The 41281-nt window shown below is 44.9% G+C and carries 37 protein-coding genes; 20 read left to right on the plus strand and 17 right to left on the minus strand.

Annotated features, from left to right (window positions below):
- Positions 1 to 45: 45 nt before the first annotated feature.
- The 4 genes from ACFI6L_RS18090 to ACFI6L_RS18105 all read right to left on the minus strand — a co-directional run bounded on the left by ACFI6L_RS18090 (position 46) and on the right by ACFI6L_RS18105 (position 6317).
- The gene (locus ACFI6L_RS18090) at positions 46 to 2886 is read right to left on the minus strand and encodes a TonB-dependent receptor domain-containing protein (protein WP_283619978.1); all 2841 of its coding nucleotides are present in this window, start codon (positions 2884 to 2886) and stop codon (positions 46 to 48) included.
- 727 nt (positions 2887 to 3613) lie between these two features.
- Positions 3614 to 4654, minus strand: coding sequence for a methionine synthase (locus ACFI6L_RS18095; protein WP_039216499.1), 1041 nt, complete (start codon positions 4652 to 4654; stop codon positions 3614 to 3616).
- A gap of 125 nt (positions 4655 to 4779) precedes the next feature.
- Positions 4780 to 5754, minus strand: coding sequence for a DUF1852 domain-containing protein (locus tag ACFI6L_RS18100; protein ID WP_014949789.1), 975 nt, complete (start codon positions 5752 to 5754; stop codon positions 4780 to 4782).
- Positions 5755 to 6053: 299 nt separating this feature from the next.
- The gene (locus ACFI6L_RS18105; RefSeq protein WP_014949788.1) at positions 6054 to 6317 is read right to left on the minus strand and encodes a DUF7218 family protein; all 264 of its coding nucleotides are present in this window, start codon (positions 6315 to 6317) and stop codon (positions 6054 to 6056) included.
- A gap of 370 nt (positions 6318 to 6687) precedes the next feature.
- Here ACFI6L_RS18105 and ACFI6L_RS18110 point away from each other — a divergent pair, with 370 nt between their 5' ends.
- Complete coding sequence (locus ACFI6L_RS18110) at positions 6688 to 7869, plus strand: pyridoxal phosphate-dependent aminotransferase (protein WP_061486020.1); 1182 nt, start codon at positions 6688 to 6690, stop codon at positions 7867 to 7869.
- Positions 7870 to 7943: 74 nt separating this feature from the next.
- Here ACFI6L_RS18110 and ACFI6L_RS18115 read toward each other — a convergent pair whose 3' ends face one another.
- The 4 genes from ACFI6L_RS18115 to trhP form a co-directional block, all read right to left on the minus strand.
- Positions 7944 to 9119 carry a saccharopine dehydrogenase family protein gene (locus tag ACFI6L_RS18115; RefSeq protein ID WP_462574562.1) on the minus strand — a complete coding sequence of 392 codons (1176 nt, stop codon included), beginning with the start codon at positions 9117 to 9119 and terminating at the stop codon, positions 7944 to 7946.
- Positions 9120 to 9257: 138 nt separating this feature from the next.
- A complete protein-coding gene (locus ACFI6L_RS18120; RefSeq protein WP_462574563.1) occupies positions 9258 to 10487 on the minus strand; it encodes an aminotransferase class I/II-fold pyridoxal phosphate-dependent enzyme in 1230 nt (409 codons plus the stop codon).
- A 117-nt stretch (positions 10488 to 10604) separates the two neighbouring features.
- Positions 10605 to 10850 (minus strand): YfhL family 4Fe-4S dicluster ferredoxin, encoded by a 246-nt coding sequence (locus ACFI6L_RS18125; RefSeq protein WP_462574564.1) that lies wholly within the window; start codon positions 10848 to 10850, stop codon positions 10605 to 10607.
- A gap of 3 nt (positions 10851 to 10853) precedes the next feature.
- The gene (gene trhP, locus ACFI6L_RS18130) at positions 10854 to 12350 is read right to left on the minus strand and encodes a prephenate-dependent tRNA uridine(34) hydroxylase TrhP (RefSeq protein ID WP_462574565.1); all 1497 of its coding nucleotides are present in this window, start codon (positions 12348 to 12350) and stop codon (positions 10854 to 10856) included.
- Between the two features lie 333 nt (positions 12351 to 12683).
- Between trhP and ACFI6L_RS18135 the strand changes: the two genes are divergently transcribed.
- Complete coding sequence (locus ACFI6L_RS18135) at positions 12684 to 15131, plus strand: zinc-dependent metalloprotease (protein WP_462574566.1); 2448 nt, start codon at positions 12684 to 12686, stop codon at positions 15129 to 15131.
- A 27-nt stretch (positions 15132 to 15158) separates the two neighbouring features.
- A complete protein-coding gene (locus ACFI6L_RS18140) occupies positions 15159 to 15794 on the plus strand; it encodes a hypothetical protein (RefSeq protein WP_462574567.1) in 636 nt (211 codons plus the stop codon).
- Here the strand turns inward: ACFI6L_RS18140 and ACFI6L_RS18145 are convergent.
- Positions 15791 to 16219, minus strand: a complete 429-nt coding sequence (locus tag ACFI6L_RS18145; protein ID WP_014976775.1) for an Lrp/AsnC family transcriptional regulator — start codon at positions 16217 to 16219, stop codon at positions 15791 to 15793. The two genes, ACFI6L_RS18140 and ACFI6L_RS18145, sit on opposite strands and share 4 nt — an antisense overlap.
- A gap of 138 nt (positions 16220 to 16357) precedes the next feature.
- Between ACFI6L_RS18145 and ACFI6L_RS18150 the strand changes: the two genes are divergently transcribed.
- Entirely contained in the window at positions 16358 to 17473 is a 1116-nt protein-coding gene (locus ACFI6L_RS18150) for an aminotransferase class I/II-fold pyridoxal phosphate-dependent enzyme (RefSeq protein ID WP_061095260.1), read from the plus strand.
- Between the two features lie 2 nt (positions 17474 to 17475).
- Positions 17476 to 18411 carry a Rossmann-fold NAD(P)-binding domain-containing protein gene (locus tag ACFI6L_RS18155; RefSeq protein ID WP_075177409.1) on the plus strand — a complete coding sequence of 312 codons (936 nt, stop codon included), beginning with the start codon at positions 17476 to 17478 and terminating at the stop codon, positions 18409 to 18411.
- A 202-nt stretch (positions 18412 to 18613) separates the two neighbouring features.
- Here the strand turns inward: ACFI6L_RS18155 and ACFI6L_RS18160 are convergent, their stop codons facing one another.
- Positions 18614 to 19732, minus strand: a complete 1119-nt coding sequence (locus ACFI6L_RS18160; RefSeq protein WP_462574568.1) for a peptidase M14 — start codon at positions 19730 to 19732, stop codon at positions 18614 to 18616.
- Positions 19733 to 19822: 90 nt separating this feature from the next.
- A complete protein-coding gene (locus ACFI6L_RS18165; protein WP_377948467.1) occupies positions 19823 to 20593 on the minus strand; it encodes a HesA/MoeB/ThiF family protein in 771 nt (256 codons plus the stop codon).
- 124 nt (positions 20594 to 20717) lie between these two features.
- Between ACFI6L_RS18165 and moaB the strand changes: the two genes are divergently transcribed.
- The 7 genes from moaB (at position 20718) to ACFI6L_RS18200 (ending at position 25721) form a co-directional block, all read left to right on the plus strand.
- Positions 20718 to 21224 (plus strand): molybdenum cofactor biosynthesis protein B, encoded by a 507-nt coding sequence (gene moaB / locus ACFI6L_RS18170; RefSeq protein ID WP_014949775.1) that lies wholly within the window; start codon positions 20718 to 20720, stop codon positions 21222 to 21224.
- Entirely contained in the window at positions 21221 to 21700 is a 480-nt protein-coding gene (moaC, locus tag ACFI6L_RS18175; RefSeq protein ID WP_462574569.1) for a cyclic pyranopterin monophosphate synthase MoaC, read from the plus strand. Before moaB ends, moaC begins: the two co-directional genes overlap by 4 nt.
- A 153-nt stretch (positions 21701 to 21853) precedes the next feature.
- A complete protein-coding gene (locus tag ACFI6L_RS18180) occupies positions 21854 to 22102 on the plus strand; it encodes a MoaD/ThiS family protein (RefSeq protein ID WP_061095255.1) in 249 nt (82 codons plus the stop codon).
- Between the two features lie 2 nt (positions 22103 to 22104).
- Complete coding sequence (locus ACFI6L_RS18185) at positions 22105 to 22578, plus strand: molybdenum cofactor biosynthesis protein MoaE (RefSeq protein WP_014949772.1); 474 nt, start codon at positions 22105 to 22107, stop codon at positions 22576 to 22578.
- Positions 22560 to 23780 (plus strand): molybdate ABC transporter substrate-binding protein, encoded by a 1221-nt coding sequence (modA, locus tag ACFI6L_RS18190; RefSeq protein ID WP_462574570.1) that lies wholly within the window; start codon positions 22560 to 22562, stop codon positions 23778 to 23780. Before ACFI6L_RS18185 ends, modA begins: the two co-directional genes overlap by 19 nt.
- Positions 23781 to 23782: 2 nt before the next feature.
- Entirely contained in the window at positions 23783 to 24478 is a 696-nt protein-coding gene (gene modB / locus ACFI6L_RS18195) for a molybdate ABC transporter permease subunit (RefSeq protein ID WP_462574571.1), read from the plus strand.
- A gap of 1 nt (position 24479) precedes the next feature.
- Complete coding sequence (locus tag ACFI6L_RS18200) at positions 24480 to 25721, plus strand: ATP-binding cassette domain-containing protein (RefSeq protein ID WP_462574572.1); 1242 nt, start codon at positions 24480 to 24482, stop codon at positions 25719 to 25721.
- A 2-nt stretch (positions 25722 to 25723) separates the two neighbouring features.
- On the opposite strand, the gene hemN is transcribed toward ACFI6L_RS18200, so the two are convergent.
- Positions 25724 to 27097, minus strand: coding sequence for an oxygen-independent coproporphyrinogen III oxidase (hemN, locus tag ACFI6L_RS18205; protein WP_462574573.1), 1374 nt, complete (start codon positions 27095 to 27097; stop codon positions 25724 to 25726).
- 83 nt (positions 27098 to 27180) lie between these two features.
- Here hemN and ACFI6L_RS18210 point away from each other — a divergent pair, with 83 nt between their 5' ends.
- From ACFI6L_RS18210 to ACFI6L_RS18220, 3 genes are all read left to right on the plus strand, one after another.
- Entirely contained in the window at positions 27181 to 27996 is an 816-nt protein-coding gene (locus tag ACFI6L_RS18210) for an SGNH/GDSL hydrolase family protein (protein WP_462574574.1), read from the plus strand.
- Positions 27997 to 28078: 82 nt separating this feature from the next.
- The gene (locus tag ACFI6L_RS18215) at positions 28079 to 28756 is read left to right on the plus strand and encodes a DsbA family oxidoreductase (protein WP_061486007.1); all 678 of its coding nucleotides are present in this window, start codon (positions 28079 to 28081) and stop codon (positions 28754 to 28756) included.
- A gap of 27 nt (positions 28757 to 28783) precedes the next feature.
- Entirely contained in the window at positions 28784 to 29776 is a 993-nt protein-coding gene (locus ACFI6L_RS18220) for an XdhC family protein (protein ID WP_039225462.1), read from the plus strand.
- On the opposite strand, the gene ACFI6L_RS18225 is transcribed toward ACFI6L_RS18220, so the two are convergent.
- Entirely contained in the window at positions 29773 to 32403 is a 2631-nt protein-coding gene (locus ACFI6L_RS18225; protein WP_462574576.1) for a TonB-dependent receptor, read from the minus strand. The genes ACFI6L_RS18220 and ACFI6L_RS18225 overlap by 4 nt on opposite strands.
- 338 nt (positions 32404 to 32741) lie before the next feature.
- On the opposite strand from ACFI6L_RS18225, the gene ACFI6L_RS18230 reads away from it, so the two are divergent.
- The 4 genes from ACFI6L_RS18230 to ACFI6L_RS18245 all read left to right on the plus strand — a co-directional run bounded on the left by ACFI6L_RS18230 (position 32742) and on the right by ACFI6L_RS18245 (position 36832).
- The gene (locus tag ACFI6L_RS18230; protein WP_014949763.1) at positions 32742 to 33428 is read left to right on the plus strand and encodes a histidine phosphatase family protein; all 687 of its coding nucleotides are present in this window, start codon (positions 32742 to 32744) and stop codon (positions 33426 to 33428) included.
- An 11-nt stretch (positions 33429 to 33439) separates the two neighbouring features.
- Positions 33440 to 34675, plus strand: coding sequence for an acyl-CoA dehydrogenase family protein (locus ACFI6L_RS18235; protein WP_014976758.1), 1236 nt, complete (start codon positions 33440 to 33442; stop codon positions 34673 to 34675).
- A gap of 49 nt (positions 34676 to 34724) precedes the next feature.
- Positions 34725 to 35783, plus strand: a complete 1059-nt coding sequence (locus ACFI6L_RS18240) for a phosphotransferase family protein (RefSeq protein WP_014949761.1) — start codon at positions 34725 to 34727, stop codon at positions 35781 to 35783.
- A gap of 74 nt (positions 35784 to 35857) precedes the next feature.
- Entirely contained in the window at positions 35858 to 36832 is a 975-nt protein-coding gene (locus ACFI6L_RS18245; protein ID WP_462574577.1) for an NADPH:quinone oxidoreductase family protein, read from the plus strand.
- A gap of 79 nt (positions 36833 to 36911) precedes the next feature.
- On the opposite strand, the gene ACFI6L_RS18250 is transcribed toward ACFI6L_RS18245, so the two are convergent.
- From ACFI6L_RS18250 to ACFI6L_RS18260, 3 genes are all read right to left on the minus strand, one after another.
- Positions 36912 to 38327 (minus strand): alpha-amylase family protein, encoded by a 1416-nt coding sequence (locus ACFI6L_RS18250; protein WP_080589184.1) that lies wholly within the window; start codon positions 38325 to 38327, stop codon positions 36912 to 36914.
- A gap of 175 nt (positions 38328 to 38502) precedes the next feature.
- Complete coding sequence (locus ACFI6L_RS18255) at positions 38503 to 39132, minus strand: YchJ family protein (RefSeq protein ID WP_462557575.1); 630 nt, start codon at positions 39130 to 39132, stop codon at positions 38503 to 38505.
- Between the two features lie 223 nt (positions 39133 to 39355).
- Entirely contained in the window at positions 39356 to 39766 is a 411-nt protein-coding gene (locus ACFI6L_RS18260) for a hypothetical protein (protein ID WP_014949757.1), read from the minus strand.
- Between the two features lie 328 nt (positions 39767 to 40094).
- On the opposite strand from ACFI6L_RS18260, the gene ACFI6L_RS18265 reads away from it, so the two are divergent.
- Positions 40095 to 40493 carry a YqaA family protein gene (locus tag ACFI6L_RS18265; RefSeq protein ID WP_039225474.1) on the plus strand — a complete coding sequence of 133 codons (399 nt, stop codon included), beginning with the start codon at positions 40095 to 40097 and terminating at the stop codon, positions 40491 to 40493.
- Between the two features lie 22 nt (positions 40494 to 40515).
- Here ACFI6L_RS18265 and ACFI6L_RS18270 read toward each other — a convergent pair whose 3' ends face one another.
- On the minus strand, positions 40516 to 41175 hold the full coding sequence (locus ACFI6L_RS18270; RefSeq protein WP_462557572.1) for a protein-methionine-sulfoxide reductase heme-binding subunit MsrQ: 660 nt from the start codon (positions 41173 to 41175) through the stop codon (positions 40516 to 40518).
- Positions 41176 to 41281 lie beyond the last annotated feature (106 nt).

Raw genomic sequence — 41281 nt, forward strand, 5'->3', positions numbered from 1 at the left:
GGCGCTAATAAGCGCCGTTTTTATCATTGCTCAATATTACGTAAATTACATTTTGTACGCTACGGTAACGTAACCGAAGCGGCCAATGTTGTCGTACGCGCCGTCTATTGAACCCGTGCCTGTCGTGCCTGTCGGTAGCGCACGGTTAAACAGGTTATCAATACCCACAGTTAGGCTAACACCGTTAGCAAAGTTGTAACCCGCGGTCACGTCAGTCACAGCGTATGAAGGCAGTTCCATACGGTTGCTCGGATTTGGGTTACGCGCTAACTCTTGGTTGTCGTAAAGGCTTGAACGTTCTAGGTAGCGAGTTTTCCAGCTTGCTTCCCAATCACCACGGCTATAGTTGATGGTGAATACACCCTGCCAATCAGATTCTCCTGCCGTACCTGCGTACTGATAGAATACTTCAGGGTTATCTTGGAATGGGAATTCTTTGCGGTCTTTAAGGTAAGTCGCAATCAAGCTAGTACGGAATGCGCCTTCTAGCGCGTCGAAATCATATCCTAGTTCGAAGTCGATACCCTTGGCTTCTTGACCCGCGATGTTCAATGCATAGCTACGAATCTGAGTGATTTCACCGGTAGTTCCATCACGGTCGATAAGGCCACAGTATACGTTGTTAATACCCGACTCAGAGTCAACACAGCGGTCCAAAATTGTTTGGCCGTCAATAGACGAAATCGCGTCTGTCAGCTCGATTTCCCAGTAGTCAACAGTAGCCGTAAAGCCTTCAAACCAGCTAGGAGTATAGACAACACCTAGTGTTTTAGAGATTGAGCTCTCCGCTTGCAAGTCAATGTTTCCACCGTTTACGCCTTCTAGCGTTGCTGAGTCGTAATCAGAGTTGAAATCTGCAGGGATACCTAACGCTGCACAGTTTGCAATGCGTTGGTCGGCGTTGGCTAAGTCAGCAAGGTTGTCTGTACGACATGGATCGTCTACGCGGAAGAAGGTTTGGCTTGCTTCACCATAAAGTTCACCGATGTTCGGCGCGCGTAGTGCAGATGATTTTGTCGCACGTAGACGTAAATCTTCATACACTTTCCAATCTAGACCAAGCTTCCAGCTTTTCGCGTTGCCAATCGAAGAGTAGTTGGCAATCCGCGCCGCAGTATCAAATGTCAGCATTTCTACGCCAGGGAGATCGGCAAGTAGTGGAATAGTAACTTCAGTAAATACTTCTGATACATCGTAATCGCCTTTATCTTCACCTAGAGTGTTGAAAAAGGTACCCGCTGCATTATCAGGTTCTTCAATTTCGCTTTTTTCTTTGCGATATTCAACACCGGCTGCAAAGCCAACGTATCCTGCAGGTAATTCATAAATACCAGAGTTTGCGATGGTTGCGCCAGCGTTGTATTGTTCAATTTTGCTTGTGCCAACTGATGTAGTATTGACGTAGTCAATTGCTTCTTGTGAAGGCTGACCAAAGCCCATAATGTTCAGCGGTACACAGCCGTCATCACTACCTGACGCACAAACAATGTTTCCATCGCCGTCAGTTACTGCATTAAGTGCATTTTCGAAGTTTTGCAAAACAAGGTTGTTGCGGTTCTCACGCTCTAATTCAGTTTTGCCGTAGTTTACAAATGCCTCGTAGCTCCACTCGTCACCAATGTAGCCTTCGATACCTAGCACGTAGCGATAAGTTTCACGCTCGTCTGCTTCGGTGCGGCGCCCTAGGTCAGTCATCATGCGGTTAAGCTGAATGCTGTCTAGTTCGTTTTCATCCATGTATGCGGCAACGCTATCATCTAGAAAGGCATTGTTACGATAAATGGTTGTCTCTGAGCCGCCATAGAAGAAAGCAGGCTGACCCATTGTAATTGCACGAGTACGCGCGTACTTAGCCTGTGCATACACTGTGGTGTCGTCGTTTAGCTCGTAGTTACCTTTTACATTTAGGTTAGTACGATCAAACTCAGGCTGAAGCTGCGTAAACTGGCGCAGGTTAAACGAATCACAGTTTGCGCAGAACGCACCGTCTACTTGGTCACCGGTGTAGATTTCGCGAATTGAACCGTCAGCGTTGAAAGTCTGAGAGTTGCCGCCAAAAACGCCAGAGTTGTTTAGTGTGTAGTAGCCCGCATTAGCAGTGTAAAAGTTGTCAGGAAATGCCGTTGAATTTAACTGGTCTTCACTGCGCTCGTATCCCATGATGCTTTCAAAGCTCATATTACGATACGACGTTGCAGTCCAAGGGTTGTCAAGGGCCTCTAAAGCTTCTTGTGAGCTGTATTCGGCTGCAAAAGCAATGTTGCCGCGATCATTGTCGAAGTTAAAGCCGTATGATGCCTGGTATTTATCGTTCTTATAACCGTTTTCCTGTGCAAAGCCTTGCGTCGCACTCACGTCGAAACCTTCAATGTTCTTTTTAAGAATGAAGTTAACAACACCAGTTACTGCATCTGCACCATAAACCGCAGAAGCACCGCCAGTAACGATTTCTACGCGCTCAATCCACGAAGTAGGGATGGTGTTGGTATCTACCGCTGCAGAGCCTGCTGAAGAAGATACGTGACGTTTACCGTCTACCAATACTAACGTGCGGTCAGTACCCATACCTCGTAGGTCAAGAATATTTAGACCAGCAGTTCCAATAAATTGACCTGAATTACCCAATGAGAATGTGTTTGCAAGTGAAGGAAGCTCATTAAGCACCTCACCAATGTTCATCGCACCTGAATTAAGAAGTGACTCACCAGAAATGGCTGTTACTGGTGATGGAGCGATAGCGCCCTGACGAGAGATACGAGAACCGGTGACCTGAATTTTTTCAACGTCAGCGCTTTCATTTGTTGAGTCCTGTGCAAGAACGTTGCCTGAGGTCAACGCGACACTTCCTGCTAATGCTAACTGAACTGCAGTTGCAATATTTTTCATGGATTGTTCCTAGTGAATTAGATTTACGTGCTTGTTGTTGGTTAACGCCCCGTAAATAGGCAAGGGCTAGCCAAATTGCATGCGTAGTTTTTACTTATGTTGCAATGGCGCGCATTCTAATTATCTAGTATTAAATAAATCAATTTTTTGCGGTGAATTAAATTCTAGCTATGAAAGAGTTAACTTAATTTTAAAGAATTTATAAATAGTAGGTTTAATTAATATTTTTAAGTTTTGTATTAATAATGTTCAACAATTGTTTTTATATTGACCATGTGGTCGAAAAGTGTCTTTTTAGAGCACTTAATAAGCGGTTTTCGTCTTGTTTTTCATTTGCTTGTTTAGTTTTGAGTTAGAAGGTTTTTGCTCGTATATTGCACTAACTGAGTAAATTTAAACCGTGTATACTAAAGTTTCTTTTTTTAACGTGAATAATAGTTGTTTTGTCGCTGTTTTAAATCAGGTAATTGATAATGTTGCTCATAAGTTAAATATTCGTTACTTCTCCATGTGCTATATTTTCTCTCTTATTTCTTAATGATTTTTTTAATTATCCTTGATTCTGTGGAAACTATAAATAATGTGAGGGAGTTAACCTTAAATAAGGTCGAAAAGATGAGAATAACGCTGATACTGTTTTGAACCGCTAGAAATGAAAGAGCCCACTTTGATATGGGCTTTAGTGCGCTTTCAAAATGCTCTTGCTTAACAAAAGTTTTGAGGCGTATTAAGCACTGAGCTTCTGAGCTAATTCCTGCCTTACTATTTCAGCGCCAGCGCTGAGCGCCTCAAGCTTGCCTCGAGCAACCTGTCGTGAAAGGGGGGCCATACCACAGTTTGTACAAGGGTAGAGTTTGTCGGCATCCACGTACTTTAATGCTTCACGTAATGTAGCTGCTACTTCTTCTGGTGTCTCTATTGTGTCAGTTGCAACATCAATAGCGCCCACCATCACTTTTTTGCCTTTAAGAAGCGAGATCAGTTCAATGGGTACATGGGAGTTATGGCACTCCAGAGAAACCATATCAATATTAGATTTTGCTAGCTTAGGAAAGCTCTCCTCATATTGTCGCCACTCAGAGCCTAATGTCTTCTTCCAATCGGTATTAGCTTTGATGCCATATCCGTAGCAAATGTGCACCGCAGTTTCGCATTTAAGCCCTTCAATGGCTCTTTCTAATGCGGCAATACCCCATTCATTGACCTCATCGAAAAATACGTTAAACGAAGGTTCATCAAACTGGATAATGTCAACACCAGCAGCCTCAAGCTCCTTTGCCTCTTGGTTTAGTATTTTGGCAAACTCCCACGCAAGTTTTTCGCGACTTTTATAATGGTCGTCGTACAGCGTATCAACCATCGTCATAGGGCCAGGTAACGCCCATTTTATGGGCTGATCAGTTTGGCTCCTTAAGAACTTTGCGTCTTCAACGAACACTGATTTTGGCCGTGTAACAGCTTGGGTAACGACAGGTACGCTAGCGTCGTAGCGATTTCGAATACGTACGGTTTTACGGTTTTCAAAATCAACACCGTCAAGGTGCTCAATAAAGGTAGTTACAAAATGCTGACGGGTTTGCTCACCGTCACACACAATATCGATGCCTGATAGGGCTTGTTCCTGAAGCGTAACGCGAAGCGCGTCTTTTTTGCCTTCCTCTAATGCTTCATCTTCTAGCTTCCACGGCGACCACAGGGTTTCAGGCTGTGCAAGCCACGATGGTTTTGGAAGACTGCCTGCAATAGAAGTGGGGAGTAGTTTTTTCATGTGATTCGCTTTTTTCTAATCAATAATTTGTATGGATGCGCGAGGGGCAGAACGTACTGCCCTTATCATAGTTTTGTTGTCGCAACGTGTGCGGTTTGAATGTCGCAAGTATCTAAATCAACGGATCAGGCGTAGCTTGCTGTGAATTGCGCTAACTTGTGTTGATAAGGCTTTATAAAGTTCTCTTCTACGAACTTGCCTTGTTCAACGGCTAGATGAGTCCGCTCTTCACGGTCATAAACAATGCGAGTCACTGAGTGATCGCTATTTTTCAAGTTTGGTTTGTAGCTTAAACCTGCCTGGGCGTTAGCGTTATAAATCTCAGGGCGATAAATTTTCTGGAAGGTCTCCATCGTAGCAATAGTGCTGATAAGTTCTAAATTGGTGTAGTCGTTTAACAAATCACCAAAGAAATAAAATGCAAAAGGAGCAGCACTGTTTGGTGGCATGAAATAGCGCACGTTTAAGCCCATCTTCTTGAAATACTGTTCAGTTAGTGATGATTCATTAGGCTGATATTCAACGCCTAAAACGGGGTGCTGATTTTCTGTTCGACGGTAGGTTTTATTGTCGGAAACGCTTAAACAAATGACCGGCAGCTTTGAAAAATGTGCTTTATAGGCTTCTGAATTAACGAAATACTTAAACAACTTTCCGTGCAGATCACCAAAATCGGTAGGGACACTGAACGAAGACTGGCCACGATTGTGATTAGATAGACGAACGCTAAAGTCATAATCGCGAACATAAGACGAGAAGTTGTTTCCCACAATACCTTGGGTACGCTTGCCCGTTTTTTTGTCAATTATATTGGTTTGTAAGATCTCGATAGTTGGGAATGTGTTGCCGTTACCCTCAACGTCGATATCTACCGACACAATTTCAAGTTCGACAGCATAGCGATCGCCACTTTCATTATCCCAGCTAGCCAGTGCATTGAAGCGGTTGTTTATCATGCTTAGTGCATCGCGCAAATTTTCTTTGCGGCGTTGACCACGAGCTAAATTGGCGAAGTTGGTGGTGATGCGTGTGTTGTCTGAAGGGCGATAATCTTCATTAAACTGAACGCTGTTAATAGTAAAAGAGAAATCTGTGTTCACGTTGTTGTTCATGAGAATGCGCTTCTATTCCTAAAGTTAAACCGAGTAGTGAGACTGCTGTAAAAGCTATGAACACGTTATACGTTGATTTAACTATGAATAAAAATGACTTATTTTCATTTTATCATGAAATATTGTCATGTATTGGGCGGGCGAAGAGCTAGTCGCCTACTATTGAGGTGGTAGATCTTTACTTGAAGTTGAGGTTTGCCACGAAATGCACAAATTATGCGTGACTGATAAAACGTAATCATCACCGCCACAGTGACCAGTTTTTGTATGTGGCGGTCTATCCGCCACTAATGATTGCGTAACGCATCAATTAATTCGTCTTTGCTCATGTTAGAGCGACCTTCAATGCCGACTTCCTTGGCCTTTTGATACAGTTCCTCTTTAGTGCGATCCTCGTACTTTTTGCCTTTTCCACCATCTTTAGAAGGCGTTTGTTCGCTATTGGCTTGCGCATTGGCAATCCGCGCCGACTTCTCTTTGCTATAGCCTTCCTCGCGAAGGGCTTCGTAAGTGTCGTCGTTTTTAATTTGGTTGCCGTGGTCCTTAGCCATATTTAACTCCTGTTTTGCATACTGAGTAATCGATTAATGTTTCGCCGTAATTCTTACTTTGTATTTATATAGATGGATTACACAGTCGTATAAAAGGCAGGCTTCAAGTGCGAAGAACCAATAGCGAGAGAGTGCTGCGCCTTTAACATCAGAAAAAATGTCATTCATCGCAAACGCTAAAAACGACAAAATAACGCTGCACCGTAATGTAACGACTTAACGCGTTAAAACTTCTTATGTTGTCAATTTTAGTGCGCCACATGCACGTAGAAAGTGCATTTATGTCAATGGTTTAGCGTTTTTATGCTATTGCGCGTTTAAAAATAAGCCTTTAGTCTAAAGTGAATGTAGACGGAAGACAGAGCGAAATATGAATAAAAATGAACAACAGAGCACCGTGAATTCTTCACGCCGTAATTGGTTAAAGTCAGTGGGATTAGGTGCAGGAGCAGTAGCGCTAACGACCAGCGTTGACAGTATTATGGGCGACCTTCGTGCCGCAGGTATGCAAACTGAACACTTCCCGTCTGCTACCCCAAATGTAAACGATGGTCTTATTCGCCTATCGTCGAATGAAAATGCCTTTGGGCCGTCAAAAAAAGCCGCAAAGGCAATGCAAAGCGAGCTTTTAAACCTAGCGCGTTATACCGACGCTACGGTTGAAGTGTTAGCGCAAAAAATTGCTGAGCAAGAAGGCGTATCTGCTGAGCAAATCGTAATTACGAATGGATCTTCACCTATTCTTTTTGGCTATGCGGACTGGATCACCAAAAACGGCAATAAGCTGGTAACGTCTATGGCAACCTACGAAGGCGTACCACGGGGCGCTGAGTTTATGGGGGCAGACGTGATCTACGTGCCGTTAGCCAATGATATGACTTTTGACCTAGATGCAATTGAAGCTGCAGTAACCGAAGATACGACTGCTGTGTACGTATGTAATCCAAATAATCCGACAGGGAGCATGGTAGATGCGGCGAAGCTTACCGCTTTTGCAAAACGCGTATCGAAGAAAGCACAGGTTTTCATCGATGAAGCCTACATTGAAATGTCTGATGCTTACCCCGCTAATGTGCAATCGAAGCTAGTAGCTGAGGGGTACAACGTGGTGATTTGCCGCACCTTCTCTAAAATTCACGCCATGGCGGGACAGCGTCTCGGTTACGCCATCATGCCTGCTGAGCAAGCTAAAACAATGGGCGGTATGCTGCGCATGGGTGGTGTGAATTACTTGGCATTAGTAGCGGGTATGGCAAGTATGGATGATCATGAGAACTTAAACACAATGCGCTCACGCATTAAAACTGAGCGTGAAAAGTTAGTAAAAGTAGCTAAAGAGTTAAAGCAGCCGTTTGCGCCAAATCCACAAGGGAATTTTATTTACATGGATACGGGCATGCCGCACGATAAATTTGCAGAAAAGATGAAAGCTCAAGGTATAAAGGTTGTAGGGCGCACGTGGCCTGGGTACGACTCATGGTCACGTATTAGCGTAGGGACACCTGAAGAAACTGACGCGTGCGTTAAAGCATTAAAAGCGGTACTCGCTTAAAAAACAACAATAACACCTAGCGCAGAGAGAAAAGGCTGAACGCAATTTGTGTTCAGCCTTCGTTTTTTGAATCGCTATTTCTCGATAATAAACGTTAAGCCTGCTTTTTCTTCTAAACGGCGGATAAGCTTGTTACCAAGTGCTGCCGCAGGTGTGAAGAAACCACCAGATAAACTAACGTCTTTGCACAAGCAAAGGGCAGATTCTGAAATCATTTTACTGGTAGAGCCGTAACCTGGATCCTTGTCGCCTTTTACCGATACGGCTAGCATATCACCATTGGTAGCGGTACCCACAAACATGACATCGTAAAAGCCATTTTCGCGCTCTTCTTTGCTCGGGCCTTCACCTGGTTTAGGGCCATCATCACTTGCAAGCGACTTATCTTTGGCAACGTGATTCGCCATGGCTTCACCTTTCTCACCTGGACCAGTCATCATCATTTCATCATATTGAAAGTTCTTGCCGTAGCTATATCCGCCCAGGTAGTTCGTGCGATGAACGTTTTTAGTATTGATGGCCGCCATAATAAATGGTGCAACCCATGTGCCTAACTGCTCATCGAAGTAAGGTTTATTGCCATCGGGCTGTGGCTGATTTGACGCGCCATCGGTTAATGAGTGCGGGTTAATAAGTGCCGCCATGACAGACTTATCTTTGTGCGCAGCCGCCATGGTCGCTTTTAAACTTGCAGCCGTACCGCCAGAGAACGTGCCCTGCATTTTACGAACGCGACCTTTTACATATTCAATGACATCGCCAGTTTGCTTTTTGGCATGTTCTTGAAGGTAGTACACACCAAGGTCAAAAGGCACAGAGTCAAAGCCACACGAGAACACAATGTTTGCGCCGGTTTCTTTAGCTTTCGCTTCGTATTTATTGATCATTTGGTGCATCCAGGCTGGCTCACCGCAAAGATCTGTATAGCCGGTGCCGTTATCGACACATGCAGAAAGTAACTTTTCACCGTAAATTTGATACGGACCAACAGTGGTAAGTACAACGGCTGTGCGCTTCGTCAACGCATTTAGCGCGTCATCATCATCACCATCGGCTACAATGCTAGCAACGCTTTCACTAATGCCTAGCTCCTTTTTTACGCCGTTGAGTTTAGCTTCGTTTCGGCCTGCGACCGCCCACTTAACGTTGTCATCGCTGCCATACTGAGCCTGAAAATATTCAGCTACTAACTTACCCGTAAAACCTGTAGCACCGAAAATAACTACATCAAATTCCCGTTCGTTACTCATTGTTTTGTCCTGTTTTATCTCGTTTCGACACGTGTCATCAATATGCGTTACTCAATATACGCACAAGCACCCATATCTATCATTTTTTTCGGTAATATTTGTCTATTCACGAAATTAAATGGTGAGCATAAAAAAGCGTTAGCTTAATGATTCTACAAACTCAGCAAGCCGTGAAAGCCCTTCCTCCAAGCGTTCAATGCTAGTGGCGAAAGACAGTCTTACGTAATGGTTGGCATTGTGCTCACCAAAATCATTACCCGGCGTAAGCGCTACATGATGTTGTGAAAGTAGGGCATCACAAAATTCAATTGCACTTAGCCCTGTGTGCTTAATATTGATGTAGGCGTAAAACGCACCGTCAGGCTTTGCATCTAAACCAAGCCCCATATTTTCAAGTGCACTAAAAACAAGGGAAGCACGCTTTTCCAGCGTATGGCGGTTTTGCTCGCATTGCGCCAATGCTTCTGGTGTAAAGCACGCAAGAGCGGCTTTTTGCGATAGGGTAGAGGGGCAAATAAACAAATTCTGCGCGAGTTTTTCAACGATGGGCGTCATTGCTTCAGGTACCACACACCAGCCAAGACGCCAGCCGGTCATGCCAAAATATTTGGAAAAACTGTTTATTACGACCACTGTTTCTTCAAGCTGCGCATTGGCAAGTACGGTTTGAAGTTTGGTATCAGTGCCCAAGGTCGACTGGGAAGCGAATGTATCATTGCGTACATCAAGATCAGCCGAAAGCGATAGATCCAAGTAAATTTCGTCAACAATTAAAAAGCCACCTTTGGATTTGCAGTACTCGCCAATTTTAGTCAACTCTTCTGCATCTATAACCGTACCAGTAGGATTGGCAGGTGTGGCAATAAGTACACCTTTCGTGTTGTGCTTCCAATTATCGGCAACACTTGTTGCGGTTAGCTGAAAGTTATCCTCACTGCGTGTTGGTACCAGCGTTACCTCTGCGCCAAATGCGTTTAAAAAACGTCGGTTACAAGGGTAAGAAGGGTCGCCCAATATCACGTTGTCGCCTGGTTCAACCAAGGCAGCACTTGCCAAAAGTAAAGCGCCAGAAGCCCCAGCGGTCACGACCACTCTAGAAGGGCTTACCGCTACGCCATGTTTAACTTCATAAAAGCGTGCAATGGCTTCACGTAGTTCAGGCATGCCCAGCGCCGAGGTATAGGGAAAAACTGGGGCATTTAAGCTTTCTTTCATTGCGGCGAGCACTGCCGCGGGTGCGCCGAAATCAGGCTCGCCTAAATTAAGTCTTATAACATCTTTACCTTGCAGTTCTAGTGCCGTGGCTTTTTCGCCATAGGCCATAGCAAGAAACGGAGAGATCGCCGTAGCGCGAGAGGCAAACTTCAAAATAAAACCCTTATTAGTAATGCCAATTCAAACTGTACCGCAATTAGGGATCACTCTTGGTTATGATTCAAGGGAATTCTTCGAGAAGTACAATTAACTCGCTGACTTACTTCATAGCTAACTATTTAAACGAACAAACTTTTCGGCCAGCTCGTCTAGTGATTCTTTATTGTGCGGGTCAGGCTTAACAACATCTAGTGGGCATACCGCTGCGCAAGTAGGCGCATCGTAATGCCCCACGCATTCTGTACAGCGTAATGGGTCTATTTCATACACTTTACTGCCCATGCTTATAGCGGCGTTAGGGCATTCAGGTTCGCACATGTCGCAGTTAATGCAGCTATCAAGAATAAGCAGTGCCATGCATTATGCCTCGCTCACGTTTTCGGGTGTTACTGCGTTAGCCGCTTTTCGAAACGGATTGCGGGTATCAACGCCTTCATCTAGATTTCGCAGTAGTAGGGCAAAGTTTAGAGACACATCGCTGGGTATCGGTATTCTTACTTGGTGTCCTGAACCCTTAGCATCCGTAATAGAATGTTTTCTCTTATCCAGCATCTCATTTAGCGTAAAGGTAATGTTGCCGCTTGGCGTCATCAACTCGAGCGAGTCACCCACACAGAATTTGTTTTTAACGTTTATAATTGCATAGCCAGACTCTTCACAACGGTCAATCACTTCACCAACAAATTGCTGTTTATCGCTGACTGAGTGGCCATACTCATAGTTCTGATACGCGTGGTGCGCATGGCGACGCAAGAAACCCTCGGTATAACCTCGATGCGCTAAAGTTTCCAAGCTTCCCATTAATGTACTATCAAAAGGCTTTCCTGCTACCGCGTCGTCAATTGCTTTGCGATAAACTTGTGCTGTTCTAGCGCAGTAGTAATGTGATTTAGTGCGGCCTTCTATTTTTAAACTATGCACGCCCATTAGGGTTAACCTGCCAACATGTTGCACGGCTCGCAAATCTTTAGAATTCATAATATAGGTGCCATGCTCGTCCTCAAAAGCTGGCATCAGTTCGCCAGGCTTTTCCTTTTCTTCTAACATAAACACTTGGGAGCTTGGCGTGCCTTCACCAAGGGTAGGAATTACCACTTGAGGTGCTGTAGCTGCCTTATTAATCTCATTGGTTAGAGCGATGTCGCCAGTTTCGTTTTCCTCGCCTGCCTTAACATCGTAAGACCATCGACAAGCATTGGTACAAGTGCCCTGATTCGGATCGCGTTTATTCATATATCCAGACAATAAGCAGCGCCCCGAATACGCCATACAAAGCGCGCCATGCACAAACACTTCCAATTCCATGTCTGGAACATGCTCGCGAATAGTTTCAATTTCTTCCAAAGAGAGCTCTCGGGACAAAATAACGCGCTCTATGCCTTGTTTCTGCCAAAACTTCACCGTGGCGTAGTTCACCGCATTGGCCTGTACACTCAAGTGAATAGGCATTTCAGGGAAGGCGTCGCGCACCATCATAATAAGCCCTGGGTCTGACATAATTAACGCATCGGGCTTCATAGCAATTACTGGTGAAATATCTTTAAGGTAGGTACCTAGCTTACTGTTGTGCGGAGCAATGTTGCTTACTACATAGAACTTTTTACCTAAAGCATGTGCTTCTTCTATGCCTATCGCTAAGTTCTCAAGGCTGAATTCGTTGTTTCTTACGCGAAGCGAGTAGCGTGGCTGCCCAGCATAAACAGCATCAGCGCCATAGGCGAAAGCGTAGCGCATGTTGCGTAAGCTACCCGCAGGTGCAAGCAACTCTGGCGCGATTAACGTTTGGTTTGGCAATGTTGAAACTGAGTCTTCACGTAGGTTAGAAGAGCTGCGATTAGGTGATAATTTTGAAGTCATAGATAAAAACCGCTACTAGACGCTTTAAACAAGGCGGCGGATTTTATAAGCCGTAAAATACCTCTACAACTCAAACAAAGCTTGGTGTTGACCAAGATCAAATAATTTGTTGTCGCTTGTGTTTTTGAATGTTTAAACGGCAATTGAGCTGAGTCAATGCCAGCTGTTTTCTTCCATATAGTTGCGTTTTTAGTGCATTACCTTCGGTAGGAAAAACCAAGCCCGTTCACAGCTAAATAACAAGCAAAAAGAGCGCATTAAACGATGAACTACCATGGGCAAAACCCACCACATAGGGTAGGCTAGAAATTCACAATAATAAGGACTAACTGCATGCTGCAATTGAACATTTTTCATAAAGCGGCGCGACAAGTAAAAGCATCGGGTAAATCGGCCATTGCGATTACGGTATTATTTGTCGTGTCTACGTCTTCCGCGTTGGCTGCGCTGCCAAGCATTGGTGAATTCACCAGCGATATGACCAAAAAAGATGGTTTAATTCCTGTTTACTATGACGATGAAAGCGACAAAGTTTACTTGGCGGTGCCAACAGCCCACGCCGAATACCTGTTTCAAAGCAGTTTGCCTTATGGTGTAGGGTCTAACGACATTGGCCTTGATCGCGGCCAGCTAGGCAATACGCGTTTAGTAAGCTTTGAAAAATTTGGAAACAAGGTTTTATTAAAGCAGCACAACACCAAATATCGAGCAGCTCACGGCAGCGACGCTGAGAAACAGAGCATTGATGAAGCCTTTGCTGATTCGGTTATCGCAGGTTTTACGCTGGTAGCCAAAAACGACAGCGCCAGTCTAATAGATTACACACCGTTCTTATTAAGCGATATTCACGGCATTGGCAATCGCTTAGCGGGAACTAAGCAAGGCAGTTTTAGCGTAGATAACATGCGAAGCGGCGTGTATTTACCTAAAACCAAAGGGTTTGAAAAGAATACTGAATTAGAGGCTTTAGTCACCTTTGCAGGTAAGAAGCCAGGCGAATACGTGCAGCAAGTTACGCCCGACCCAGAAAGCTTGTCGGTGCACTTGCATCATTCGTTTATGGCGCTGCCTGACGACAATTACACGCCCAGAGAGTACCACCCGTACTCGGGCTACTGGAAATTCAGTTACTTTGATTATTCAACGCCTATCAGCGAGCCTACTGAACAGCGTTTTATTACCCGCCATCGTTTAAACAAGAAAACCCCGCATGCTGCAATGAGCGAAGCAGTAGAGCCTATTGTGTATTACCTAGATCCTGGTATTCCAGAACCCGTAATGACCGCGCTTAAAGAAGGGGCGAGCTGGTGGAATCAAGCCTTTGAAGCCGCAGGCTACAAAGATGCGTTTCAGGTGAAAGTATTGCCCGAAGGTGCCGACCCAATGGACGTGCGCTATAACGTAATCAACTGGGTACATCGCGCAACGCGCGGTTGGTCTTATGGTTCGTCGGTTGTCGACCCGCGCACTGGTGAAATTATCAAAGGTCACGTTACGCTCGGCTCATTGCGTGTAAGACAAGATTATTTAATTGCCCTTGGCCTAACCAGTCCTTTTAAGGACGGCAGCACCGACACCACTGCACAGCAAGAAATGGCTTTAGACCGCATTAGGCAGCTTTCAGCCCACGAAGTAGGGCACACATTGGGTATAGCCCACAACTTTGCGGCAAGTGAAAATAACCGTGCGTCGGTAATGGATTATCCTCATCCCAAAATTAGTATTAAAAACGGCAAAATTAGCTTGGAAGGCGCGTATGATAAAGGCATAGGCGCATGGGATATTCACGCCGTAGCGTATGGCTATCAAGATTTTGCCAGCGACGTAGAGGCAACCGAAGTCTTGGCAAAAATTATCGTAAAAGGCCGTAATGAGGGTTTAAGTTTTAAGTCAGACCCCGATACGCGCAGTAGTCGCCATGCATCGGCAAACGGCCATATGTGGGAAAACGGTAGCAATCCGCTAGATGCTTTCGATGAAATTTCACAAGTACGCGAACTGGCGTTAGCCAATTTAGGTTTAGACACCTTAAGCCCAAATAGCAGTTTATCCTCGCTTGAAAATGCTTTAGTGCCTATTTACTTACTCCACCGTTATCAGTTAGAAGCCGTTGCAAAGCAAGTCGGCGGCTTAGTGTATGAATACGAACGCAAAGGTGACTATACCAAAGCACAGGGCCAACAGTTTGTAGCGCCTGCAGTGCAGCAACGCGCTATGCAGCAGTTAATTACAGCTACTACCGCGGACTACTTGACTATACCTGAATCGGTACTCGCCCTTATTCCACCGACAGCGTATGGCGACGATATTACTCGCGAGCACTTTAAGGGCAAAATGGGGTTAATGTTAGACCCTGTTTCTACCGCCGCTTCTGCATCTAACTTTGCGTTTGAATTACTATTGCACCCAGAGCGCTTAAACCGCTTGGAGTGGCAGACAAGAAGCACTAATGACAGACGCAAAAAAGTAGGCGTTTCTATGCTGGTGAAGCAAATACTTAATGTTCACTGGTATAAAAATAAGTCACAAAGCCCATTAGCAAAACGCTTACAGTTAGTGGCGTTAAATGCAGTGATGAAAGCAGTAACTAACGATAAGTTGGCGCCTGAAGTAAGAATGGAAGCCGAACTTGCTCTGCTTGAATTTAGCGAATGGTTAGACGACAAAGCAGACGACAATCAGTATGAAATACTGAAAGAACAGTTCGATACTTATTGGGCTAGTAAGGCATGGCCAAGTACCTTTGAAGTAGAGCCGCTACCGCCAGGTTCGCCGATTTAAAATGCGCTGCTACCAAGGACGCTGCTGATGCAAAACCATAGTAGTAAAAAAACGTCAATGCCGCACAGGGATGCTGCGGTACGGCGTATTCCTGTATTTGTTGGGCTACTGCTAATTCTCATACCTTTAGCTGAAAGCGTTAATGGGAGTGTTTTGTGGGGGATGAACTACCATTCCCCAAAGCTCATGTCACAGGTCGGGGATATGGTAGCCTGGGTGAAATTGATAGCGGTATGTGCAGGTGTTTACCTGATTTTTAAGCAGAAAGGTGCACTTAAGCTTTTGTTCAAAAATAAATGGGTTTCTAACATCCTTAACATTTTTATCGCTGTAGTGGCTTTTATTCAGGTTAACCTAGGTTTTTTTGACGTCGCAATGGATATGGTGTTAACCGATAATACAGACTACTTTCATAAAGAATTTGAAATAGGCAAAAACACTATTTACGTGCATACCCTAGACCAAGGTGCTTTGGGAAAGGCTTATCATAACTTTTACTTAAAATGCCCACTTCCTTTACACCGTTTTGAATTAAAACCAATTGAACAAATAGACTGGGTTTTAGATTTAGAGCTTAAAGCAACCGATGTTGGTTTTAGCGTGTTTAACGGACGTGGAGAGTTTAAACATGATATTGGTTTGAATGGGATAAATTGTACTTAAATTGTGAGCGGCTTCCTCGTCACGCTGGACAATATCATCATTGTATTGGACTCTGCCATTATTGATAGATCTTCCAAAAAGCCGTCTAGTGCTTTCATTGAATCTGTCGCTACTTTCATAATGAAGGCGCGTTCACCCGTCACATTGTATCCTTCAACGACCTCTAGCCGTTCTTTCATAAATGCTAGTATTTGCGGCTCCTTACCAATAAATACACGGGCTTGAACCATGGCTGTAATAGGTAATCCCATGTTGTGGCTATCGATTGTTGCAGTATAGCCAGTAATTACGCTTTCCTCTTCTAATCGCTTTACGCGTTCAGCAACCGCGGGGGCGGAAAGGTGGACACGTTTCGCTAATTCCGAGAAGGAAATACGCCCCTCAGACTGCAAAATATGTAGAATATTTCTGTTAATCTTGTCCATCTTATTTTTCCAAAGTAAACGCAGCCTTTTCCTTTGTTTTACAAAGTTAAATGCGCGAAATTCAATTATTGTGTTATTCATCGCTTAGCAGGTCAAGCATACACTGAGCAGTATCAATTGACCTATAGAAGACAAATCATGCAAATCGATGAATTTACACTTGAACGAATCCAATCACTCTATGAAAACTTAGTTGAACTGAACCTATCTGATAGCGGTGTTCACCCATATCGATTAAACGAACTGCTCAATCAGGAGCAGCAACAGGAGCTATTGAGTATTGAACTTGGATACGGTTGGACTAATGGTAGTGTGCAACTTCGAGAGCGCATTGCTGCCCTATACAGCAATCGAACTTCTGACAATGTAATCGTTACAAATGGCTCGGCTGAAGCAAATTTCCTAATGGTAATGAGCTTACTTGAAAAAGGCGATGAGCTAATAGTTATTGTTCCTAACTACATGCAAATAGCTGGGTGGGCTAAGTCGTTAGGGGTGAAGGTCGTCGAAATTCCATTATTGGAACAAGACGGTTGGCTACCAAACTTTGAACTGCTAGAAAAAAGTATATCGGCTAACACCAAGATGCTCACTATTTGTCATCCCAACAACCCAACGGGATCTACGCTGCCTCTTGAACAAATACAGGAATTGGTGAACTTTGCAAAACGGCACGACATTTATATCCATGCTGATGAGGTATACAAAGGTGCGGAGTTTGATGGAAATGAACTACCTAGTTTTGCAGATGAATATGAAAAGGCGATTATTACCTGCGGCTTGTCAAAAGCTATGGCGATGCCTGGTTTACGCCTAGGATGGCTAGTTGGGCTACCCGACGACATCTACAAAACGTGGCAGTGTAAGGATTATACCAGCATCACCACTAGTGCTGTAAGCGAATATGTAGCGAATATAGTGCTAGAACCAACCTTTCGGCATCAGGTATTAACCCGCAGTAAAGAATTCTTAATAGATAATCTAAATAGAATTAGTGAGTGGGTCGATGAAAATTCCTGGGCCTCGTTTGTACCCCCCAAGGCAGGAGGTATGGCATTTATTCGTTATGATTTACCAGTTAACTCGACTGAGCTTGCCCACGAGTTTAGACAAGAATTGAGCGTGCTTATTTTACCTGGTGATGTGTATGGCTTAGACGGTTACTTCAGAGTAGGAATAGGCGCGCCTAGCGATCATTTAGAAAAAGGGTTGGAGAGAATTAGTCATTATGTGAAGCACAAATATGGGGTGTAAACATGAAGATTGTCACTAAATCTGAAATTCTGACCGTGCTGAGGCAATTCGACCCATTACTTGATGTTGAAAGTGGATTTGTTGACTATTCCAAAGGCTTAGCGTGCATCCCGCCTGTAAGTGAACTAGTGCTTGAGAAAGGTGAAGTACATATTAAGTGCGGTTACCTCAAGGCTGGAGTTCATTATGTGATTAAGGTTGCATCAGGCTTTTATGGCAATAGTGTATTAGGCTTGCCGTCCAGCAACGGCTTGATGATGCTGTTCTCCACCGAAACAGGTGAAGCCAAATGTTTACTGCAAGATGAAGGTATTTTAACCGACCATCGTACTGCAATTGCAGGCGCCATTGTTGCCAAGTATTTTGCTCCTGCCGTGGTCTCTGCCATTGGGGTAGTAGGCACTGGTATTCAGGCACGTCTTCAGGTGAAGCGAGTGAGTCAAGTGACGGGATGTAAGAAGATTATAGTGTGGGGACGTTCAACGGAAGCTGCTGAACGCTTTAGACGGTCCATGCAAGTCGAAGGTTATAGTGTAGAGCTTATCGAGCACTTGGAGTCGTTGGCGGAGAAGTCAAACCTTATCATTACCACAACCCCGTCTTCCCGACCGTTACTAAGCCAGAAGATGATCCAAGCAGGAACATTAATAATTGCAATTGGCTCCGATACACCCGAGAAGCAGGAGCTGGATACAGATATTTTGGTGAATGCCACCAGAATTATTGTGGACAGTAAAAAGCAAAGTTTAACACGTGGTGAGGTATCTAGAGCACTTCGTGCATCCGCTATTGGTGAACATCAAGTGTTCGAGTTGGGAGCAGAAATCGCAAAGGGGAGGCGACCAACGATGGCAACAGAGACAACGGTTGTAGATTTAACGGGTTTGGCAGTTCAGGATTTAAAAATTGCCGAATTTGTACTAAATAGGATTAACTAAGCTTTATCTTGCTAAATATTCAGTGAATCTAGCAAAACGGACTATTTACCCTTGCGTAGTTCGCCAATTTTTCTCGTGAAAAAGGTGCGCTTTGTAGCTGCTTTATGAATCAGCGAATAAGCGCTCCCTTGGGGCGGTTGCAACAAACTCTAGTCCAATTTGTTGCAACCAAGTTCGCATCGTATCTATTTGTAGATAAAACCTACAATTCCCGATAATTAGTAAACACCTTGTAAAGCTGCGTCCCACTCAATACCGAAGCCGACGGGAAGTGTAGAATAGGGATCAAATCGCAAGGCGCTTCTAAGGTCCTGCTGCCGTTGTCGGTATCCAGATCGTCAATATTTAAAATTTGCGCCAGTGGTTCGCCTTTCTTCACCGTTTGGCCTGGTTTCGCCATGTATTCCACCATGCCGCCCCAGTTAGTAAACAGGGTTTTATAGTCTTTCAAATACACGCTTAAACGCTGCATTGCTTTCGGTTTAATGTCACACTCGTGTAATACACCTTTAGCGTTCAGGTAGCTAAGAATACTGGTGGCATCTATGTTACCTTCGTTAAAGTCGATCACTTCTTGGCTACCCATTTCTAGCGTGAAAGCCTCTACGTTAAAGCTAATCTCGCGCTCTAAATTAGTTTTTATGCTTTCTTGCAGTGTCCACCACGGGCAGAACGTCGCTTCGTCTAGCGCACCTGCAAATACGTTAGGTATAAAAATACAATGGGGAATGTTAAACAGCTTAGCACTGTCTTTGGCGTACTCGGGAATATAAACGTGGCGGGTAGACACCGGGCCGTTGTGGAGATCTAACACGAAATCGGCGTTGACCGCCATTTGCTGTAGCTTTAGGTTCAACTGCTGCGCTAGTCCTAGGCCCCATGGTTCAGCCAGTTTGTTGTCGATAGCGTTAGACAAGTGAGCACGAAAACGTTGTTTTATGCCTTCAATTGACTCTTCGCGTGTAACGGTTTTGGCGAAATGTTCAACTGCATCTTTATCGAAGAAGTAGCCCCGGTTCCAGTTTGTGCCGTTCACAGGATCGAACCGGCCTAATGTGTACTCACCGGCTTTAATGTTAGTACCAATGGGATTACAGTTGGGCACTAGGATAATTTCGCCGCAAATATCCATGTCTTTTAAGCGCTGAATGAGATGGTAAATTACCACGTTGCCTTGCACTTCAGCGCCGTGAATAGAGCTTTGAATATACACGGTGGGGCCAGGACGCGCTCCTTTCATTCGATAAATTGGCACGTTCATGTTACGTCCAGACGCGTTTTGCGCCACTACCATGTGTTTTTTCACTACTTGGGTTGTCATTTAAATCAACCTATTTTCTGTCTTGTTCTTTGTTTTAGTCTGTTGTTATTAATCACGTTTTTAGAATTCATGCCGCAAATGCACATAAACTTAACAAGCACATAGCTCGCAATCTACGCCTTTAGGTAGTTTCCAGTTTCGCCACTCGTGCGACAGAGCATCAAACGTCATTAACGTGTTTTTAGGAATATTATCGAAATCCATCAATACTTGCATGGCAAGCATAGCTTGGTAAGTACCAACAATATTTACTACTGGCGAGAATATACCTGCCTCAACACAGCTTAGGTCAGGCGATTCAAATAGCGTCCGCAAGCATGCATAGCAACGGCTCTCACCGGGTATAGCGACGAATAGCTGGCCTTCAAAGCGAATGGCTGCACCCGATACTAGCGGTGTATTTAGTTTAAAACACAGTAGGTTTATTAAATCTCGCGAGTTTGTATTGTCGGTGCAATCTAGCACAACGTCAGCACGCTCTATGGCTTGTTTTAATACTGGTGAAAGCTGAGTAGAGCTGGGCGCCGAAAACGGTTCTGCTATTACGGTAATGTCGCAGTCGCTGTTTATTTCACTAAGCCGCGCTTTAGCCGCCTCTACTTTATTTGTGCCTACATCTTGTTCGCTAAACAAGGTTTGCCTTGGCAGGTTGGTGGCCTCAACTGTGTCGTGGTCGATAAGTGTAAGAGAGCCCACGCCACTGGCGCAAAGGTTAGTAGCAGCCGCGGTGCCAAGCCCGCCAATACCAATGATACAAATATTGGCGTTTAGCAGCGCTTCTTGACCGTCTAGATCCACTTTTGGAAGCACGATATGGCGGTTATAACGCATAGCCTGCTGATGAGTTAGGCTTTTAGACATAGTTTATGCCAACTTAGTTGTTGAATTCATGGCATGCACCCTTATAAAGTGATTACCAAATAGTATTTTGGCTGGTACTTTATCAAAAACCGCCAAAATGTCGCATATCAAATTAGGATTTCATATGTCAGTTGTCAGCCAACCCCTTAATATTGCCGTACTCACTATTTCAGATACGCGCACCCTCGAAAACGACAAGTCGGGAGACTACTTGAAAGAGGCGCTTACCTCGGTTGGCCATAACCTTTATGATCGCGACTTGGTGAAAGACGATATTTATCAGCAGCGCGCCGTGGTGTCGAAGTGGATTGCCGATAAAAACATTCACGCCGTATTAATTACCGGTGGTACAGGTTTCACCCACCGGGACTCAACGCCAGAGGCCATCAGTGTATTGTTCGACAAAGAAGTCGACGGCTTTGGCGAGCTATTTCGCCAAATTAGCTATGAAGAGATTGGTACATCAACCATTCAGTCTCGCGCGGTTGCGGGCTTTGCTAATAATACGGTTATTTTCTGCCTGCCAGGTTCAACAGGGGCGTGTCGCACAGCGTGGGAAAAGATTATTTCTAGCCAACTTGATGCCGACTTTAGACCGTGTAACTTTGTGAAGCATTTGGTGGAAGCATGAGCACCTTTAGCCATTTAAACGCTGGCGGTGAAGCCAATATGGTAGACGTTAGCGACAAAGACGTTACCAAGCGAGAAGCCACAGCAGAAGGTTTTTTATACGCAAGCGAAGACGTTATTCGCCAAATCTCTGAAGCAAAAATTGCAAAAGGTGACGTATTTGCAGTTGCCCGTGTAGCGGGTATTCAAGGGGCGAAACGCTGCGCCGATCTTATTCCTCTTTGTCACCCACTGGCATTGTCAAAGGTGGATATAAACTTCGACATTCAGGCCGACCAAAATCGAATTCAAGCCACCTGCTATTGCAAGCTAAGCGGTAAAACCGGCGTTGAAATGGAAGCGCTCACGGGTGTAAATGTGGCGCTGTTAACCTTGTTTGATATGTGCAAAGCCATCGACCCTGGCATGCATATGGAAGGGGTACGGGTTCTGGAGAAAAAAGGCGGTAAGACAGGCTACTGGCAGTTCGACACCTAGTTTTCACAAAGGCCAGTGAGCTAAAAAGTAACGTGTATAAAGCGAACAAGCATTCAAGACGCAACGCACTTTAGGCTCAACGTATTTCCGAGGCTTGGAAAGATTAATTAGCGCGCACAAAGCGACCTTAACAACGTAGATAACAGGCAAAGCATGCAGGTAACGGTAAAAACATTCGCACAAACCAGAGAGATTACGGGAGAGGACAATATCGCGCTCCATATAAGCGAGAGCAGCACTATTGAGACCGTGATATCGCAGCTTAAAACGCGTAGTGACAAGTGGGCATTAGCACTAGAGGGTAGTGTGCTTACTGCCTGCAATCAAGAGCTTTGCGATCTCCAAACAGTACTTAGCGACGGTGATGAGCTGGCGCTATTTCCACCTGTGACAGGGGGCTAGCTATGTTCGCGCTAGTTCAAGTTGAAGATTTCGACCAAGGCGAGCTTTACGCTAGGCTAAAACAGTCGGCAGATGAGAAGGCCTGCGGCAACACCGGCGCGATTGTTACTTTTACTGGGCTAGTGCGAGATTTTAATAACGCTGGCGACATAGACGGCATCGAATTAGAGCATTACCCGGGCATGACTGAAAAAGCATTAATGCTTCTGGTTGAACAAGCGAGCGAACGCTTTTCACTTAACAGTGCTGGCGCACTGCACAGAGTAGGGCGCATACACAACAACGAACAAATTGTATGGGTAGGTGCCGCCGCTCCCCACCGCCAGGCGGCGTTTGACGCTGCCTGCTACTTAATGGACATGCTTAAACAGTCGGTACCGCTTTGGAAAAAAGAATTTAAGGGCGATAAATCTGAATGGGTTGCGGCAAAAGCATCTGACGATAAAGCGGCACTTAAGTGGATGCGCAAAAAGTAATGGTTTGTTCTTTAGCAATGCGACTTTCAAGCTTTGTTAACTTGGCCGTGCTTATTTTGGTAAGTGCAAGTGTAGCCCTAGGCGTTACAGCTTTTTCAAGTTCTGTGGCACATGCAAGCAGTTTTGAAGCGGCAAATAATAATGTAAATGAAGGGAGCGTTATTAGTGCCGAAAAACAAAACCAGTCAGTAAATTTCAAGCGCGACGAAAAAATTAACGTAGCCGTTGCGGCAAACTTTGCAAAACCGCTAAAGAGTATTGCCGAGCAGTTTACTGAGCTAACCGGCATAGAAGTCGCGGTAACGGTATCTTCTAGCGGTACTTTGTATGCGCAAATTCAACATGGTGCTAACTTCGACGTTTTTCTATCTGCTGATCGCGCTCGGCCGCAAGCGTTGGTTGATAACAACGTAGTTCACCACGGCAATCTGGTGGATTACGCTAAAGGCAAGCTGGCGTTTGTCTATGCTGGCGATTTATCAAGCGAGGCATCACATGAAGCATCCGGAGAAAGGAATTGCGAGCAATTCGCGCGTTCATCTACTGGAGACACAACTGCACAAATAAACGCTCAGCTTACCGATTGCTTGTCGAGGCAGCTTGTACAATTAATGGAAAATCCACAAAACAAGGTAGCTATCGCAAACCCTAAACTGGCTCCCTATGGTGATGCTGCGCAACAGACGTTGCAAAACTTATCCCTATGGCACCAGTTTTTACCTCACAGAGTGATGGGTAAGAACGTGCTGCAAACCTTGCAGTTTTATACCACCGGCAGCGTGAAAGGGGCGTTTGTTGCGTACTCATTGGCCTTAGATTTGCCCGCAGACTTGTCTTCTAACTTGCCTTCTAATTTTAACAGTGTTGTGAATACCGAAAGCGCTGAGGCTATTACGGTTATCGTCCCAGTACCTGAAACCTTATATAAACCCATCATTCAGTCGTTGGTGGTTAACAGTAAAACGGTAGCTACATTATCTCCGAATCTGTTCGAACCACTTCCAATTAAAAATGCGACAGCGCCAGTTGATGAGCCTATTCACAACGACAACGTTGAGCCAACCAGAGCATTTCGTTTGAGTGACGCTAAGGGAGTGTCATCACCCAGCCTGTTCGTACAGTATTTAATGTCGCAAGGGGTGCAGCACAGCTTAATTGAATGGGGCTATGAACCTACCATTGCATCGGGCGTCGGTAACTAAGTATGCTCACAGAATTCTTCGGGGCATCGACACTTGAAGCTATATTACTTACCTTTAAGCTGGCCTTTATAACCAGTGGTTTGCTGTTGTTAATCGCATTGCCGTTAGCGTGGTTTTTAGCGAAATGGCAGAGCAAAGCTAAGCCTTTGGTTATGTCGATACTCGCGTTGCCTTTGGTGTTACCGCCAACTGTGCTGGGTTTTTATTTGCTTATTGCTTTTTCGCCGCAAAGTGCGTTGGGGCAGGGATGGCAAAGCCTAACCGGGAGCAATTTAGCATTTAGCTTTGAAGGTTTGGTGTTGGGGTCTGTCATCTACTCCCTACCATTTGCTCTGCAGCCTTTGTACAGCGGCTTTTCACAATTGGATAACCGTTATTTAGATGTAGCAAAAACGCTGGGTTTTTCGGCTTTTGAAGCGTTTATAAAAATAGTGCTTCCTTTAAGCAAAGCGCCCATCGTGGTGGCATTAGGCTTAAGCTTTGCACATACCATAGGCGAGTTTGGCGTAGTACTAATGATAGGTGGCAATATTCCTGGAGAAACTCAGGTGCTGTCTATCGCGCTATATGAACAGGTAGAAGCGTTGGAATATAACAGTGCACACAACCTTGCGTTGGCCCTTTTGATTTTTTCATTCGTAATGCTCGCGGCGCTCTATCGCTTTAACGGTATCACACAAAGTGATGAGGCGCGTTAACATGCAAATATCTGCGCTACTACCAAATCGCATTAACGCACAAATCTCATTGCAGCCACAAAGCCGATTCATTGGGGTTACCGGTCCATCAGGTGCGGGAAAAAGCAGCTTGTTTCGCGCCCTAGCTGGCGTAGAAAAAAGCGCAAGTGTGCAAACGCCGTGGACCTCTCAAAAGGTCGGCATCGTTTTTCAGCAGCCCATGCTATTTCCCCATACCGATGTGCGCGGTAATTTAGCCCTTGCGCAGCGTCACGCAAGCCCTAATGCAATGTCTATCGATGCGTGTTTGCGCGGCTGTTATTGCGAACATTTAATCGATAAGCCTGTTCAGGCGCTTTCTGGCGGAGAAGCGCAGCGGGTCGCGATTGCACGGGCGTTGGTCAATGGGCCAGATGTGTTATTGCTAGATGAATCGTTAAGCGCAATTGATATCTTCACCCGTCGCAAAATTTACCAGTTTTTGAACAATTTGTGTGTGTCGGGGAAGCTCATATGCCTTGTAATCTCTCACGATTTAGATGACCTTGCCTTGTTCAGCGATGAGTTGGTTTTTATTGACCAAGGCCGTACCGAGCTTTGTGGAAAAACGCGCGATGTGTTGACTCAAGTATTCGAAAAAGAAGGATTTGCGACACCGTCTAGCGTACTTGAGGGATTTAAAGTTACTGCGCAAAGCGACGCACACGACAGCAACCAGTCACAAAACGCCGTTGTCAGCTACAAACACGGTAGCCAAATGCAACAAGATCAAAATGTTCTAACCTTACAAGGCAATGAGCAGTGCCAGTCGGAAAACGGCATTGAGCGCGTTGAGGTAGCGGGGCACGAGATATTCGTCACTGCAGAATCAGTGTCCTATTTGCCTCAGCAAAGCGGTGAAAAAGTTTTTGTTCGTTTTGCAGTTAAAGCTTGTGATGTAAGTATCGATACCAATATTGCTGACTTTGGCAATGCCAGCACAATCAGTATTTTAAATGCGCTGCCATGTGTTATATCTAGCATCGAACCCGTGGCGAATCCACTCAGTCCCCTGAACGAGCCAGAAAATAACGCAGATACAGAACTCACAGATACAAAGCTAACTTCTAAAAAGCTAGCGACCGTAAACAGCGCGAAAGTGTTGTTAAAACTTGATGTACTAGGCAGTAACCAAACCCTTTATGCCAGCATTAGCTGTATCTCTCTATCGCGTCTTAAGCTTGATGTAGGGATGCAAGTGATTGCGCGGTTTAAATTGCCCTAGGTTTAAATGGCTTTGGAGTAGCTACTGAGTATTTCACTTGCGTTCAAATAAGCGTCGAAACGCGCACAAATAGCCCGAATGTAAATGCGAGCAGACTTTGGCACTCGAATATACCGAGGTGTTATTTCGATAAGCCCGTCTTCTTTAAGTTCTTCAAGGTTGTTTAAGGCTGAAGCAAAGTATTCATCAAAAATGATGTGGTGCTTGTCGGCAATTGCTTGCTTGTCTACCGCTAAATTGCACATTAAGCTAGAAATCACGTCTCTGCGAATCAGGTCGTCGACACTTAATGACAGTCCAACTTTCGCATTGGGCAGGTGGTTGTCTAAGCGATGGTAATATTCTTTTAGCTCCTTAGCATTTTGCGCAAAGGCATTACCTACCGTGCTAATGGCTGATACGCCGAACCCTATAAGGTCGGTGTCGCCACGTAAGGTATACCCTTGAAAGTTGCGGTGAAGCTCGCCTTTATTTTTCGCAATAGCCAGTGAGTCTTTGCTTAAGGCAAAATGATCAAGACCAATCATTTCATAACCTATGTTTGTAAAGCTGTTAACGGCAAGCTTGTAAAGCGCCGCTTTTTCTTCACTACTTGGCAGTGTTTCTTCAGCAAATTTACGCTGCGCTGCGAACCTCTCGGGAAGGTGTGCATAGCTAAAAAGCGAAATACGATCTGGCATCATGGCTTTTGTCGCGGCGATGGTTGATGAGAACGTTTCAATTGACTGATTTGGTAAACCATAAATTAGATCTAAGTTAACTGAGTCGAAACCCAGCGACCGAGCCTCGAATACTAAATCGGCAATGTGAGACGTGCTTTGTATGCGATTTATGGTTTTCTGAACATTGTAATCAGTATCTTGTAAACCAAAGCTAATGCGTGTGTAGCCGAGACATTTTAAGTTTTGAAGATAGTGTTTATCGATATTTCTGGGATCTAACTCAATTGACAGTTCAGCACCTGCTTCAAAGGTAAAGTGTTTCTTAAGCAGGTACATTAAATAAGTATGCTGAGTCTCGCTCAAAAAACTGGGTGAACCGCCACCCAAGTGCAGAGAAACTGCACGCCTGCCGTCAGTTAAATAACGCTTAGACAGAATTTCTTTTTCTATGTAATCTAAATATTCGTCCGCTTTTTCATTGTGACGTGTCACCATTTTATTGCAGCCACAGTAGTAGCACAGCGTTTTGCAAAATGGAATGTGCACGTAGAGACTTACTGCCGGCGCTTTTGACACTGCAAGTGCTTGTGGAAGTATGTCATCTTGTAGCGGTTCAAATTTAAGTGCAGTAGGGTAAGAGGTATAGCGAGGAGCATTCAACGCATATTTGGTAATGATTGATACAGGACGTTGTTGTACGGCAATTATTGTCATATTGGCTCTGCACTTATATGTAGATATCTAGGCGCGAATTCAATTCGATGGTTAAAGCTTAATGGATTGCTTAGGAGGCTGATTTGATCTACTTCAAGGTTTTGGTATTAAACCTGATAATTGTTTTACTTCTTCCAGTCATTTTGCTTCAAGCATTGTGGGTGAGGAAGAAGACCGCTGTACTACCAGAGCCCGACGGCGAGCGGGTATTAACCTCTGCCGATAGTAAATTGCTGCTAACTAATAACGTTTTGGTTATAGGCGATTCTGCCGCCGCTGGTGTTGGTGCAACGACGCAAATGGGGGCACTCACAGGTCTGCTGTACTCAAACCTTGTTAAGCATGGGCCAACGCGAGTGACGTTGAATGCTAAAACAGGTTTTAAAAGTGAAGATGTGCTCAAGCTTCTTCATGAAATGCCTGCCGAGTACTTTTCGTCGGTGCTCGTCTCTATTGGTGTTAACGATGTGACCAAATTTGTACCGTTGAAACGGTGGCGACAAAACATCGATGCTATTAGTACGCTACTGTCAGATAAATTTGGGTGCGAAACAATATTATTTACTGCGCTACCGCCAATTCATTTCTTTCCAGCGCTTCCGCAACCTTTGCGTGCACTATTAGGTTACCGCGCGTGGTTACTAAACCAAGCTTTGGCTGATAGCGTAACAGCCCGGGCTAACGCAGACATATTATATGTTAGTGCACTTAATGTGAGCGGAACTATGACGGATATTCAGCAAAGTGGTTTGATGGCAGAAGATGGCTTTCATCCCTCCACGAAAGGCTATGAAATATGGGCACACTCAGCCCTTGAAAAACTTTCCACGCTTTACAGCACCACAATGGGCACGACAACAAAAGTCACAGCAGAAACTGATGTAACTGCGACGAAATAATCGCAGTGTGGGGTTGAAGTTTCTTTTTGTAACCTTATCTAAGCCCTTATATCTTCATGAATTCAATAAAGCGAGGCCTATCATGGCAGCAAATGAGCAAGGTGTACAAAGTGCGAGCGGTATGCAGAGTGTAACAGTTAATATGGTTTCTGACGTAGTATGTCCATGGTGTATTGTTGGGTACCAGCGTTTGCAAGAAGCCATTAAAACCCTTGATAACATTGAAGTGGATATTAAGTTTCATCCCTTCGAGCTAAACCCCAATATGCCAGAAGAAGGGCAAAACCTTCGCGAGCACATAATGGAAAAATACGGCATTAGTGAGCAGCAAAGCGCGCAGAACCGAGCACGGTTAGTAGAAGCGGGCGAGCAATTAGGCTTTTCGTTTAACTTTACTGACGACTCTCGCATGCAGAACACGTTTAAGGCTCACCAACTTATTCACTTTGCTGCAGAAAACGGCCTTGAAGAAGAAATGAAGCTGGCCTTATTTAATGCCTACTTCACAGACGGTAAAAACATTAATGATCTAGGTGTTCTAGTAGCGTTGGCACAAACGGTTGGCCTTGATAAGTCTGAAGCTGAACAAGCGCTTAAGAGTGAAAAATACGCGCAAGCAGTGCGCGAGGAAGAAGCCCTTTGGATGCAGCGCGGTATCCAAAGTGTACCTACTTTTGTCATTGGTAATCAGGGCGTAGCCGGGGCACAAGAGCCAGCAACATTGGCTGCATTTATTGCCCAAGCAGCATCACAGCAATAAGCAGGTTAAACGGGTGTAGAGGTAGTTATGAGTAATCACGTTAACCATTTGTTGGCCCAGTGGCTTCCACTTAAAAACAAGCATAAGTGGGTGTTAGGTTTTATTTTTAAAACCGAAGGCTCATGCTACCGCAAAGCAGGCGCCATGATGTTGTTTAGTGACGCTGGGCATCAGTTAGGTATATTAAGCGGTGGCTGCTTAGAAAGTGACATCGTTAAAAAAGCCCAGCGAGTAATGACAGACGGGGTAAGTCGTACCGCGGTTTACGATGACGAAGATGAAGAAGACATCGCGTTTAAGCTAGGTGTTGGATGCGGCGGTGTGGTGCACTTGGCACTCGTACCAGTTAACGAGAGTAACCAGTATTTATCGTTGGATGTGGTTAGCAAAAGCTTATCAAACGGAAAAGCGTGTGAGTGGCGCTGCGCTGTAGACGGTACTTTGGGTGATTGCACGGAATTGGAAGACCATTCTGCTAAACCTAGAAAAGCTGTGCTAGACACCGTTGATGGCAAGCGCATGTTGTCGGTTTTGATGCTGCCGCCTATCCACCTACTTGTTGTTGGAGGTGGGTACGACGCTACCTTTATGACTAAGCTTGCTAGTTTGCAGGGCTATTTAGTCAGCCTTTGGGATCCAAGGCCTGCACAAGCAAGACTTGAACATTTTCCCGAGGTAAATTACTTAATTGAAGACCCGTCTACGGAAGGCTTACGTCTTCACATGGGCGAACATAACGTTCAAGCAGCAGTGCTTATGTCCCATCACCGTGAAATTGATGCAAAGGCGCTGCAGGTGCTAAGCAAGCAATCGTTAACCTATACGGCAATGCTAGGTCCACTGCACCGTAAGCAGGAAATTATGGATTTAGCCGGGCTTGGCGATACCAACTTTACTCAGTATTTTGCAAGCCCCGCTGGTTTCGACATTGGTGGTGAGCTACCTGAGCATATAGCGCTGTCTGTTATTGCTCAGTGCCATGCGGTGTTTCATACCAAACCTACGCATTTAAAGCGTTAGAAAGACTTTCTGAAGGTAACGCCAAAGCTTCTAGGCGCGCCTGGGTAGGCCATGATCTTTCCGGTTTGTACGGGTACATCAAAGCCACTTCGTGCAACGTACTCTTCATCGAAAACGTTGCGCGACCACGCAATAATTTCGCTATCCCATTGTGGGATAGTGAAACTGACGCGAACGTTAAATAATGAAAAGTCGTCAGCGTATTTGTACGGGTCGTTCGCATCATCAAGAAATACGTCGTCCGTGTATTGGTAGTCAATACTGGCGGAGGCTGGATAATTCCCAACTTCGAAATAGTGATTCAGCATAAGAGATAGTGAGTTCTGAGGCTCGAAGCCTACGCGGTCTCCGTCTCTTGAACAGAACGGGTCGTTAGGCGCCACTCGGCCCGGATCGTCAATGCCCGTGTGCCACGTGTACGCAACCCAACACGTACCGCGTTTAAACTCATCAAAGTTCGCCAATGTGCGCGATGCAACAGCCTGTAATTCGGTATTTTCAGTCATTAGCCATGTGGCTTCAAGTTCTACACCTTTTACTATGATATCGCCCGCATTTTGCAGGTTGAACCCCGTTCCGGTAAAGGTCGTCGCCTGAAAGTCGCTAATTTGTGTATAGTGCGCCGCAGCATTTACGCGCACGCCGTATTCTTCAAAATCTTGTTTTATACCTATTTCAGCACTTCGCGATTTTTCAGCATCAAAAAGCGGGCTAAGCGAAGGTAAGATTCTGTCGGTATTCGTACCGCCAGCTTTGTAACCAGTCGCAAAACTGGCGTAGGTTAGCGTGTTGTCATTAGGGTGATAAGCCAGTTTTACCGTGCCGGTTAACTGTGAATCATCAAGCTCTTCATTTAAGTCAGGGCGCGGCATAACCGCTGCAGATCCCAAGAAAAAATATCCCCAGCCCGCTTGTTGAAATGGTGCTATAGCGTTAAGTGACTGTGCTGTAGGAGCTTGTCCCGCCGCTAACGCAGCAGCGATGTTTTGTAACCCAAATACAGCACGACCTACATTAGGCCATTGCGCTGGGTCTTGAGTTAGTCCGTCAATACCAGGCCCTTGCTCATCGTAGGCTCCGACAATCGACTTTTCTTCGCGGGTAAAGCGTAAGCCCGTTGTTAAGGTGAAATCACTGTTTAACAGCCAATCCAGCTGAGAGAATAAAGCAATACTATCTTGCTCTTGATCGGCGCTGTGCGCGAAAGCAGTACCGGACGGCGCGGGTGCTGCAGCAGGCGCAATAAAGCCTGATGTAACTGCAGAAAGTTCGTTGATGGCGTTAGCCAAAGGCAGCAGATCGGGCGCGGCGGCATTAAAGAACGCACTAAAATCATCTTGCGTGGTAGTATCAAAGTTTAGATCTAAGTTTTGGCTGTAATAGTAAACACCTATTAAACCGCGCACATCTTCACTGGTGTAATGTAATCTAATTTCTTGAGAAAACGACTGCTGCTTGGCGTCGTTAGTGGCAGTAAGAAGGTCCGCATCAGAAAAGTCGGTATCTACCGTATCTAAGCTGTCAAACGCGCGGTACGCGCTTATGCTCACAAAATCCCATGCTTTGTTTAAAGCCACATCTACTTGAACTGATAGTCCTTTGTCTTTCATTTTTGAAAGGGGAGTTTGCGACAGCGAGGTTTTATAGTCATAAAAGTTATCGCGCCCGTATATAGTTGCATTAAACGGCGGTTGTAGCAGCAGCGCATCAGTGCCGAATTTACCCGCTATGTCATTAGCCTGAATGTTGTTTTGAAAAGTTAGTGCGCCGCAGCACCGTTCATCTAGCTCGCCGTAATCAGCGATAAGCCGTACGCTAATGTCAGCTGTTGGAGTGTAAAGCAGCTGTGCTTTTATCGCAGTACGGTTACGGTTATTTAGGGTTTGTCCGCTGCGCTCGTCGGTAATGAAACCGTCACTGTGAGAACTAAAGCCAGATACTCGCATGGCGAGTACATCGTCGATAAGCGAAAACGACGAGCCAGCGCTTAAACGAACCAAGTTATCATTGCCGATGATGGCTTCGGCAAAGCCGTCGCGCTCGTCGTGTGAAGGTGCGACCGTCGTTAACGTCATTGCGCCAGCGGCGGTATTCTTTCCGAATAGTGTGCCCTGTGGCCCACGCAACACTTCAATAGATTCAATATCGACTAAGTCGTTAATTAACGCGTTTTGTCGTGCACGGTACACACCATCTACGTATAAACCCACCGAAGACTCGAAGCCGAAGTTTTGTGAAGACGTGCCAATGCCGCGTATTGAAAACCCTGAATTTGTTACGCTTTGATTTTGAAACGCGCCAAAAGCAGGTACGTAGTTTTGCAGGTCAAACACATCTCGGCTAACTGTTTCAACTAGGTCTTGACCTGAAAGCGCAGTGACCGCAACGGGCACATCTTGCAAGTTTTGACTGGTCTTTTGCGCCTGTACAACAATGTGTTCCAGCGCCTTTTTGTTATGCGGAGTAGATAGAGCATTCTCATCGGCGTGAGCGTGGGGAGCCAAAGCAAGTGTCGACGAGACAATAGAGGCAATAAACGGCGAACTACATAGGCAACGCGTAATGGCGTTTTGGGGTGTAGATATGCTTGAGCTATTACAAGACAAAGCGTGTGTAAGTGACTTCATTTTGGTTCTTTTTATTTTTCAAAAGCGGTGGGCTTTAAACAAAATTAATCACGACAAGGTCGCGTCCAAATGCGTACAGTCCTTTACATCTTAAATACGCCAACTTCCCTATGACGTCGTGTCGTGCTTTTTCACTATACAATCTAATGAACATATATTGCACGCATTTGAAGCTATCATGTCAAATTTTGTTCGCAACGTGCAAAAAGCGAACAGATGTTTGGCAGTGAATAGTTTCACATGATGCATACTCATTCAAAATATCAATTAAACTTATATCGCTGTTTTCCTTAGTATGTTGGTTGAAAGTTAACATATTAATAACATCAGGCAGCGGTATGACAGACATCTATTTAGTGCGACATGGTCAAGCGTCTTTTGGCAAAGCGAACTATGACAAACTTAGTGAACTGGGTGGGCAACAGGCCATTTGGCTTGGTGACTATTTCAAGCATCGCAATGTTGAATTTGATGCAGTTTTCTCTGGCGACATGGTAAGGCATCACGAAACCAAAGACGGTATTGCCTCGGGTATTGCTACTGAAGACTATACGCTACCTGAAGTTACGGTGAATAGCGCCCTGAATGAATTCAATTTTCAGGCAGTGGCTACCGCCTATTTAACTCGCTACCCAGAAGCAAAAGTACCTGAAGGTGCTTCGCCTTCTGAATATTACCGATTGCTAAAAAAAGCAATGCTTGCCTGGTCGCAAGACGAATTGGCGCATGAACTCCTTGATGAAACATGGGGTCAGTTCGAAGACAGAGTTCACAGTATGCTCACGCACCTTCAAAGTATAGATGCGAAGCGTGTTCTCGTTGTGAGTTCTGGCGGTGCAATTGCCATGATGCTCAAACACATTCTTGGCTACGATGCGGCCACCGTTGTGAATATGAATTTGCAGATCCGAAACGCCAGTTTTTCTCAATGCTTTGCCAATGCGCGAGGCGTTCACCTTAATAACTTCAACAGCGTACCTCACCTGGATGTGATTGACAGGTTACACGCCATTACCTACAGCTAAATGGGGCAGTTATGAACTTTGAATATAATGAAAAGACCCAAGCACTTTTAGAAAAACTAAAAGCGTTTATGAAAGAAGAAGTGTATCCAATTGAAAAGGAATACATTCACGCCGTAGAAAATGGCTCTGCCAACAATGGCGAAGGCCGTTGGAAAACGCCTGAAATGATGCATACATTGAAAAAGCGTGCAAAAGAAGCGGGCCTTTGGAATCTATTTTTACCTGAAGAATATAAGCCATATGGCGCGGGCTTGACTAACGCAGAGTATGCACCACTTTGTGAAGAAATGGGCAGAGTTTTGTTTAGCTCTGAAATCTTCAACTGTAGTGCGCCAGATACCGGCAATATGGAAGTGCTGGCGAAATACGGTAACGAGAGTCAGAAAAAGCAGTGGTTAGAGCCTCTCTTAAACGGGGAAATACGCTCAGCCTTTGCTATGACAGAGCCTGCAGTGGCATCAAGTGACGCAACTAACATCGAAACTTCCATTAAGCGCGATGGTGATGAATACGTTATCAACGGCCGTAAGTGGTACACCAGCGGTGCTATGAATGAAAACTGTAAGATTATGGTTGTAATGGGCAAAACTGATTTCGATGCGCCTCGTCACCAGCAGCAGTCTCAAATCTTAGTTCCTATGGACACCAAGGGTGTAACTATTGTTCGCCCAATGGCAGCAATGGGCTATTACGACGAGCCTATTGGTCATGCTGAAGTCTTGTTTGAAAACGTACGTGTACCGGCAGAAAACTTACTGCTTGGTGAAGGGCGTGGTTTTGAAATCGCACAAGGGCGCTTAGGCCCGGGCCGTATTCACCATTGTATGCGCCTTATTGGCTGTGCACAGCGCGCGCTCGATATGGCCTGTGAACGAGTTGAAAGCCGAGTGGCGTTTGGCAAGCCGTTGTCAAAACAGCAATCGGTTAGAGAAAGCATTGCGCAGATGCACTGTGATATTGAACAGGCGCGTCTGCTTACGTTGAAAGCGGCTGATAAGATGGATCGCTATGGCAACAAAGTATCGCGCGACCTTATCGCTGCTATCAAGATAGTTGCACCTACTATGGCCTGTAACGTTATCGACCAAGCCATTCAGATGCACGGCGCTGCAGGTACAAGCCAAGATTTCGTATTGTCTGCCATGTACGCTTATGCGCGTACTATCAAGCTGGCAGATGGCCCTGATCAGGTTCACATGATGCAGTTAGGTCGTAATCTTATTGCTGAAAAAGCAGTCGCTGAATAAGTCAGTGTTGTAAATAAACAATACAAAAAATTACGGGTAAGGAGTGAATGTGTCTAAAGACAATGCGAAAGCCCCACATGTCATAGATTTAGCAGTGCTGAATTCGTATCTATCTTCTGCGTGCCCGAGTATTGGGCACGTCAAAAGCGCTGAGAAATTTGCGGGTGGGCAATCGAACCCGACGTTTAAACTTACTACGGATAACGGCGTTTATGTATTACGCCGTCAACCTCCGGGCAAATTACTGAAATCGGCCCATGCAGTTGACCGAGAATTTCGCGTTATCAACGCGTTGCAGGGCTCAGAAGTGCCTGTGCCCAAAGCGTACCATTTATGTGAAGATACCAGCATAATCGGTAGCATGTTTTACATTATGGCCTATGTTGAAGGTGACATTTTCTGGAATAGCGCACTGCCTGAAATAGCATCTTCTGCTACTCGTGGTGCCATGTATGATGAAATGAACCGAGTGCTTGCAGCGCTTCACAGTGTAGATATTGAAAGCGCAGGCTTACGCGATTATGGAAGGCCTGGCAGCTACTTTGAACGTCAGCTAAGCAGGTGGACAAAACAGTATCGTGCATCTGAACTTGAGCATGTTGAAGAAATTGAAAGTCTTATTCAGTATCTTGAGGCCAACCTGCCAAAAGATGATGGTCAAGTCTCGTTGGTCCATGGCGATTTTCGTTTAGACAACATGATGTTTGATATGTCTGACCCTAAAAACCCAAGAGTAGTCGCGGTGCTTGATTGGGAATTATCAACGTTGGGGCATCCGTATGCCGATTTGGCTTACCAATGTATGCAGTTGCGCCTTCCCTCTGACATTGCGCACGCAGCTGGGTTGGGTGGTTTAGACAGAGAGCAGTTAGGCATTCCAAGTGAACAAGAATATATCAATGCGTATTGCGAGCGAAGAGGTATTGATAGCATTAGCAACTGGACGTTTTACCTCGCATTTAGTTTTTTCCGTTTAGCCGCTATTTTACAAGGCGTGGTAAAACGCGCACACGATGGCAATGCGTCAAGCGAGAAGGCTATGCAATTAGGCGCAATGGTGCGACCTCTGGCGCAAATTGCGAACCAAACCATTCACCAAAGCGAATAAACGTCATATAACGTATTTAATGACAGGTCATGCTATCAATAGCGTGCTCGTCGAACAAAGCAACTGGAGACAGTATGAAAGCAATTGTATGCGAATCTTTTGGACCACTTGAAGAACTTCAATTTAAAGACGTTGCAGACCCGCAAGTAAAAAAAGGGCATGTAGTCGTAAATGTTGAAGCCGCAGGGGTGAACTTTCCAGACGGACTATTGGTGCAAGGTCTGTATCAAATGCAGCCAGACTTCCCGTTTATTCCTGGCAATGAAGTGGCAGGCACCATATCTGAAGTAGGTGAGGGCGTAAGCCATTTAAAAGAAGGGCAACGAGTTATTGCGTTGTCTAACTTAGGTGGTTACGCAGAAAAAGCGCTGATCCCTGCCACTCATGTTATGCCATTACCTGATCCCATCCATGTTAATGAAGGGGCTGCGCTAGTAACTGCGCATGCGACAGCACATCACGCGTTAAAGCAGCGCGCAAAACTACAGCCTGGCGAAACACTGGTTGTGACCGGCGCAGCGGGTGGTACTGGCTTAGCGGCAGTGCAGATAGGCAAAATCATGGGCGCTAAAGTGATTGCAGTTTGCTCAACAAAAGAAAAACTAGCCCTTGCCAAAGAGTATGGCGCAGATGTTTTAATTAACTACAAAGAAAAAGATCTAAAAGAAACGCTGAAAGAAGTCACAGGCGGTAAAGGAGTCGATGTAGTTTATGAATGCGTTGGCGGTGACACATTCCACGCTTGTAGCCGCAGTATGGCATGGGAAGGGCGTTTACTTGTGGTCGGCTTTGCAGGCGGTGAGATCCCGAAATTCCCGGTTAATTTAGCGCTGGTAAAAGGCTATTCAGTCATGGGCGTATTTTGGGGCTCGTTTACTCAGCACGATCCAAAAGGCTTCGCGGAAAACATGCAAGAGCTTTTAACTTGGTATGTGCAAGGTAAGGTGAAGGTGGTCGTAGATGAAGCATTACCCTTAGAACAAGCAACGAAAGCCATGGCCAAGGTAATGAACCGGGAAGTGAAAGGTAAGATGGTGCTTGTGCCCTGATTCTACAAGCCTGACACGTGGGTAACTTAACAATAAAGCCTGAACAATCGATGTTCAGGCTTTTCTTGTTAACAGTGGGTTATTCCATAAGCCACATTCGGGCGCTTCTTCCTGGTACATAGAACTTGTGCCACTGAGTTGTAATATATTGCACATCATTACTTAACGTATCGCGGTAATTTCTATACCACCACAAATTGTCCGTAGATGTATCTACCCATATATCTTGGCCGTCTGCGCATTTATTAATACCCACAACGCCTTGATGGTCACGCTTGAAGAAAATAACGCAGTCATTATGACTTACCACTTGCATGCCACTGCCCTGAACTCCGTTATGGAATTTAACCATACCCTTGATGTCATCACGCTTGTACAAATCTACCCAACGATTATCACCACTTTCATTGTTATCTGAGTACAGTAATGGAACACCACCGTCACGGCCTAGTACATAGGCATTTGCCAAATGTTCGTCGGTAGGGTCAAGTAACTGGTAGCGGAAGCCGTCGTTTAGCGGGATGTCGTGGGTAATACTAAATGTGATGGCCTTGTCGCCTGATAAAGCCTGACCGTACGCACCTGGGTCAACTAAGGCATTCATCGAACCACCGAAGCTAAATGCACTACGTATTTGCGCGAAAAGCGGGAAGTCGTAGGCCGAGTGACCTGTTGCTGATAAATAAGGTGCAAGGAAGTTATCATACTCACTAGAGCCTGCACCGCCCGTGGTAATTATTTCTCCGAAAACATGCACGCCGTTTTTTATATTGCTGTCGAACACCGCGTTGATGTGATAGTTGGTCATGTGCTTTGCAGCATCAACGCGGAAACCGGTTACACCCATGTCTTTTAACGCCTGAAGATACGCTTTTTGCTGGGCTACTACCCAATTATTGGGGTCTAGGTCGGGCAAGCCAGGATCTGGCGCGGCGCCGCATAATCTATTGTACTGAACATCGCCCACGTCGCTGTAGTTACTAATGCACTTAGGACCACCTTGATCATACGTACCGTGGAAGTCACCACCGCCAAAAAGGCCGCTACTTACATCACCAAATAATGTGATGCCATTGTAGTATCCCTGATTTGATGAGTATTGCTGTAGTACTTCACTTCCGGGGTAGTTTAAGTCTGAACGTTTCCATGCTTCGTTCGCCATATGATTAAAGACAATATCCGCATAGGTCTCTACACCTTTGGCATTTAATGCATTAACCATCGCTTGAAAGTCAGCAGTGTCACCAAGTGGGTTATCAATAACTCGATAGTCCTGTGGTTGATATCGCGCCCACCACTGGTCACCTGTCGATTTATAAGCAGGCGAAACAAGTACTTTGGTGTAACCAAGATCCGCAATTTCCTGGGCTTTTGCGGCTACGTCGTCGTAGGTCCAGTTAAATGCGTGTAGTATAACGTCGGCATAGCTTTGATAACTTAATGTACTCAGTGCTGCGCCTATTAGAACGCCTGCCGCATGTTTCTTCATCTTCATAGTGTGTCCTATTTTATGTGGGAGCGAGATAAAAGATGAAAGCAATGCTTACATTTTGTTTACAAATAATAAACATCATGCATACGTATTCAATTCACCTTTAATTTTAAATTAAAGGAAAGATGAACAGTTAAAATGCGCAGGGAAGGGAGTAAGATTAGTTATTGCTACTGGGTTAGCGGCTCTTAGTTGCGCAGCACTGTTTGAATTTTTTGTTGCTACCGCAAACACAAGGTAGGTTTCTCCCGTATTTAATTTTGCCGCAGTCGTCGTGTAATACGCCGTCGTGATAACGCCACTTACCGTCTTCAACACTAAAATTAGACGTTTCGTGAAGCTGATACATGCTTTTATTTTCAAAATAGTAAGCAGTGAATTCAACAATGGCATTATTGGGCTTAGAGATGGGTTTGGAGATGGACTTTAAATTAGTCTTAGAGATTGGCTCGGCGTTGGTTACTGCTTCGACTTTAGCGTCGGCATGTACAGTACTGTCTATCGAACTATCTTCAGTACTACTGACCAAGTTACCTACCAAGCTATCTACGGAGCTAGCCGCTAGAGTGGGGTGTACTTTAAGTGCGAACCATGTCGCACCTTGTGCGCTTTGCGCCAAATCCTCTACAGAGAGACCCTGCTGCTTTTCTTTGGTGTAGGTTTCAAGAATATATTGATAATGCGCTATAGCGTAGGCTGAAAAACGGGAGCGCATAAGTTGCTCTGCAGAACTAGGGTGTTTATCACCCTTAATAAAAGGCTCGCAGCATTCGTCGAAGGATTTTGATGAGCAACAGTAGCAGCGCATAAGACAACTCGCAGTTTAAGAGTAAAACAAAGCGCTACAGTATAAGTATAAGTTGCGTGAGCCCCAACTTTTTTAGACGTAAATATTGCCGATATTCAAAGATTTCTTGGCGGTCCATGTCAGAGATTCCACGCCAAAAAGTTGTATGAAAATAAATATTTAGGTTTTGTTTACGCACCGCTACTCAGGCAAACGTAAAATGTAAACATAAACAGGCTTTGTATTACCAAGGACCTAATGCTACGTTTTGTTCGTCATTAATGCTGTTAACACGTACATTCACCAGGCTGACAGAGTAAAGCTCACACAGCTTTCTGATCATTTCACTATCGGTTGGTTGAAGGTCTAAATCAATGTTTTCCACATACAGTGTTTTACACTGGCCACCTGTAATCAGCTTACTGATCCATTCGGGCATTTTTTCTTTTTCAGGTTTTTGAATACGGATAGCGTGATCTACAGTTTTCGAAAACGACACCGTATTTGAAAGCAGATAATTCCAACCTTTGTCGTTACTTCCTTTTCCATTACCTTGTTTTTCGCTAGGAAACCCTTCTATCGGCAAAGGTAGTTGAACAACATTTGAAACCGAAGCGCGTAAAGCATTGAATCGTGAAACTGAAGATGTGTTCATAGTAAAACCCTTTATGCATTTGCCCTTAAGTTCATAAATCGAACTTCAGGAATATTGTTATTGATTGATACTGGTTGCTTATACAGTGTGTATGTGTATACAGTATTCTTAAAGGAGGACTTTGGCAAGTATTTAGTTGTACTTTTTTCACACAAATTGGTGTTTTCTCAGTAACTACATAAAAGATAATGGTTTTTTTGTGCTATCGAATTCTGAAGGAAGTATTCATACTCCGATTAAGGTAAGATGCGCGCGAATTTTACATAGAAAACTACTGTATAAAGCTGGAGGAGCGTTGAGCGCATTAATACATTTAGGCTACTTGGGGATGTTCTTATCGGCATTTTTGGCAGCCACTATATTGCCTTTTAGTTCTGAAATCGTGCTTAGTGCTTTATACAGTAGTGGGTTGAACTGGGTGTTGTTGCTTGTTGTTGCTTCGTTGGGAAATGTACTTGGCTCGGTGGTTAATTATGCATTGGGCTTCAAGTTCGGAAAAGAAATCGCGACCGATAAGTTAAAAGTGAGCGAAGCGGCGTTTAACCGTGCAAGTTACACCTTTACAAAGTGGGGGAAGTGGAGCTTGTTTTTATGCTGGGTACCTATTATTGGCGACCCTATTACTTTAGTAGCAGGTGTACTTAGAAGCCCGTTTTGGTTTTTTATTCTCGCGGTAACGCTTAGCAAAACAGCGCGTTATGCTGCGCTGCTTTACGTACTTGTTTGAAAGGTTTTCGACTCTAGTTTTCTCACGCCACTGCGTTTTTGCCTCTCGACTTCTTTTGGCTTTTCTTCTGATACGTCACATACCACTGCTTCATTCTTGGGCTCATTAATATCAGTCCAATCATCCAATACCAAACGGGCTCTTGCCAAAACGTCTTCTGTGACCAGCTGAAATGAAGTAGTGCAAGAGGCAGGATCAGGTAAATGCTGTTATGAAGCTTCTGCCACTTTTTTCCCATGTTGCGCTGGATACACTTAAACGACGTGGCAGTGAGAGCAAAAAGAAGAAGTAACGCTGCCATGCCAACAATGATGTAAGGCCTGCTTACTATCTCGCTAGCCACTAGTGCCATATCAAGCTGGAGTTCAAACACAATGTAAGTGAGTAGGTGTGCAAAGGCGTACACAAAGGTGTATACGCCAATCATACGTCTGAATTGCATCGGTTCTGGGCTTGGTAGCCATTTAGCAAGTGGGCTTAGGGTAAGCGTTAGTAAAAGAAAGTGAATTGCCCAAGTTCCAGTCTCATTGATGAGCGTGTTTACTGGGTCTGGACCAAGCTGATCGGTTACCCCTGCAAAAAACAACCAGGCGATATAGCCCAATGCGAAAAGGTGAATAAGGCCTTTTAGGCTGCGGCGTTGCCAAACAGAGAATCGAAACGGTTTTTTTCTTAACGGCATTAAATGAACAACTTAATAATAATGTTTAAAAACTCTAGTTAAGTGATATTGGTATGAATGACTAGCTATTTGGTTGTGGCTCCATAAAGTTACAACTAGTAATAAC

Source organism: Alteromonas sp. G4i35 (assembly GCF_054960375.1).

Bases quoted from the DNA above. Each gene is read 5' to 3' on its own strand.
- ACFI6L_RS18090 (WP_283619978.1), bottom strand. From the start codon at position 2,886: ATGAAAAATATTGCAACTGCAGTTCAGTTAGCATTAGCAGGAAGTGTC.
- ACFI6L_RS18095 (WP_039216499.1), bottom strand. From the start codon at position 4,654: ATGAAAAAACTACTCCCCACTTCTATTGCAGGCAGTCTTCCAAAACCA.
- ACFI6L_RS18105 (WP_014949788.1), bottom strand. From the start codon at position 6,317: ATGGCTAAGGACCACGGCAACCAAATTAAAAACGACGACACTTACGAA.
- ACFI6L_RS18110 (WP_061486020.1), top strand. From the start codon at position 6,688: ATGAATAAAAATGAACAACAGAGCACCGTGAATTCTTCACGCCGTAAT.
- ACFI6L_RS18115 (WP_462574562.1), bottom strand. From the start codon at position 9,119: ATGAGTAACGAACGGGAATTTGATGTAGTTATTTTCGGTGCTACAGGT.
- ACFI6L_RS18125 (WP_462574564.1), bottom strand. From the start codon at position 10,850: ATGGCACTGCTTATTCTTGATAGCTGCATTAACTGCGACATGTGCGAA.
- trhP (WP_462574565.1), bottom strand. From the start codon at position 12,350: ATGACTTCAAAATTATCACCTAATCGCAGCTCTTCTAACCTACGTGAA.
- ACFI6L_RS18135 (WP_462574566.1), top strand. From the start codon at position 12,684: ATGCTGCAATTGAACATTTTTCATAAAGCGGCGCGACAAGTAAAAGCA.
- ACFI6L_RS18140 (WP_462574567.1), top strand. From the start codon at position 15,159: ATGCAAAACCATAGTAGTAAAAAAACGTCAATGCCGCACAGGGATGCT.
- ACFI6L_RS18145 (WP_014976775.1), bottom strand. From the start codon at position 16,219: ATGGACAAGATTAACAGAAATATTCTACATATTTTGCAGTCTGAGGGG.
- ACFI6L_RS18150 (WP_061095260.1), top strand. From the start codon at position 16,358: ATGCAAATCGATGAATTTACACTTGAACGAATCCAATCACTCTATGAA.
- ACFI6L_RS18155 (WP_075177409.1), top strand. From the start codon at position 17,476: ATGAAGATTGTCACTAAATCTGAAATTCTGACCGTGCTGAGGCAATTC.
- ACFI6L_RS18160 (WP_462574568.1), bottom strand. From the start codon at position 19,732: ATGACAACCCAAGTAGTGAAAAAACACATGGTAGTGGCGCAAAACGCG.
- ACFI6L_RS18165 (WP_377948467.1), bottom strand. From the start codon at position 20,593: ATGTCTAAAAGCCTAACTCATCAGCAGGCTATGCGTTATAACCGCCAT.
- moaB (WP_014949775.1), top strand. From the start codon at position 20,718: ATGTCAGTTGTCAGCCAACCCCTTAATATTGCCGTACTCACTATTTCA.
- moaC (WP_462574569.1), top strand. From the start codon at position 21,221: ATGAGCACCTTTAGCCATTTAAACGCTGGCGGTGAAGCCAATATGGTA.
- ACFI6L_RS18180 (WP_061095255.1), top strand. From the start codon at position 21,854: ATGCAGGTAACGGTAAAAACATTCGCACAAACCAGAGAGATTACGGGA.
- ACFI6L_RS18185 (WP_014949772.1), top strand. From the start codon at position 22,105: ATGTTCGCGCTAGTTCAAGTTGAAGATTTCGACCAAGGCGAGCTTTAC.
- modB (WP_462574571.1), top strand. From the start codon at position 23,783: ATGCTCACAGAATTCTTCGGGGCATCGACACTTGAAGCTATATTACTT.
- ACFI6L_RS18200 (WP_462574572.1), top strand. From the start codon at position 24,480: ATGCAAATATCTGCGCTACTACCAAATCGCATTAACGCACAAATCTCA.
- hemN (WP_462574573.1), bottom strand. From the start codon at position 27,097: ATGACAATAATTGCCGTACAACAACGTCCTGTATCAATCATTACCAAA.
- ACFI6L_RS18215 (WP_061486007.1), top strand. From the start codon at position 28,079: ATGGCAGCAAATGAGCAAGGTGTACAAAGTGCGAGCGGTATGCAGAGT.
- ACFI6L_RS18220 (WP_039225462.1), top strand. From the start codon at position 28,784: ATGAGTAATCACGTTAACCATTTGTTGGCCCAGTGGCTTCCACTTAAA.
- ACFI6L_RS18225 (WP_462574576.1), bottom strand. From the start codon at position 32,403: ATGAAGTCACTTACACACGCTTTGTCTTGTAATAGCTCAAGCATATCT.
- ACFI6L_RS18230 (WP_014949763.1), top strand. From the start codon at position 32,742: ATGACAGACATCTATTTAGTGCGACATGGTCAAGCGTCTTTTGGCAAA.
- ACFI6L_RS18235 (WP_014976758.1), top strand. From the start codon at position 33,440: ATGAACTTTGAATATAATGAAAAGACCCAAGCACTTTTAGAAAAACTA.
- ACFI6L_RS18245 (WP_462574577.1), top strand. From the start codon at position 35,858: ATGAAAGCAATTGTATGCGAATCTTTTGGACCACTTGAAGAACTTCAA.
- ACFI6L_RS18250 (WP_080589184.1), bottom strand. From the start codon at position 38,327: ATGAAGATGAAGAAACATGCGGCAGGCGTTCTAATAGGCGCAGCACTG.
- ACFI6L_RS18255 (WP_462557575.1), bottom strand. From the start codon at position 39,132: ATGCGCTGCTACTGTTGCTCATCAAAATCCTTCGACGAATGCTGCGAG.
- ACFI6L_RS18260 (WP_014949757.1), bottom strand. From the start codon at position 39,766: ATGAACACATCTTCAGTTTCACGATTCAATGCTTTACGCGCTTCGGTT.
- ACFI6L_RS18265 (WP_039225474.1), top strand. From the start codon at position 40,095: ATGTTCTTATCGGCATTTTTGGCAGCCACTATATTGCCTTTTAGTTCT.
- ACFI6L_RS18270 (WP_462557572.1), bottom strand. From the start codon at position 41,175: ATGCCGTTAAGAAAAAAACCGTTTCGATTCTCTGTTTGGCAACGCCGC.